Source organism: Mesorhizobium sp. NPDC059025, from assembly GCF_042739655.1.
In the GTDB taxonomy this organism is placed as follows: Bacteria; Pseudomonadota; Alphaproteobacteria; order Rhizobiales; family Rhizobiaceae; genus Mesorhizobium.
The window spans coordinates 511,856-566,895 of the sequence record NZ_JBHYIM010000001.1; the positions used below are offsets into that span (position 1 = coordinate 511,856).

Annotated in this window: 57 protein-coding genes (1 of these 57 cut by a window edge); 40 read left to right on the plus strand and 17 right to left on the minus strand. The window is 62.0% G+C overall.

Translation table 11 applies throughout. From position 1 onward, the window contains the following. Positions 1-78 precede the first annotated feature (78 nt). From ACFWYE_RS02405 to ACFWYE_RS02440, 8 genes are all read left to right on the plus strand, one after another. Entirely contained in the window at positions 79-1,263 is a 1,185-nt protein-coding gene (locus tag ACFWYE_RS02405; RefSeq protein WP_379109351.1) for an MFS transporter, read from the plus strand. A gap of 14 nt (positions 1,264-1,277) precedes the next feature. Continuing rightward, positions 1,278-2,561, plus strand: coding sequence for a D-arabinono-1,4-lactone oxidase (locus tag ACFWYE_RS02410; RefSeq protein WP_379109353.1), 1,284 nt, complete (start codon positions 1,278-1,280; stop codon positions 2,559-2,561). Then, positions 2,561-3,709: an alanine racemase gene (locus tag ACFWYE_RS02415; protein WP_379109355.1), complete on the plus strand. Its 1,149-nt coding sequence runs from the start codon at positions 2,561-2,563 to the stop codon at positions 3,707-3,709. The genes ACFWYE_RS02410 and ACFWYE_RS02415 overlap by 1 nt, the downstream gene beginning before the upstream one ends. A 114-nt stretch (positions 3,710-3,823) precedes the next feature. Then, positions 3,824-4,759 carry a GNAT family N-acetyltransferase gene (locus ACFWYE_RS02420; RefSeq protein WP_379109356.1) on the plus strand — a complete coding sequence of 312 codons (936 nt, stop codon included), beginning with the start codon at positions 3,824-3,826 and terminating at the stop codon, positions 4,757-4,759. 167 nt (positions 4,760-4,926) lie between these two features. Continuing rightward, positions 4,927-5,451: an OsmC family protein gene (locus ACFWYE_RS02425; RefSeq protein WP_379109358.1), complete on the plus strand. Its 525-nt coding sequence runs from the start codon at positions 4,927-4,929 to the stop codon at positions 5,449-5,451. A gap of 272 nt (positions 5,452-5,723) precedes the next feature. Then, positions 5,724-6,161 (plus strand): MarR family winged helix-turn-helix transcriptional regulator, encoded by a 438-nt coding sequence (locus tag ACFWYE_RS02430; protein ID WP_379070416.1) that lies wholly within the window; start codon positions 5,724-5,726, stop codon positions 6,159-6,161. Further along, positions 6,158-7,339, plus strand: coding sequence for an efflux RND transporter periplasmic adaptor subunit (locus tag ACFWYE_RS02435; protein ID WP_379109360.1), 1,182 nt, complete (start codon positions 6,158-6,160; stop codon positions 7,337-7,339). The genes ACFWYE_RS02430 and ACFWYE_RS02435 overlap by 4 nt, the downstream gene beginning before the upstream one ends. Before the next feature lie 273 nt (positions 7,340-7,612). Then, the gene (locus ACFWYE_RS02440; protein ID WP_379070421.1) at positions 7,613-9,145 is read left to right on the plus strand and encodes a DHA2 family efflux MFS transporter permease subunit; all 1,533 of its coding nucleotides are present in this window, start codon (positions 7,613-7,615) and stop codon (positions 9,143-9,145) included. A 76-nt stretch (positions 9,146-9,221) separates the two neighbouring features. Here ACFWYE_RS02440 and ACFWYE_RS02445 read toward each other — a convergent pair whose 3' ends face one another. Further along, complete coding sequence (locus ACFWYE_RS02445) at positions 9,222-9,743, minus strand: CAP domain-containing protein (protein WP_379109362.1); 522 nt, start codon at positions 9,741-9,743, stop codon at positions 9,222-9,224. A gap of 182 nt (positions 9,744-9,925) precedes the next feature. Here ACFWYE_RS02445 and ACFWYE_RS02450 point away from each other — a divergent pair, with 182 nt between their 5' ends. Beyond that, entirely contained in the window at positions 9,926-10,744 is an 819-nt protein-coding gene (locus tag ACFWYE_RS02450) for a DUF2189 domain-containing protein (protein ID WP_379109363.1), read from the plus strand. A gap of 26 nt (positions 10,745-10,770) precedes the next feature. Here ACFWYE_RS02450 and ACFWYE_RS02455 read toward each other — a convergent pair whose 3' ends face one another. Further along, positions 10,771-11,355 (minus strand): LysE family translocator, encoded by a 585-nt coding sequence (locus ACFWYE_RS02455; protein WP_379073028.1) that lies wholly within the window; start codon positions 11,353-11,355, stop codon positions 10,771-10,773. A 300-nt stretch (positions 11,356-11,655) separates the two neighbouring features. Between ACFWYE_RS02455 and ACFWYE_RS02460 the strand changes: the two genes are divergently transcribed. Both ACFWYE_RS02460 and ACFWYE_RS02465 read left to right on the plus strand, forming a co-directional pair. After that, a complete protein-coding gene (locus ACFWYE_RS02460; protein WP_379070430.1) occupies positions 11,656-12,516 on the plus strand; it encodes a TIGR01459 family HAD-type hydrolase in 861 nt (286 codons plus the stop codon). Between the two features lie 10 nt (positions 12,517-12,526). Then, entirely contained in the window at positions 12,527-13,510 is a 984-nt protein-coding gene (locus tag ACFWYE_RS02465) for a bifunctional riboflavin kinase/FAD synthetase (protein WP_379109364.1), read from the plus strand. Between the two features lie 47 nt (positions 13,511-13,557). Here the strand turns inward: ACFWYE_RS02465 and ACFWYE_RS02470 are convergent, their stop codons facing one another. After that, positions 13,558-14,121 carry an HdeD family acid-resistance protein gene (locus tag ACFWYE_RS02470; protein ID WP_379070435.1) on the minus strand — a complete coding sequence of 188 codons (564 nt, stop codon included), beginning with the start codon at positions 14,119-14,121 and terminating at the stop codon, positions 13,558-13,560. A 182-nt stretch (positions 14,122-14,303) separates the two neighbouring features. On the opposite strand from ACFWYE_RS02470, the gene ACFWYE_RS02475 reads away from it, so the two are divergent. From ACFWYE_RS02475 to ACFWYE_RS02485, 3 genes are all read left to right on the plus strand, one after another. Continuing rightward, positions 14,304-15,113: a MipA/OmpV family protein gene (locus ACFWYE_RS02475; protein WP_379070437.1), complete on the plus strand. Its 810-nt coding sequence runs from the start codon at positions 14,304-14,306 to the stop codon at positions 15,111-15,113. Between the two features lie 238 nt (positions 15,114-15,351). Next, a complete protein-coding gene (ileS, locus tag ACFWYE_RS02480; protein WP_379109365.1) occupies positions 15,352-18,357 on the plus strand; it encodes an isoleucine--tRNA ligase in 3,006 nt (1,001 codons plus the stop codon). A 194-nt stretch (positions 18,358-18,551) separates the two neighbouring features. Beyond that, entirely contained in the window at positions 18,552-19,232 is a 681-nt protein-coding gene (locus tag ACFWYE_RS02485) for a hypothetical protein (RefSeq protein WP_379070441.1), read from the plus strand. Between the two features lie 69 nt (positions 19,233-19,301). Here the strand turns inward: ACFWYE_RS02485 and ACFWYE_RS02490 are convergent, their stop codons facing one another. Then, positions 19,302-19,748 (minus strand): nucleoside deaminase, encoded by a 447-nt coding sequence (locus tag ACFWYE_RS02490; protein ID WP_379109367.1) that lies wholly within the window; start codon positions 19,746-19,748, stop codon positions 19,302-19,304. Between the two features lie 234 nt (positions 19,749-19,982). Here ACFWYE_RS02490 and ACFWYE_RS02495 point away from each other — a divergent pair, with 234 nt between their 5' ends. From ACFWYE_RS02495 to ACFWYE_RS02515, 5 genes are all read left to right on the plus strand, one after another. Beyond that, a complete protein-coding gene (locus ACFWYE_RS02495; RefSeq protein WP_379109369.1) occupies positions 19,983-22,070 on the plus strand; it encodes a pseudouridine synthase in 2,088 nt (695 codons plus the stop codon). Next, positions 22,070-22,624: a 16S rRNA (guanine(966)-N(2))-methyltransferase RsmD gene (gene rsmD, locus ACFWYE_RS02500; protein ID WP_379109370.1), complete on the plus strand. Its 555-nt coding sequence runs from the start codon at positions 22,070-22,072 to the stop codon at positions 22,622-22,624. Before ACFWYE_RS02495 ends, rsmD begins: the two co-directional genes overlap by 1 nt. Before the next feature lie 113 nt (positions 22,625-22,737). Further along, positions 22,738-24,165 (plus strand): M16 family metallopeptidase, encoded by a 1,428-nt coding sequence (locus ACFWYE_RS02505; RefSeq protein WP_379109372.1) that lies wholly within the window; start codon positions 22,738-22,740, stop codon positions 24,163-24,165. 3 nt (positions 24,166-24,168) lie between these two features. Continuing rightward, entirely contained in the window at positions 24,169-25,524 is a 1,356-nt protein-coding gene (locus ACFWYE_RS02510; RefSeq protein WP_379109374.1) for a M16 family metallopeptidase, read from the plus strand. Beyond that, positions 25,521-26,360, plus strand: coding sequence for a patatin-like phospholipase family protein (locus ACFWYE_RS02515; RefSeq protein WP_379109376.1), 840 nt, complete (start codon positions 25,521-25,523; stop codon positions 26,358-26,360). The genes ACFWYE_RS02510 and ACFWYE_RS02515 overlap by 4 nt, the downstream gene beginning before the upstream one ends. Positions 26,361-26,380: 20 nt before the next feature. On the opposite strand, the gene ACFWYE_RS02520 is transcribed toward ACFWYE_RS02515, so the two are convergent. The 3 genes from ACFWYE_RS02520 to ACFWYE_RS02530 form a co-directional block, all read right to left on the minus strand. Further along, the gene (locus tag ACFWYE_RS02520) at positions 26,381-26,797 is read right to left on the minus strand and encodes a VOC family protein (RefSeq protein WP_379109377.1); all 417 of its coding nucleotides are present in this window, start codon (positions 26,795-26,797) and stop codon (positions 26,381-26,383) included. Positions 26,798-26,896: 99 nt separating this feature from the next. Continuing rightward, positions 26,897-27,262, minus strand: coding sequence for a hypothetical protein (locus ACFWYE_RS02525; protein ID WP_379109378.1), 366 nt, complete (start codon positions 27,260-27,262; stop codon positions 26,897-26,899). A 2-nt stretch (positions 27,263-27,264) separates the two neighbouring features. Then, complete coding sequence (locus tag ACFWYE_RS02530) at positions 27,265-28,146, minus strand: NAD(P)-dependent oxidoreductase (RefSeq protein ID WP_379109379.1); 882 nt, start codon at positions 28,144-28,146, stop codon at positions 27,265-27,267. Positions 28,147-28,274: 128 nt separating this feature from the next. Here ACFWYE_RS02530 and ACFWYE_RS02535 point away from each other — a divergent pair, with 128 nt between their 5' ends. From ACFWYE_RS02535 to lpxK, 7 genes are all read left to right on the plus strand, one after another. Beyond that, positions 28,275-28,601: a winged helix-turn-helix transcriptional regulator gene (locus tag ACFWYE_RS02535; RefSeq protein WP_379070466.1), complete on the plus strand. Its 327-nt coding sequence runs from the start codon at positions 28,275-28,277 to the stop codon at positions 28,599-28,601. 103 nt (positions 28,602-28,704) lie between these two features. Then, complete coding sequence (locus ACFWYE_RS02540; protein WP_379109381.1) at positions 28,705-30,048, plus strand: TldD/PmbA family protein; 1,344 nt, start codon at positions 28,705-28,707, stop codon at positions 30,046-30,048. Next, the gene (locus tag ACFWYE_RS02545; RefSeq protein ID WP_379109382.1) at positions 30,035-30,841 is read left to right on the plus strand and encodes a 3'(2'),5'-bisphosphate nucleotidase CysQ; all 807 of its coding nucleotides are present in this window, start codon (positions 30,035-30,037) and stop codon (positions 30,839-30,841) included. The genes ACFWYE_RS02540 and ACFWYE_RS02545 overlap by 14 nt, the downstream gene beginning before the upstream one ends. A 74-nt stretch (positions 30,842-30,915) precedes the next feature. After that, positions 30,916-31,161 carry a DUF4170 domain-containing protein gene (locus ACFWYE_RS02550; protein WP_129414786.1) on the plus strand — a complete coding sequence of 82 codons (246 nt, stop codon included), beginning with the start codon at positions 30,916-30,918 and terminating at the stop codon, positions 31,159-31,161. Positions 31,162-31,163: 2 nt separating this feature from the next. Beyond that, complete coding sequence (locus tag ACFWYE_RS02555; RefSeq protein WP_379109754.1) at positions 31,164-31,955, plus strand: lysophospholipid acyltransferase family protein; 792 nt, start codon at positions 31,164-31,166, stop codon at positions 31,953-31,955. Continuing rightward, positions 31,952-33,268, plus strand: a complete 1,317-nt coding sequence (gene waaA, locus ACFWYE_RS02560) for a lipid IV(A) 3-deoxy-D-manno-octulosonic acid transferase (RefSeq protein WP_379109384.1) — start codon at positions 31,952-31,954, stop codon at positions 33,266-33,268. Before ACFWYE_RS02555 ends, waaA begins: the two co-directional genes overlap by 4 nt. A gap of 2 nt (positions 33,269-33,270) precedes the next feature. Then, a complete protein-coding gene (lpxK, locus tag ACFWYE_RS02565) occupies positions 33,271-34,299 on the plus strand; it encodes a tetraacyldisaccharide 4'-kinase (protein ID WP_379109386.1) in 1,029 nt (342 codons plus the stop codon). Positions 34,300-34,329: 30 nt separating this feature from the next. Here the strand turns inward: lpxK and ACFWYE_RS02570 are convergent, their stop codons facing one another. Continuing rightward, positions 34,330-34,563 (minus strand): DUF2093 domain-containing protein, encoded by a 234-nt coding sequence (locus ACFWYE_RS02570; RefSeq protein WP_379070480.1) that lies wholly within the window; start codon positions 34,561-34,563, stop codon positions 34,330-34,332. 148 nt (positions 34,564-34,711) lie between these two features. Between ACFWYE_RS02570 and ACFWYE_RS02575 the strand changes: the two genes are divergently transcribed. Next, positions 34,712-35,320, plus strand: a complete 609-nt coding sequence (locus tag ACFWYE_RS02575; RefSeq protein ID WP_379109388.1) for a hypothetical protein — start codon at positions 34,712-34,714, stop codon at positions 35,318-35,320. Between the two features lie 40 nt (positions 35,321-35,360). On the opposite strand, the gene ACFWYE_RS02580 is transcribed toward ACFWYE_RS02575, so the two are convergent. Further along, positions 35,361-36,287, minus strand: coding sequence for a LysR substrate-binding domain-containing protein (locus ACFWYE_RS02580; protein ID WP_379109390.1), 927 nt, complete (start codon positions 36,285-36,287; stop codon positions 35,361-35,363). 93 nt (positions 36,288-36,380) lie between these two features. Between ACFWYE_RS02580 and ACFWYE_RS02585 the strand changes: the two genes are divergently transcribed. Further along, on the plus strand, positions 36,381-37,274 hold the full coding sequence (locus tag ACFWYE_RS02585; RefSeq protein WP_379109392.1) for a DMT family transporter: 894 nt from the start codon (positions 36,381-36,383) through the stop codon (positions 37,272-37,274). 13 nt (positions 37,275-37,287) lie between these two features. On the opposite strand, the gene mutL is transcribed toward ACFWYE_RS02585, so the two are convergent. Together mutL and ACFWYE_RS02595 are read right to left on the minus strand one after the other, a co-directional pair. Continuing rightward, positions 37,288-39,132, minus strand: a complete 1,845-nt coding sequence (gene mutL / locus ACFWYE_RS02590; RefSeq protein WP_379109393.1) for a DNA mismatch repair endonuclease MutL — start codon at positions 39,130-39,132, stop codon at positions 37,288-37,290. 117 nt (positions 39,133-39,249) lie between these two features. Beyond that, the gene (locus tag ACFWYE_RS02595; RefSeq protein WP_379109395.1) at positions 39,250-40,185 is read right to left on the minus strand and encodes a metallophosphoesterase; all 936 of its coding nucleotides are present in this window, start codon (positions 40,183-40,185) and stop codon (positions 39,250-39,252) included. Between the two features lie 257 nt (positions 40,186-40,442). Between ACFWYE_RS02595 and ACFWYE_RS02600 the strand changes: the two genes are divergently transcribed. Both ACFWYE_RS02600 and ACFWYE_RS02605 read left to right on the plus strand, forming a co-directional pair. After that, positions 40,443-40,838 (plus strand): DUF3828 domain-containing protein, encoded by a 396-nt coding sequence (locus ACFWYE_RS02600; protein WP_379109397.1) that lies wholly within the window; start codon positions 40,443-40,445, stop codon positions 40,836-40,838. A gap of 25 nt (positions 40,839-40,863) precedes the next feature. Continuing rightward, the gene (locus ACFWYE_RS02605) at positions 40,864-41,385 is read left to right on the plus strand and encodes a hypothetical protein (protein ID WP_379109399.1); all 522 of its coding nucleotides are present in this window, start codon (positions 40,864-40,866) and stop codon (positions 41,383-41,385) included. Between the two features lie 2 nt (positions 41,386-41,387). On the opposite strand, the gene queF is transcribed toward ACFWYE_RS02605, so the two are convergent. Both queF and ACFWYE_RS02615 read right to left on the minus strand, forming a co-directional pair. Beyond that, a complete protein-coding gene (gene queF, locus ACFWYE_RS02610) occupies positions 41,388-41,849 on the minus strand; it encodes a preQ(1) synthase (RefSeq protein ID WP_379070502.1) in 462 nt (153 codons plus the stop codon). Positions 41,850-41,915: 66 nt separating this feature from the next. Continuing rightward, on the minus strand, positions 41,916-43,016 hold the full coding sequence (locus ACFWYE_RS02615; RefSeq protein WP_379109400.1) for a mandelate racemase/muconate lactonizing enzyme family protein: 1,101 nt from the start codon (positions 43,014-43,016) through the stop codon (positions 41,916-41,918). Positions 43,017-43,178: 162 nt separating this feature from the next. Here ACFWYE_RS02615 and ACFWYE_RS02620 point away from each other — a divergent pair, with 162 nt between their 5' ends. The 3 genes from ACFWYE_RS02620 (at position 43,179) to ACFWYE_RS02630 (ending at position 46,070) form a co-directional block, all read left to right on the plus strand. Then, complete coding sequence (locus ACFWYE_RS02620; RefSeq protein ID WP_379109402.1) at positions 43,179-44,366, plus strand: glycine C-acetyltransferase; 1,188 nt, start codon at positions 43,179-43,181, stop codon at positions 44,364-44,366. Between the two features lie 11 nt (positions 44,367-44,377). Further along, positions 44,378-45,412, plus strand: a complete 1,035-nt coding sequence (gene tdh, locus ACFWYE_RS02625) for an L-threonine 3-dehydrogenase (protein WP_379070511.1) — start codon at positions 44,378-44,380, stop codon at positions 45,410-45,412. 154 nt (positions 45,413-45,566) lie between these two features. Beyond that, a complete protein-coding gene (locus tag ACFWYE_RS02630) occupies positions 45,567-46,070 on the plus strand; it encodes an HPP family protein (RefSeq protein WP_379070514.1) in 504 nt (167 codons plus the stop codon). Here the strand turns inward: ACFWYE_RS02630 and ACFWYE_RS02635 are convergent. After that, positions 45,997-46,521: a MarR family winged helix-turn-helix transcriptional regulator gene (locus ACFWYE_RS02635; protein ID WP_379109404.1), complete on the minus strand. Its 525-nt coding sequence runs from the start codon at positions 46,519-46,521 to the stop codon at positions 45,997-45,999. The two genes, ACFWYE_RS02630 and ACFWYE_RS02635, sit on opposite strands and share 74 nt — an antisense overlap. Before the next feature lie 95 nt (positions 46,522-46,616). On the opposite strand from ACFWYE_RS02635, the gene hmgA reads away from it, so the two are divergent. The 5 genes from hmgA to ACFWYE_RS02660 all read left to right on the plus strand — a co-directional run bounded on the left by hmgA (position 46,617) and on the right by ACFWYE_RS02660 (position 50,456). Further along, positions 46,617-47,930, plus strand: a complete 1,314-nt coding sequence (gene hmgA / locus ACFWYE_RS02640) for a homogentisate 1,2-dioxygenase (protein ID WP_379109405.1) — start codon at positions 46,617-46,619, stop codon at positions 47,928-47,930. An 84-nt stretch (positions 47,931-48,014) separates the two neighbouring features. Continuing rightward, positions 48,015-48,368, plus strand: coding sequence for a DUF1428 domain-containing protein (locus tag ACFWYE_RS02645; protein WP_379070522.1), 354 nt, complete (start codon positions 48,015-48,017; stop codon positions 48,366-48,368). A gap of 10 nt (positions 48,369-48,378) precedes the next feature. After that, positions 48,379-49,392, plus strand: coding sequence for a fumarylacetoacetate hydrolase family protein (locus tag ACFWYE_RS02650; protein WP_379109407.1), 1,014 nt, complete (start codon positions 48,379-48,381; stop codon positions 49,390-49,392). A 17-nt stretch (positions 49,393-49,409) separates the two neighbouring features. Continuing rightward, positions 49,410-49,877: a hypothetical protein gene (locus ACFWYE_RS02655; RefSeq protein ID WP_379109409.1), complete on the plus strand. Its 468-nt coding sequence runs from the start codon at positions 49,410-49,412 to the stop codon at positions 49,875-49,877. Positions 49,878-49,919: 42 nt separating this feature from the next. Further along, complete coding sequence (locus ACFWYE_RS02660) at positions 49,920-50,456, plus strand: DinB family protein (RefSeq protein WP_379109411.1); 537 nt, start codon at positions 49,920-49,922, stop codon at positions 50,454-50,456. Between the two features lie 33 nt (positions 50,457-50,489). On the opposite strand, the gene hppD is transcribed toward ACFWYE_RS02660, so the two are convergent. After that, positions 50,490-51,602: a 4-hydroxyphenylpyruvate dioxygenase gene (gene hppD / locus ACFWYE_RS02665; protein WP_379109413.1), complete on the minus strand. Its 1,113-nt coding sequence runs from the start codon at positions 51,600-51,602 to the stop codon at positions 50,490-50,492. A gap of 121 nt (positions 51,603-51,723) precedes the next feature. Between hppD and ACFWYE_RS02670 the strand changes: the two genes are divergently transcribed. Further along, positions 51,724-52,194: an Lrp/AsnC family transcriptional regulator gene (locus tag ACFWYE_RS02670; RefSeq protein ID WP_379070536.1), complete on the plus strand. Its 471-nt coding sequence runs from the start codon at positions 51,724-51,726 to the stop codon at positions 52,192-52,194. Between the two features lie 173 nt (positions 52,195-52,367). Here the strand turns inward: ACFWYE_RS02670 and ACFWYE_RS02675 are convergent, their stop codons facing one another. Further along, entirely contained in the window at positions 52,368-53,270 is a 903-nt protein-coding gene (locus ACFWYE_RS02675) for a LysR family transcriptional regulator (RefSeq protein WP_379109414.1), read from the minus strand. Positions 53,271-53,426: 156 nt separating this feature from the next. On the opposite strand from ACFWYE_RS02675, the gene ACFWYE_RS02680 reads away from it, so the two are divergent. Then, positions 53,427-54,635: an MFS transporter gene (locus ACFWYE_RS02680; protein WP_379109416.1), complete on the plus strand. Its 1,209-nt coding sequence runs from the start codon at positions 53,427-53,429 to the stop codon at positions 54,633-54,635. Between the two features lie 146 nt (positions 54,636-54,781). Here ACFWYE_RS02680 and ACFWYE_RS02685 read toward each other — a convergent pair whose 3' ends face one another. After that, on the minus strand, positions 54,782-55,040 hold the 3' portion of the coding sequence (locus ACFWYE_RS02685; protein WP_379109418.1) for a TIGR01244 family sulfur transferase. Its footprint extends 80 nt past the window's final position; only the last 259 of its 339 coding nucleotides appear in the window; the start codon falls outside the window, past its right edge; the stop codon is at positions 54,782-54,784.

Genomic DNA, 55,040 nt, shown 5'->3' on the forward strand with positions numbered 1-55,040 from the left:
GATGATTATGTATCAGTTTTCAAGATGCTGATTGATTGTCAGCTTTTGGCTTGAGGCAACGGACGTTGGGAGGCGCCTGTGGACTCGACGAATTCCGCGCATGCTGCAGACGGAGACTGGCTCGTTGGCAATCCGACACAACGGCAGCTCGCCGCAGCTTTGTGGATCGGTTCGGTTGGCCTGCTTGTTCTCGGGCTGCAGCCGGTTCTGCTCGGCGCGCTCTTCACGCAAGGCCATGTCAGCGGCGATGAGCTGGCCCTGGTGGCAACCGCGGAGCTGATCACCATCGGTATCGGCTCGGCTGTCGTGGCAATGGCGCTCCCGGCGCGCAACATGCGCGGGAAGAGCACGATCCTGCTCTTGCTCCTGGCGCTGGCCAATGTGTGGACAGCCTATGCTGCGAGCGCGAACACGCTGATTGCTGCTCGCGCCTTGGCTGGCTTGGCCGAAGGCGGCCTGGTGGCGGTGGCGACCGAACTGATCGCGCGCTCGCGCAGAGCGGAGCGCATCGGCGGTTATTTCGTGTCGCTGCAGACCCTGGCCCAATGCGTTCTGGCGCTGTTGCTGGCACTCGCCGTGATCCCGGCCTCTGGTGCAGGCGGCGGGTTCGTCACGCTGGCTGTGGTCTGCGTGCTCTCACTCGCGGTTGCCCGTGCGGTGCCGGATGAATATGCGGACCTTCCAAAAGACGAGCGTTTCTCGAATGTGCTGACGCCTGGCGCCATCACCGCGCTGCTTTCCATCTTCTGCTACTTCATGTTCTTCGGTTCGGTGTGGGCCTTCCTGGAGCCGCTCGGCGCACAATATGGCATCGACGGCCGCACGGTCGGTCTGATCGTCTCGGCCAGTCTCGCCGCGCAGATACTCGGTGCGATAACGGCAACCGTCTTCGAGGCGCGCATCGACTATCGGCTCGCTATCGTGAGTGTCGGGGTGGTTGCCGTGCTTGCCTGCACGGTTCTGGCCAGTGGTCCGGCCCTGACCACCTTCTGGGCAGCCGCGCTGGCCATGGGTTTCATTCTGCTCTTCATCGTTCCCTACCAGATACGGTTGGCCATCACTTCCGACGAGACCCGCACGGCGGCGCTGCTGGTGCCGGCAGCGCAACTGTTCGGGCTGGCACTCGGGCCGGTCGCTGCCTCATTGCTCATCGACGAAGGCGATTTCCGTGCCGTCCCGGAATTCGCCGCGGCCAGCGTCATTGCCTCCGTGGTTCTGCTTGGTCTGTTTGTCGCTCTGTCGCGTCGCCGCGCAGCGGCCTGAAGCGGGGATCGCTGATGATCAAGCCGATGCGCTGGACGAACTGGTCGGGCTTTGTCGCAGGCTTTCCGCAGCAGATATCGACCCCAGAGAGCCTCGACGGCGTCGCCGAGGCGGTGAAGACCGCACCAGGTCCGCTCCGCGTCGTCGGGGCAGGGCACTCCTTCACGCCACTTGCCAGTACCGATGGCACAATGCTGTCGCTGGAAAAGTTCGAAGGGCTGGTTTCGCATGACAAGGCCGCCGCCGTCGCGCGCGTTCGTGCGGGTACCAGGCTCGGTTCGCTGATGCCGCAGCTGCAGGAGGTCGGCCAGGGTCTGCCCAATATGGGCGACATCGACAAGCAGGCAATCGGCGGTGCGCTCGGCACCGCGACGCACGGATCGGGCCGCATGCTCGGTGCCTATCACACGCAGCTCCAGGCGACACAGTTCATCGACGGGCGAGGCGAGTTGCGCGAACTGACGCTGGAGAAGGATCGCGACATGATCCATGCCACAGGTGTGGCGCTCGGAAGCTTCGGAGTGTTGACGGAAGTCGCGTTGAAGAACATCCCGACCTACAGACTGCACCGGCGCAAATGGGTGCTGCCGATCAAGGAAATGCTGGAGCAGTTCGAGCCAATGATGGGCGCGCACCGGTCCGCCGAATTCTACTATGTTCCCTTTTCCGGCCATGCGCAGTTCATCGCGAGCGACCTGTCAGACAAGCCGGTCAGCCCAAGACCGCCGGAAGAAGATGAGGAAGGCCTGGCTACGCTGCGCAAGCTGCGCACGGCGCTGCGTTGGGCACCGTGGCTACGCGGATTGATCATCCGCTCCGTCATGGCCAGGTTGCCGGCGGAGGATTACGTGCAGGATTGGCTCAATGTCTACGCCAGCGACCGCCGCACCCGTTTCAACGAAATGGAATATCACCTGCCTTTCGAGGAAGGACCCAAGGCGTTGGCCGAAATCATCGAGCTGACGGAAAAGCACTTTCCGGAGGTCTATTTCCCGATGGAGGTCCGTTCTGTCGCTGCCGATGAATTCTGGCTGAGCCCCTTCTACAGGCGGCCGACCTGCTCGATTGCGATCCATCATGATGCGGCCAGCGATCCGCTGCCCTTCATGCACGCGGCGGAGCCGATTTTCCGCAAATATGGCGGGCGCCCGCATTGGGGAAAGATGCACGGCCTGAAGGCTGTGGATTTCCAGGCGCTCTATCCGCGCTGGAACGATGCGATGGACGTGCGCCGCGACATCGATCCGCATGGTCGTTTCGTTTCGCCTTATATGGCAGACCTGTTCGGGTTGACGTGATGGATGGCTATTTTCAGACCATGACGGCGGCGTTGCGTGAAGCCGGCCTGTTCAGGCCCAGCCTTGTGCTGGACCGCGATCGGCTCGACGGCAATGTTTCGCTGACCCGGCAGAAGCTGGCGCCTGAACTCGCGCTCCGGCTGGTCGACAAGTCGCTGGCTTGCCTGCCACTGCTTTCGCGCGTTGCCGATGCCTTGGGCTCGTCGCGGTTCATGACCTTCCACCTCCCGATCAGCGAGGCTGTTCTCAAGGCCTTTCCAAAGGCGGACCTGCTGTTCGGCAAGCCGATGCCGATCGAAGCGGCCCGGCAGGCTCTCGCGCGCAAGGACGATGAGTGGAGGCGCGTCTGCTGGCTGATCGACACGGAAGCGCGGCTTGAGCAATATAGGGTGATGGCCGAGGCGCTGGGCTGTGAGCTGCGTATTGCCTTCGAGGTTGATATCGGCCTGCATCGCGGCGGCATTGCTGAACCGGGAGCGCTGTCCCTGGCGCTGCAGCGGGTACGCCAGCATCCCTTGCTGCGCTGCGAAGGTATCATGGGCTACGAGGCGCATGCGCCACATATTCCGAACCTGTTCGGTGGGCCGGAAAAAGCGTTGGCGCAATCGGTCGCCGCATTCCAGGCTTTCGTCGCTTGTCTCGGGCCCGACGAGCGGCAGATCCTGAACACCGGTGGCTCGAAAACCGCGCTATTGCATGGGGCGCGGACGCAGGCGAACGAAGTGTCGATCGGTTCGGCATTCGTGCTGCCGAGCGACTTCGATACCGCTGGCCTTGCCGGCTTCCGGCCGGCGGCGTTCATCGCGACGCCGGTGTTGAAGGTGGTGGAAGCGCAACTGCCGGGCCCGGCTTTCGTTGGCCGGGCGCTGCAAGTGCTTGGCCGGTTTCCACGTCGCGGCTGCTACATCTATGGCGGCAAGTGGATGGCGAAGCCGGTCTTTCCCGAAGGAGCACGGGAGGAGGCTACACTCGGTCAGTCCTCCAACCAGCAGTTCATGGCACTGCCAGCCGATGCGATGCTCCAGCCGGACGATTTTTTCTTTCTGCGTCCCACACAGTCCGAATTCGTCCTGCAGCAGTTCGGCACCATCGCAGTGTTTTCGCAGGGACATGTCATCGAACAATGGCCGGTTTTGCCGGTGGGTTGACGCCGTCGCCATGAAAAGCCCCGTGATAGGGCTTGATGGTTGCCTCAGGCATTTATATATTTGACTCAGTCAACAATTCCGTTGACGCAGTCCACTGATGCCATCGAGGTTCCCATGTCTGCTTTTTCCAGCCCGAATGACGAGCAGGTTGCCTGCGTGCGCGCCTTCAACCGCTTTTACACGCGTCAGATCGGCCTGCTGGAGGAGGTGCTGTTAAAGAGCCCGTTTTCACTGAGCGAGGCGCGGGTGCTGTTCGACCTGGCCCAGCGCGACGGCCAGAGCGCCGCAGAGCTCGGACGTGAGCTTGGGCTCGATGCCGGCTATCTCAGCCGCATGCTCAAGAAGTTCGAGGAACGCGGGTTGGTGCTGCGTCAGGCGCAGGCTGACGATGCCAGGCAATCGGCAATCGCGCTGACCGATGCGGGCAGGCGGACATTCGCCGGCCTGGATGAAGCCTCCAGCAATGAAGTCAGCACGATGCTGGACCGGCTGCCAGCTGAGCGTCGCGAGACGCTGGTGACGGCGATGATGACGATCATGCGGCTGTTGGGTGACGAGACTGAGCCCAAGGTGCCCTATATCCTGCGGCCGCTGCAGACTGGTGATGTCGGCTGGATCACCCACCGGCAAGGCCTGCTTTACGCGCAGGAGCATGGCTGGGACGAAACCTATGAGGCGTTGGTTGCCGAAATCCTGGTCGGTTTCGTCAGGGCGTATGACCCGAAGAAAGAGCGTGCCTGGGTCGCGGAGCGCAATGGAGAGGTGGTTGGGTCGATCTTCGCCGTGCACCAATCCGACGACGTGGCGAAGCTCAGGCTGCTTTACGTCGAGCCATCCGCGCGCGGACTTGGCATCGGCAGGCGACTGGTGGATGAATGCATCGCATTCGCCCGCTCGCGAGGCTACCAGACGCTGACCTTGTGGACCAACGACATTCTTGTTGCCGCGCGACGCATCTATCAGGACGCAGGCTTCAAGCTGGCCAAGGAGGAGCGCCACACGTCCTTTGGCAAGGAACTGGTCGGCCAGATCTGGAACCTGGAGCTCTAGGCGGATCGAGTGCGTACGGTCCGGTTCGCAACATTGTTCCGTTCTTGCGGGAGCCAAGCGCATGACCGTACCCGCGCCGACCGCGTACGAGGCATCGCTTTGCTTTTCCCGCTCGAGCTGAAGCGCGACACTTCGAACATTCGATGCAGTCGGGCTGGAGATGAGTGATGGCTTTCCGTTTCAAGGACGTTTTCGACAACACGCAAAGTGCACTTGGCGCCGACGCCAGCCAGGCTACGGTTGCCTTCCAGGCGCGTTCCGAGCTTGCCGACGGGTTCCGTTCGAATGTGGCGATCCGCCAGTTCAGTGTCGCTGTCGACGAACCGCCTGCGCTGGCCGGTCAGGATACGGCCCCAAACCCGGTCGAGTACATCCTGGCGGCGCTCGGTTCATGCCAGGAGATCACGTACCGCCTTTACGCTGACGCACTTGGCATTCCGCTCGACAGCGTGTCGGTGCAGTTGAGCGGCGATATCGACCTGCGCGGTTTCTTCGATGTCGACCCGGAGGTTCGGCCGGGCTATCAGCGCATCAGCGCCGAGGTCCACCTGGACAGCCCGGCCCCGGAAGCCGATATCGCCCGGCTCAAGGAAACCGTCGACCGCCATTGTCCTGTCCTCGATATTCTTCGCAACCCGACCCCGGTCGATTTGCGGCTCACCACAAAGGTGCGGCAGGTGGCGGCGGAGTAAGGCGCTAAGCTCAGCCAGCGAACTACCTGGCCTTAGTCCAGTTTGAGAATTTGTCAGGGTCGAGCTGCGAGGTTCGGCCCTTTTCCCATGCCGCCGTGCGTATGCCCTTCTGTCAGGATGTTCTCGTGTACGCGCATGGCTGTCATGCAAATTTGCCTGATCACGTCTTGTGTGACCGGCTTGAATAGTAAGCATGCTTATTATATCTCACGCTCATGACTTCGAACACGGAACATACGCTTGGCTTTCTGGTCCACACAGTGGGCCGGCTGTTGCGCAAGCGGCTGGAGCAGATGGCGATCGATACGCATCTTTCCGCCGCCCAGTGGCGGCTGCTGTTCTGGGTCGCGAAGGAAGAAGGCACGACCCAGGCCCGTATTGCCGAGTTTCTCGAAATCGAGCCGATCAGCGTTTCACGCATGCTCGATCGCATGGAGCAGGGCGGCTGGGTCGAACGCCGGGCTGATGTCAATGATCGTCGCGTGCGTGCGATTTTTCTGACTGAGCTCGGGCGGGAAGCCTTTGTCTACGTGAAGAGTTTTGTCGGTGAAGTCACCGAAGAAGCTTTCGCCGGCATATCGAAGGCCGACCAGAAGATCATCATGCAGGGGCTCGAGAGGGTCATCGAGAACCTGAACAACAACATAACGTCCTCCCAAGACGTTGAAGACGGCACCGAAGCCAAGACCTTAGAAAGTGCACCCCAATGAACGCCGTGTCCAAGATCGATGAGAAAGATGCTGCCAAGCTCGATATGGAACAGCCGACCCCGGCTGCCCAGCCGGCCATAGCGGCGCCGCCTCCGGTGGAAACGCTTGCGGTGCCGCAGAAGAAGAAGTCCCGCAGCCTTCGCTTCTTCCTGATGGTTTCGGTGCCGCTCATCCTGGTTGCGGCCGGCGGCTATTATTACGTGACCGGTGGTCGCTACGAAGAGACCGAAAACGCCAACCTGCAGCAGGCGACGCTTTCGATCGCTGCCAATGTTCCGGGCCGGATCGTCGAAGTGAATGTCGCCGACAACAAGCCGGTCAAAAAGGGCGACGTGCTGTTCGCCGTCGACCCCGAACCCTACAAGATAGCACTTGCACAGGCCGATGCTGCGGTTGCCAATGCACGGCTCGGTGTCGAGCAGTTGCGTTCCGCCTACAGGCAGGCTCAGGCCAAGGAATTGTCGGCGTCGAGTGAAGTCACCTACGCGCAGTCGCAATATGATCGTGCCGTCGACCTGGTGAAGAAGGGCATCAACCCGCAATCCACCCTCGACCAGACCCGCAATGACCTTGATAAGGCCAAGCAGGATCTCTCCGTCGCGGTCCAGGGCATCGACAGCGCCAAGGCAGCTCTTGACGGCAATCCGGATATTGTCACCGACCAGCATCCGACCGTGCTTGCAGCGCTTGCTGCACGCGACAAGGCTGCTTTCGACCTTTCCCAGGCGACGGTAAGGGCGCCCGATGATGGTGTTGCCTACAAAGCCGCGTCCTTCCGCGTCGGCCAGTATGTCGGCGTCGGCACGCCGCTGTTCGCGCTTGTCGAGACCGGCGATACCTGGATCGATGCCAACTTCAAGGAAACGCAGCTGACACGCATGAAGCCGGGTCAGAAGGCCGAGGTTGTGCTCGACACCTATCCGGACAAGACCTTCGAGGCGACGGTCCAGGCCATCGGCGCCGGTACCGGCGCGCAGTTCTCGCTGCTGCCGGCACAGAATGCCACCGGCAACTGGGTCAAGGTCACGCAACGCATTCCCGTGCGCCTGCAGCTCGACGACAAGAATGCCGAGCTCGCGCTGCGCGCCGGCATGAGCGCTTCCGTCACCGTTGACACCGGGGTCTCGCGCGGTTTCGGCGGCCTGTTCGGCAAGGCTTTCGCGGGCGAGGCCAAGTAAGACGGCTCGATAGAGCCGGAACGCATTTTTACAAAGAGGATCGGTTTGCCGGCGGGCCGGCGCGGCAGGTGATGCAGGTTGGGGCGGTGCGAATGTGCCGTCAGGACGGATCATCCTTCGTCGCCACCCGCCAAGAGTTTCCGGGCGGCAGGCACTCACAAGCTGGGCGCCAACCGTTAACCCCCAAAACGGCTGGCATCTTCCCCGAATTGGGTCGCCTGCCGCCCGGAAAGCCTTCAGGTCGCTGATCATTCCGCATTGGACGATATTGCCATGAGTGCAGATCAAACCTTTCGGGAAGTCCCGAACCGCGGATTGGCCACCGTCGCCATCATGGCGGCGACGGTCATGCAGGTGCTGGACACAACGATCGCCAACGTTGCGTTGCCGTCGATGTCGGGCGACCTCGGTGCTTCGCCCGATACCATCAACTGGGTGCTGACATCCTACATCGTCGCTGCGGCCATCGTCACGCCGATGACGGGGTGGCTGTCGGACAAGTTCGGGCGCAAGGAGCTGTTCCTTGGTTCGGTCGTCGGCTTCGTCGCCTTCTCGCTCCTGTGCGGTATCGCCTGGAGCCTGGAGACGATGGTGCTGTTCCGCCTGATGCAGGGCGTGTTCGGCGCGTCCATCGTGCCTTTGTCGCAGCTCTTCCTGATGGACATCAATCCCAAGGAGCGGCGCGGGCAGGCGATGGCGATCTGGGGTGCCGGCATCATGGTCGGCCCCGTGGTCGGTCCGACCTTGGGCGGCTGGTTGACCGACAGCTACAACTGGCGCTGGGTGTTCCTGATCAACCTGCCGGTCGGCATCATCGCCTTCCTTGGCATGGCCGCGTTCCTGCCAAGCATCCCGAAGCGCGTGCGGGGCTTCGATTTCTTCGGCTTCGCCATGTTGTCGCTCGGTGTCGGTGCGTTGCAGCTGATGCTGGATCGTGGGCCGGACGCAGACTGGTTTTCCTCGACCGAGATCTGGATCGAGACCGGACTGGCATTGATCGGCTTCTGGGTATTCATCGTCCACACCGTCACCGCAGAACGGCCATTCATCGATGCCAAGATCTTCCGCGATCGCAATTTCGCGGCGGCGCTGGTGTTCATCTTCATCATCGGCGTTATCCTGCTCGCCGGCATGGCGCTGCTGCCGCCGATGCTGTCGGCAATCTTCGGTTATCCGACGGTGACGACAGGCATGGTGATGGCACCACGCGGCGTCGGCACCATGATCTCGATGCTGGCGGTCGGACGCCTGATGAAGATGGTCGATCCGAAAAAGCTGATCTTCATCGGCATGCTGCTCACAGCCTATTCATTCTACATGATGTCAGCCTTCACGCCGCAGATGGATGCCTGGCCAATCGTCACGTCGGGTATCGTCCAGGGCCTGGGGCTTGGTCTGGTGTTCGTACCGATTTCGACCATGGCGTTTTCGACGCTCAATCCGGCCAATCTGCCGGACGCGACATCGCTGTTCACGCTGGTCCGCAATATAGGTTCCTCGATCGGCATCTCGGCGTTTACGGCGGTGCTGACGCAGAACACGCAGATCAATCACGTCGAATTGTCGGCCTTCATCAACCCATTCAATCCGAACTTGTGGCTTGCCAACCCCACCGCGGCGATGGGTGACCGGACCGCACTGTCGCAGGTCGATGGTCTGGTCAACATCCAGGCGCAGATGATCTCCTACGTCTCGGACTTCAAGCTGATGGCGCTCGTCACGGCATGCGCTATCCCGCTGCTGTTGCTGCTGCGATCGCCCAAACAGGCGCCGGCCGGTGGTGCACCGGCGGTGCATATGGACTAGGCAGTCGGGAATAGGCATCGGCAGTCGGGTAGAAACTTGTTGCAGCCGCGATAGTCGACCGCACTCCGACTGCCGACTACTTCCCCATCAGCAGCGCCCAGTAGCGCCAGTCCGGTCGCTTGGCGTCTGCCACATAGGCGAGGCCGAAGCGTGTGAAGCGTGGGTCGAGCATGTTGCGCCGGTGTGGCGGCGAGTTCATCCACATGTCGAACAGGCGGGCGAGGTCCATTCGGCCTTGCGCGATGTTTTCGGCGGCGGCCCCTTCAATCCCGTTGTCGGATACACGCGAGGCGAAATCCTTGCCCCAGCCGGTTGTGTGCTCCATGCGGCCGGCAGCCGCCATGTAGCGCGCCTGCTGCAGGGCAGCCTGTTCGAGCTGCGAATCCGGTGCCATCGCCGGCAGTCCCGCGCTGGAGCGGATCTTTCCGACCAGTCCGGAGGCCGACGATGAAGCGCCGCCGCCTTCGCCGGTCGGGCGCACCGTGCCGCAGCCAGCGAGCGCGACGAGCAGTCCGCTGCCGGTGAGTGTCATGAAGGCACGGCGGGAAAGCCGGGGGATATGATCTGCCGATGATGAAGGGGTGAAAGAGGAGAGCATCAAATCTCCCATAAGGGTGATCATGGCTTTTAGCAGGCAGAGCGTGGCCGGCCTCAACAATCTGTGATGGCGGCAGCGCGACAATATCGGCGAAAACTGCTAGGATCCTTTTATTGATTGAGTGGCAGCCCCGGGCGGCCATCCTGGCGATGACCGCCCTCCAACCCGACGGGAGGAGGGTAATGGCCGGTTTTCACGTCATGGCAGGTGCACATGGGCTTGAATTGCCCACGGTGCGCCGCATCACCATCTCGGATCTTTTCGATGCGCTGAAGCGCGGTGCCGAAGATTTCTGGGCCAAGCCGTCGCATTATGTCTTTCTGGGTCTGATCTATCCGATCGTCGGCCTGATCCTGACGGAATGGTCGTCCGGCACGAACGCGATCCAGCTCATCTATCCGCTGATGACCGGCTTTGCGCTGGTCGGCCCTTTTGCGGCTATCGGTCTCTACGAGATGTCGCGGCGGCGCGAGCGCGGTATGGATACATCCTGGAAGCGCGCTCTCGATGTGCGCCATTCGCCGGCGCTGCCGTCCATCGCGGTCATCGGTATCATGCTGATGGCGATTTTCCTGCTCTGGCTGTTCACCGCGCAGTCCATCTACACGGCTTATTTCGGCGAACAGCCGCCGGTGGCGATGGGTACCTTCATCCGTGATGTGCTGACCACCGGGCAGGGGCTTGGGCTGATCCTTTGGGGTAACCTCACCGGTTTCCTTTTCGCGCTGGTGGTGCTGGCCACGACGGTCATCGCTTTCCCGCTTCTGCTCGACCGTGATGTCGGCGTGGTCTCCGCCATCGACACCTCGGTGCGCGCGGTCGTCATGAACCCGGTGCCGATGCTGGCGTGGGGCCTGATCGTGGCTGTGCTTCTGGTGATCGGCTCGATCCCGATCTTCGCCGGCCTCGCCATTGTCATGCCGATCCTTGGCCATGCCACCTGGCACCTCTATCGCAAGGTGGTCGAGCCGGAGCCAAGAGTTGACCGGCGCCCGATGTAACGATCTGCTCGGCCTTGTTGGGTAGTTCAGCGCTGGCTTTCGGTCGCCATCCGGACAGCCAGCGCGGCCAGCACCGTCCCCATCAGCCAGCGCTGGATGAGCATCCACAGCGGACGGCCAGCCAGGAACACCGCGATGGAGCCTGCCGTCACGGCAATGATGGCGTTGACCGACAGGCTGATCGAGATCTGGGTTACGCCCAGCACAAGAAGCTGCGACAGCACCTGGCCTTTTTCCGGATCAATGAACTGCGGCAGCAGCGAGAGATAAAGCACCGCGACCTTCGGATTCAAAAGGTTGGTCATCAATCCCATCATGAACAGCTTGCGTGGCCGGTCACGTGGAAGCTCGCGCACCTGGAAGGGCGAGCGACCGCCAGGCCTCAAGGCCTGCCAGGCAAGATAGAGCAGATAGAGTGCCCCGGCGAGCCGCAAGGCATCATAAGCATAAGGCACGGCAAGCAGCAGCGCGGTGATGCCGAATGCCGCGGAGAAAACATAAAACAGGAAGCCGACGGCAACGCCGCCCAGCGAAATCAAACCTGCCTTCGGCCCTTGCGAGAGCGAACGGGAGATCAGGTAGACCATGTTGGGACCGGGCGTCAGCACCATGCCGAGGCAGATCAACGCGAAAGCGATGTGATTGGCGGTATCGGGCACGGCTGTCCCCCAGGGAAAGACGCCAATCTGTCGGCGTCGGCGGAAACTGCATCTTTGCCGTGCGTGGCGCAAGGGCGCGTCCCGCCGGTTGATTGCGCCAGCGCGGGTTCCTCCTTTTGGCCACTGGCGGGTCGCGGCAAAAGCTGGTGACAGGCGGGAACGCTTCGGCTAATTCGGAGCCGTCCTGGCCGTGTCTGGTGCCCCAAACTGATGGCCGGAGACCCTAGACCGCGGCCTTTTTCCAGGGATGCCATGACGGACCTTTTAGAGACGATCGAGACGTTGACCGCTGTGTCAGGCCGCTACGATGCGCTGCTGTGCGACGTGTGGGGGGTGGTCCACAATGGCGAGACGCATTTCCCCGCGGCGGCGGCTGCCTTGGCCGAAGCGCGCAAGGCTGGTGTTGCTGTCGTGCTGATCACCAACTCGCCGCGCCGCAGTGCGGATGTGATCACCCAGATGCGGCTGATCGGCGTGCCGGACGGCGCTTTCGATCGTGTTGTCAGTTCCGGCGATGTCACGCGCGACCTGATCGCCGAGGGACCACGCAAGGTGTTCCACCTCGGTCCCGACCGCGACATGAACATCTATGATGGGCTCGACGTGGAAATCTCCGAGGAATTCGAGGCGCAGGTGGTCGTCTGCACTGGCATGTTCGATGACGAGGCCGAGACACCGGAAGACTATGCGGAGATGTTGACCAGGCTGCGCGCTCGCAACCTGCCATTCATCTGCGCCAATCCCGACATCATCGTCGAGCGCGGCGAAAGGCTGATCTGGTGCGCCGGCGCGCTTGCTCGCGACTATGCGCAACTGGGCGGCCGCACGCTGATCGCCGGCAAGCCGCATGCGCCGATCTATGCTGCTGCGATGAAGGCCGCCGCGGAAGTGCTCCGCCGCGAAATTCCTCGAAGCCGTGCCCTGGCCATTGGCGACGGCATGATGACCGATGTGAAGGGTGGCGCCGACAATGGCTTCGATGTCCTTTACATCTCCGGCGGCATCCACGCACGTGACTATGGCGATCCGCTGCGGCCCGACCCGGTTCAGCTTGCTGCCTTCCTCGAAAAGCACGGCTATCGTCCGGTTGCCGTCATGCCGCGGCTGAAATAGGAAGGCCGGCATGAACAGGCCGTTCGAACGCATTGAAGGTGACACGGTGCTGCCGTCGCGACTGCGCGGCGGCGTTGTCGCAATCGGCAATTTCGACGGCGTTCATCGCGGTCATCAGGCCGTTCTGCAGCAGGCTCTCGACGAAGCGCAGCGGCGTGGCGTGCCGGCGCTGGTGCTGACTTTCGAGCCGCATCCGCGCACCGTCTTTCGGCCGGACGTGCCCTTGTTCGTGCTGACGCCGCCGCCGGTAAAAGCCAGATTGTTGTCCGATTTGGGCTTCGATGCGGTGATCGAGCAGGAATTCACGCATGAGTTCTCGCATCGTTCGGCGGAGTCCTTCATCACCGATATCCTCGAGCGCAATCTCGGCATTTCCTGCGCCGTCACAGGCTTCGACTTTCATTTCGGCAAGGACCGCCAGGGCGGTCCCGCCTTTCTCGCTGCCGCCGGCCAAAGCCTCGGCTTTGGCGTCGTGCAGGTCGAGGCGTTTTGCGATGAAGGCACGGAGGTTATCTCCTCGAGCCGGATCCGCGCCTTGCTCACGGAAGGCAAGCCTGAAGAGGCGGCGGGCCTGCTTGGCTACCGCTTTACGGTCGAAAGCGAAGTGATCGGCGGGCAGCAGCTTGGCCGCACGCTCGGCTTTCCGACGGCAAACATGAAGCTTCCGCCACAAACAATTCTGAAGGAAGGCATTTATGCCGTCCGGTTCCGTCGACACGACGGTTCGATCCACGACGGAGTCGCCAGTTTCGGCCGCCGCCCGACAGTGGACGACGATGGCGCGCCGCTGCTGGAAACCTTCCTGTTCGATTTCTCGGACAGCCTCTATGGTGAAACCTGCGAGGTTTCGCTGTTTGCCTACCTGCGCGGCGAGGTGAAGTTCGAAGGCCTCGATCCGCTGGTTGCCCAGATGAAGCATGACGAAGTGGAGGCGAGGGCGCTTCTGGCCGGTGTCAGGCCGCTGTCGGTCCTTGACGCCAAGATTGCGTTCTAGAACGTTGCGCGTCCCTGCGGACGCGCAACGGACGATAATCGATCGGGCTAGGTCCTGCTGCTCTTCAGGGCCAAACCAAAGGCGATGTAGGTCCAGCCCTGGAAGACCAGGTCGATCGCCAGGAACAGGCCGAGTACCCAGAGGCTGTTGACTGGCCATTGCAGTGCAATCAGAAGTCCCGCCAGTGCCGTGATGACACCACCGGCGATGATCCAGCCCGAACCCTTCTCGGCTCGATGCTGATAGCCGATCGAGGCGCGGATCAGGCCTGCGGCCACCAGCGCTATTGCCAGCAGCAGGGTGAAGACGGTGGAAGCGAGCAGTGGATTGTAGAAGGCGAAGAAGCCGGCCACCGCATAGAGCAGGCCACTGAGCAGCCAGTAGAAGAAGCGCCCCCACGTCTTTACGCCGAAGGCGTGGATGATTTCGATGGCGCCGGCCATCAACATCAGCCAGCCCACGAAATAGACCGATGCTACGGTGGCGATGAACAGGTTGCCGAAGGCGATGCCGCCAAAGACCAGCAACAGAACGCCGAGTGCCACGAACCATCCCCATTTGGAGCGGGCTTCGCCGATCACATTCTTCAGTTCGTCCGTGGGCAGGGTCATGGCCGTCCTCTCCAAGGTTGTGCCTGTCACAGAGCGGACGATAACGCCGTGCCAATGCCGTGCCAATATGGCGTCCAGTGACGGGGCCGAAACCGAATGTGTTTGAGAAACGGGGATTTAAATCAAATTTTACCAAGAGGCCCGCATAGACAACGCAACGGTGAGTTGTGCATGGTGTTGTGATGAGTCCTGCAAAGTCCCTCCCGGCGGCTATCGCCGCTGTCGTTTTTTTTGCGCCGGCCAGCGCGCGCGCCGAAGGTGACTTCTTCGGCTGGATACGCGGTGACTGGTATCTCGAGGTCGGCGTCACCGGTCTGGTCGCTCCGAACTTCGAAGGCGGCAAGAAATATCTGCTTGGTGCCGAGCCGATCATCTCGCTTGGCAAGGCGGGCGGCGACACGAAATTTTCGTCCCGTAACGACAACATTTCGCTCGGCCTCTACGACAACGGCAATTTCCGCGCCGGTTTGAACGGCAAGCTCCTGTTGCGCCGTGACAGCGACACGCAGGGGCTGGAAGGGCTGGATCCGGTACGCTGGGGCGGCGAAGTCGGCGGGTTCGCCGAATTTTACCCGCTCGATTGGCTACGCGTGCGTGGTGAGGTCCGGCAGGGGTTCCGTGCGCATCACGGTGTCGTCGCCGATTTTGCCGCCGACGCCTTTTATGACGTCACCCCGGAAGTGCGTATTTCCGGCGGTCCGCGCATGTCGTTTGCTTCAGCCAGCTATTTCGATGCCTATTATGGCGTCAATGCTGCTGAATCCGCGGCCACCGGCCTTGCCGAATACAAGCCGGGTGGCGGCCTGAAATCTGTCGGCGTTGGCGGTGCCGTTACCTGGAAGGTGACCGATCCCATCACTGCGAGCCTGTTTGGTGAGTATAGCCGACTGACAGGTCCGGCGGCCGATTCCAGCCTGGTCAGGCAGAATGGCTCGAAGGATCAGTTCACCTTCGGCATTTCGACCAGCTATCGCTTCGACTTCAAGCTTTAGCCAAATACGGCAGCGAAGCGCTTTATTCCTGTGCGCTTATCCGTTAAAAGCGCGGCCATGACAGCTTTCTCGCGCCTTCGCGGCATCGCGATACGAATTAGTGGCCCGGTGTTCCGGACGGCCTGAGGTCGTCGGAGCCGCCGGGACTTTTTGCGCGGGCAACCCTCGCGCTTTTTCCAGAACATGCTAGTTCCAACGCTCGAGGCTCGTGCCGACGGGCAACGCATATGGCAGATCGATGAACGACAAAGCTGAAACCCTCGACTATTCGAAGACCCTTTATCTGCCGCAGACGGAATTCCCGATGCGCGCCGGCTTGCCGGAAAGGGAGCCGGTGCTGGTCAAGCGCTGGCAGGACATGGACCTCTACAAGCGCCTGCGCGAAACCGCTGCCGGCCGCCCGAAATATGTGCTGCACGACGGTCCTCCCTACGCCAACGGCAACATCCATATCGGGCATGCGCTGAACAAGATCCTGAAGGACATCATCGTCCGCTCGTTCCAGATGCGCGGTTTCGACTCCAACTATGTGCCGGGCTGGGACTGCCATGGCCTGCCGATCGAATGGAAGATCGAGGAAGAGAATTACCGTTCCAAAGGCAAGTCCAAGCCGGATCTGACACAGCCGGCTGCGATGGTGGCATTCCGCCAGGAATGTCGCGCCTATGCCGAAAAGTGGATCAAGGTGCAGGGCGATGAATTCCAGCGTCTCGGCGTGGTCGGTGATTTCGACAACCCGTACACCACCATGGCCTACCATGCGGAAGCGCGCATCGCCGGCGAATTGCTGAAATTCGCGGCAAGCGACCAGCTCTATCGCGGCTCCAAGCCTGTGATGTGGTCGGTGGTGGAACGCACCGCGCTGGCCGAAGCCGAGATCGAATACCAGGACTATGAGAGCGACACGATCTGGGTGAAGTTCCCGGTTTTGGGTGCTCTCGGTCAGAGTGATCCAGAGGGCTTTGCTAACTCGATGGATGCCGCGTTTGAGGACGCGGAGGTAAATCTCAACGAGATTCTCGCTGCAAATGTTGTCATCTGGACAACCACGCCTTGGACAATTCCAGGTAACCGCGCGGTCGCCTATTCGCCGCGCGTCGCCTACGGCCTCTACGAAGTTACGGCGGCAGAGAACGACTTTGGTCCGCAACCCGGCGAGAAGCTGATCTTTGCCGACGCGCTTGCCGAGGATGCGTCGGCAAAGGCAAAGGTGACGATGAAGCGGCTCCGCAGCGTCTCGGCGGAACAGCTTAGCAGCTTTACGCTTTCTCATCCCCTGAAAGGCCTTGGCGGCGGTTACGAGTTCGTCGTGCCGATGGTCGCCGGCGACCACGTCACCGACGATGCCGGTACCGGTTTCGTGCACACGGCCCCCAGCCATGGCCGCGAAGACTTCGAGGCCTGGATGGATGCTGCGCCGGAGCTGCGCAAGCAAGGCATCGACGTCGCGATCCCGTTCCCGGTCGATGACGCCGGCTTCTACACCAAGGACGCGCCGGGTTTTGGTCCGGACCGCGAGGGCGGCCCTGCGCGCGTTATCGACGACAACGGCAAGAAGGGCGACGCCAACAAGGCCGTCATCGAGGCGCTGATCGCGGTGAATGCGCTGTTCGCACGCGGACGTCTGAAGCACCAATATCCGCACTCGTGGCGTTCGAAGAAGCCGATCATCTTCCGGAACACGCCGCAGTGGTTCGTCTATATGGACAAGGAACTCGACGACGGCAGCACGCTGCGCAGCCGGGCGCTGAAGGCGATCGATGACACGCGTTTTGTTCCGGCCGCCGGCCAGACGCGCCTGCGTTCCATGATCGAGGAGCGCCCCGACTGGGTGCTGTCGCGCCAGCGTGCCTGGGGTGTGCCGATCGCCGTCTTCGCCGACGTCGACGGCAATGTGCTGAAGGACGAGGCGGTCAATGCCCGTATCGTCGAGGCCTTCGAGACGGAAGGGGCGGATGCCTGGTTCGCCGAAGGCGCACGCGAGCGCTTCCTGGGTTCGCGCGCCAATGAGCCGTGGACGCAGGTGATGGACATCCTGGACGTCTGGTTCGATTCCGGTTCGACCCACACGTTCACGCTGGAGGACCGTCCCGACCTGAAATGGCCGGCCGACGTCTATCTTGAAGGTTCCGACCAGCACCGGGGCTGGTTCCATTCCTCGCTGCTGGAAAGCTGCGGCACGAGGGGCAGGGCGCCCTACGATACGGTCGTCACCCATGGCTTCACCATGGACGAGGAAGGCCGCAAGATGTCGAAATCGCTCGGCAACACCGTTGTGCCGCAGGATGTCATCAAGCAGTCCGGCGCCGACATCCTGCGCCTGTGGGTGGCAACGACCGATTATTGGGAGGACCAGCGGCTCGGCAAGACCATTCTGCAGACCAACATCGATGCCTATCGCAAGCTGCGCAACACCATCCGCTGGATGCTGGGCACGCTGGCGCATGATGACGGCGCTGAAGTGCCGCTTACCGAAATGCCGGAACTGGAGCGGCTGATGCTGCACCGGCTGGCCGAACTCGACGAACTGGTGCGTTCGGGCTTTGACGCCTTTGAGTTCAAGCGCATCACGCGCGCGCTGCTAGACTTCATGGTTGTCGAGCTCTCGGCCTTCTATTTCGACATTCGCAAGGACGCGCTCTACTGCGACGCGCCTTCCAGCGTGAAGCGCAAGGCATCCGTGCAGGTGGTGCGCCATCTGTTCGACTGCCTGGTGAAGTGGTTGGCGCCGCTTTTGCCCTTCACCACGGAAGAGGCCTGGCTGGACCGTAACCCGCAAGCCGAATCGCTGCATCTGGAGCAGATGCCGGCAGTGCCTTCCGCCTGGCGCAACGACGCGCTGGCCGAGAAATGGCGCAAGGTGCGGCAAGTGCGCAGCGTTGTTACGGGCGCTCTGGAACTGGAACGCGCGAAGAAGACCATCGGCTCTTCGCTGGAAGCGGTGCCGGTCGTTTATCTCGGCGATGCTAGCCTGGAAGCGGCTCTTGCTGGTATCGACCTGGCCGAGATCAGCATCACGTCTGACCTCGTCATTTCGCACGATGCTGCCCCTGCCGATGCTTTCGCACTGCGCGAAGTGCCCGGTGTCGCGGTCGTCATCGCCAAGGCGGAAGATCGCGGTCTGGTCAAATGCGCGCGTTCGTGGCGGTACACTGCCGATGTCGGCTCCGACGCGGCCTATCCGGACGTATCGGCGCGTGACGCGGCAGCCTTGCGGGAAATGAAGGCGCTCGGCCGTTTTTAGGGTGTTGGAGGTGTTGCAATGCCGGTGGTAGTACAGCTGCCGGCGTTGCCCTTAACCCGGCGTTGAGGTAAAGACGCGAAATTCCGACGAACAACAATGACAAACTATCGCCGGATTCCCGTTGAATGAGCGCATAGCGTTTTCATTTCCGGGCCACCGGGGCTGGCCAGAGGTCGAGAGTGACAAAAATCAGCATGACCGAAAGACACCGCGCGCGTGCGCTGGTTCTGGTGCCGCTCATGGTGTCCGGCTTTGCGCTGGCTGGCTGCGTCGGTTCGCCGACCTACGGTACAGGCACGCCGGCGGGCGAACAGTTGCTTGGCGACGTCTCGAACGCGATCTCACTGCAGCCGCCAAAGCGCGATGCCATCGACTACAAACCGCGTGCGACGCTGGTGAAGCCGAAGCCGGGTACGAAGGAAGCGCTGCCGGCACCGCAGGACTCCATCACCCAGACCGCAAGCGGCGAATGGCCGGAATCGCCGGAACAGCGCCGGGCGCGCCTGCGGGCTGAGGCGACTGCCAACGAAAACAATCCGAATTACGAACCAGGCATCGTTGGCGACGATGTTCAGACCGATCCGGTTGCCGTGCGCAAGGCGATGGCCGAATCGGGTTCAAGCCACCCGCCAGCTCCCGACAGCGGTCAGGCCGTTTCCCGCCGCGCGGAAGTGGCGAAGCGCGTGGCTGCAAGCCAGCAAAGCACGCCGACCACCCGCCGTTTCCTGACGGATCCGCCGGTGGTTTACCGCACGGCTGCCGATAGCGCTCCGCAGGGCGATCTGGGTGAGGACGAATACAAGAAGGAACGGCGCCTGAAAAAGGAAGCCCAGGCCAAGAGCGGCAAGTCAGGCTGGTTCGACTGGTGGAATTAGGCCGCTGAAAGGCTTTTGAAACACGACGCCGCTGCCTTGCAGCGGCGTTTTTCGTTGAGGCAGCGTGCTCTAGCGGCGATCCCGGAAGAAGTCTTTGAGCATGGCTGAGGATTGCGTTTCGGCGAACCCTGCGTAGACATCCGGAACATGATGGCAGGTGGGAGCCGAGAAGAAGCGCGGTCCGTTGACGATTGCGCCGCCTTTTTCGTCGGCAGCGCCGAAATAGAGCCGACGCAGCCGGGCGAACGAGATCGCGCCCGCGCACATGACGCAAGGTTCCAGGGTTACGTAGAGATCGTGGTCTGTCAGCCTTTCACTGGCAAGTCTCCGGCAGGCTTCGCGGATTGCCAGGATTTCCGCGTGCGCGGTCGGGTCCGACAGTTCCCGAGTGCGATTGCCTGCGGCGGCAACAATCGTATTGCCCTGCACGACGACCGCGCCGACCGGCACTTCACCGCGCGCAGCGGCAGCCTCGGCTTCTTTTAGCGCGACTGCCGTGAAATCCGGTCGTTTCACCCTGTTTCGGCTCCTTGATGGGCTTAGAATAGTCCTCGCCACCCGGCGGCGATCCTGTTATCTAGCGCGCGACTTCGAAAACCGATATCGATTTTCGAACCGGATCACGCGCACAACAGAAGCGTCATAGCGTCCTGACGCGTCGTTTCCGACGCGCGACGCCGTGACCGTGCGACAAATTAAGGGAATAGGGCGGAATGCCGATTGCATTCCAGCTCTGGTGAGCAAGGCAAGATGGACGACAAAGACAACAAGCCGCCGCGTTCGCGTGGTCCCAGAACAGACGGTCCGCGCGGCCGCGAGCCCGGTAAGGGTGGAAAGCCTGGCTTTGGCAAGAAGCCGTTTACCAAGCGTTTTGACGGCGACAAGGCCACAGGCGAGCGGCCCCATGGCGACTTCAAGCCGGGCGGCGGCAAGCCGTGGCAGAAGCGGGAGGATGGCGGCAAGCGGCCTTTTGAGAAAGGCGCACGTGGCGAAGGCAAGCCTTTCGTCAAGCGCGATGGCCCGCGCAAACCCTACGCGCCGCGCGAAGACCGTTCAGCGGAAGGCGACAGGCCGAGGCGCGATTTCGCGGATCGTCCTCGCAGCGCGCGCTCGGAAGGTGACTTCCGGCAAGATCGCAAGCCATACGAGAAACGCGAAGGCGGTGGCTCCTACGGCAAGCGGCCCTTCGAGCAAGGCGCGCGCGGCGAAGGCAAGCCTTTCGTCAAGCGCGACGGCCCGCGCAAACCCTATGCGCCACGCGAGGACAGGTCGGCCGATGCCGAGCGCCCTAAGCGCGACTTTGGTGGCGGCCGACCGCGCGGTCCGCGGCCTGAGGGCGGCTTTCGTCCAGATCGCAAGCCCTTTGAAAAACGCGATGGCTCGGGCAATCAACGTCCCGGCCGCTTCGAACGCGGTGAGCGCAAATTCGAAGGCGAACGGTCTGAGCGTCGCTTCGACAAGGAAGCGGGAGAACGCCGTTTCGAGCGCCCGAAGCACGAGTTCGACGGCGAACGCAAGCCGTTCCAGAAGCGCGAAGGGGGCGCATCCAAGCGGCCCTTCGACAAGGGACCACGCCGCGAAGCTGCCGCGCGCTCCCATGCTTCGGTCGAAGCCGTCGAGAACGGCGAGCGCATAGCCAAGCGGCTTGCGCGCGCCGGCATCGCGTCGCGACGCGACGCCGAGGAGCTGATCGCTGCCGGCCGCGTCAGGGTCAACGGCCAGATACTGACGTCACCGGCCTTCAACGTTTCGCCGGACGACGTCATCCATCTCGACGGCACCGAAATTCCACCGATCGAGCGCACTCGCCTGTTCCTGTTCCACAAGCCGGCCGGCGTGGTCACCACCAACCGTGATCCGGAAGGTCGCAAGACCGTCTTTGATGTGCTGCCGGCCGAATTGCCGCGGCTGATGACCATCGGCCGCCTCGATATCAACACCGAGGGCCTGCTGCTGCTTACCAATGACGGTGGATTGTCGCGCGTGCTGGAGTTGCCTGCCACAGGCTGGCTCCGCCGCTACCGCGTGCGCGTGCACGGCAAGGTCGAGGAACAGGCGCTGGCCGATCTCAGGGACGGCATCGCGGTCGACGGCGTTTTCTATGGCGCCATTGAGGCTTCCCTGGAGCGTACGCAAGGCACCAATGCCTGGCTGACCATCGGCCTGCGCGAAGGCAAGAATCGCGAGGTCAAGAACATCCTCGGCGCGCTTGGCCTTGAGGTGACGCGGCTGATCCGCGTTTCCTATGGTCCGTTCCAGCTCGGCGAATTGCCGGAAGGCCACGTGCAGGAGATCAAGGGCCGCACGCTGCGTGAACAGCTGGGTGAAACCCTGATCGAGGAAGCCGGCGCCAACTTCGACGCCGATATCACGATGCCTTTCTCGAACAAGCCGGTGCGCCGCACCGAGCCGCGTCCCGAAGAGAAACCGCGGCCTAGGCCGCTGCGTGATGGCGACCACCGGCCGGCCGGTGAGGGTGGCTTGATCAAAGCGCGCAAACGGCGCGAAGGCAGTCGGGACGAGGCGCTCGGCAAGCTCTCGACCAAGCCTGACCGTGGAGGCTTCGGCGATCGTGGCGGCTTCGCCAAGGGTGGCGCCGGCAAAGGCTTCGGCGAGCGTGGCCCGAAGAAGGGCGAGCGCGAGCAACGGCCGATAGATCCGCCCGGCCAGCGCCGCGCCAATGTCTGGATGGCACCTGGCGCGAGACCGCAGGGTGCCAAGGCGGAGCGATCGGAAAAGCCGAGTACTGGCAAGGGTGCTTCGCGTGGTCGCTCCTTTGACGACAAGGGCGGTGCTCCGCGCGGCAAGGGACCTGGCAAAGGCCCACGGTCGCGCTGATGCGGGTGGTCGGCGGTGAATTTCGCGGACGGCCACTGGCGACACCGCGTGACCAGTCCATTCGCCCGACCACCGATCGCGCGCGGGAGGCATTGTTCAACGTACTGACGCATCGGTTTGGAGAGAAGCTGGAGGAGGCACGCGTTCTCGACCTCTTCGCCGGTACCGGTGCGCTCGGTATCGAGGCGCTGTCACGCGGTGCCTCTTATGCGGTTTTCATCGAGGAATCGGCGGAAGGGCGTGGATTGATCCGCTCCAATGTCGAGGCCTTCGGTCTTACCGGCCGTACCAAGATTTTCCGTCGCGATGCCACCAAACTCGGCGAGGCCGGGACGATGGGGCCGTTCGGCCTGCTGTTCGCGGATCCGCCTTATGGCAAAGGCCTGGGCGAGCAGGCGCTGCAATCCGCACGCGCTGGCGGCTGGTTGGTGCCGGGCGCGCTTTGCGTGGTCGAGGAGACGGCCGCAGCCTTTTTCCAGCCGGGGCCAGGGTTTTCTGTGATCGACGAACGCAACTACGGCGAAACCGTCATTCGCTTCATCGAGGCCACCTGACTGGACCTTTTCGCGCTCTGGCCTGACTTCGGCCCATATTTGCGGCAAGACGGGCAGGAGGATACTGGGAGAATCGGCGAAGACGCATGGTTGCAGATGAAACGGAGCGGTCGATGGGAATTCGCAAAGATTGGCCGCGCCGCATGCTGCTTGCAGCATCGCCGGAGCGTTTCCGTTTTTCACGGAAACGCGAAAACGCTCTGCGCATTTTTGCTGGAATTGCTCTGAGTGTCCTGACGGCAACATCGGCACTGGCTGAGCAGGCGCCTCCCGAAGGTACGATCAGCCAGTTCACGCTGGGCAACGGCATGCAGGTGGTGGTCATTCCCGATCATCGCGCGCCGATCGTGACCCACATGGTGTGGTACAAGATCGGCAGTGCCGACGAACCGCCGGGAAAGTCCGGTATCGCGCACTTCTTCGAACATTTGATGTTCAAGGCCACCAGCAATCATCCCGCCGGTGCGCTCGACCAGGCCGTCGCCGATATAGGCGGCAACGACAACGCCTTCACGTCCTACGATTTCACTGCTTTCCACGAGACGGTGCCGCCATCGGCGCTTGGCCAGATGATGGGTTTCGAGGCTGATCGCATGCGCAACCTCGTGTTGAGCGACGAAGCCGTGACCACGGAGCGCGACGTCATCATGGAAGAGCGCCGCTCGCGTATCGACAATGATCCGCAGGCGCAGCTCGACGAAGCGGTCAACGCCACGCTTTACATGAACCAGCCCTATCGTATCCCTGTGATCGGCTGGATGCAGGAAATCGAGCAGCTCAACCGTGTCGACGCCAAGGCGTTTTATGACCGCTACTACGCGCCGAACAATGCTGTCCTGGTCATTGCCGGTGATGTCGAGCCTGAAGCCGTGCGCAAGCTGGCGGAGGAGAATTACGGCAAGGTGCCACGTGGGCCGGACCTGGCGCCTCGCATCCGCCCCAAGGAGCCGGAGAAGACGACGGCACGTTCGGTGACGCTCGCCGACGCGCGCGTCAGCGTGCCGAATTTTTCCATGCAATGGGTCGTGCCGTCCTACAACACAGCCAAACCGGGCGAGGCGGAAGCGCTTGACCTGCTGGGCGAGATCCTCGGCGGCGGCACGCGCAGCCGCCTCTACCAGGAACTTGTCGTGAAGCAAGGCATCGCGGCCAGTGTTGGTGCCGGATTCCAGGGCCGGGCTCTGGATGACACGGTCTTCGCCGCGTATGCCACACCGCGCGGAACCGCCAGGCTGACCGAGGTCGAGAAGGCCGTTGGCGTGGAAATCGAAAAGATCGCGCGCGACGGCGTCAACGCAGATGAACTGGAGCGGGCAAAGAACCGTTTCATCCGCTCGATGATCTTTGCCCGTGACCGGCAGGATTCAATGGCCAACATTTATGGCAGCGTGTTGACCACGGGTGGCACGGTCAAGGATGTCGAAGAATGGCCGGAGCGCGTCCGCAAGGTGGGTGCCGAAGAGGTCAAGGCGGCAGCCCAGCGCTATCTGGTCCTCGACAAGGTTGTGACGGGCTACCTCCTGCCCAAGGCGGAGAACTGATTGATGCCGGTATCGAACTCTGCCTACGCCACCACGACTAATTTGACGATCCGGCTGTTGCTTGGGTTGATCTTCCTGGTCTTGCCGGTGTTCACGGCGTCGGCTGCCATGAACATCCAGGAGGTGAAGTCTGACAAGGGCATCACCGCCTGGCTGGTCGAGGACTACACCGTACCGATCGTGACCATGCGCTTTGTTTTCGACGGCGGCGCCAGCCAGGACCCTGTCGGCAAGGAGGGGACGGCCAATCTGATGGCCGGCCTGTTCGATGAAGGGGCAGGCGATCTCGACAGCGATGCCTTCCAGATCAAGCTCGACGACGTCGGCGCGGAAATGAGTTTCGAAGAGACCCGTGACGGTTTCTACGGCACGATGCGCATGCTGGCAGAGAAGCGGGATGATGCGCTCGGCCTGCTCAAACTGGCGATCGAAGCGCCGCGTTTCGACCCTGCGCCGGTGGAGCGCATTCGGGCGCAGATCATTTCCGGCATCGAGTCGAACGCCCGCAATCCCGAAACGATTGCCCAGGCGAAATGGCGCAAGGCGCTCTATGGCGATCATCCTTATGCCAATCCTGAAAACGGCACCAAGGAGACCGTGGCGGCGATCACCCGGGACGACCTGCGCGCTTTCCACAAGGCGATGTTCGGGCGCGACGGTTTGCATGTCGCCGTCGTCGGCGCGATCGATGCTGAAACATTGAAGCGCAAGCTCGACGAAATCTTCGGCGGTCTTCCGGAAGAGCAGCAATTGCGGCCGCTTGTCGATGTCGATCTGAAGCTTGGCCAGACCGTCGAAGTCAATTACGACCAGCCGCAGACATCGTTGCAGTGGGCTTTCCCGGGCGTTGCCCGCGATGCACCGGACTTTTATGCCGCTGCGCTGCTCAATGAGATACTGGGTGGCCAGGCCTACACCTCGCGGCTTTACCAGGAAGTGCGGGAGAAGCGGGGGCTCGCCTATGGCGTCTCCTCGTCGCTGGTCGATCGCCGCCATTCGGCGCTGCTGACCGTTGGCACGGCTACACGCTCGGACCGGGCCTCTGAGACCCTGAAGATCGTGCGGGATGTGGTGCAGCGCCTGGCGACGGACGGACCGACCGATCAGGAACTGGCGGCTGTGAAAAAGAACCTCATAGGCGCCTATGCCATCAACAACCTGGATTCATCGAGCTCGATCGCCAACACCCTGGTGGAACTGCAACTCGACAGGCTGGGCATTGACTACATCCAGCGTCGTGCGGCCTATATCAATGGCGTGACGCTTGACGAGGTGAAGGCCGTGGCCAAGAAACTGTTGTCGGTCGATCCGGCGATCCTGGTGGTCGGGCCTGCGCTTGCCACGGGGGGCAAAGGGTGAGCCCGTCCTTTTCCATCGCATTCGGCGGTGGTGGCGCGCGCGGCCTGGCGCATATCCATGTCATCGAGGCGCTGGACGAACTCGGCATCAAGCCCGTGGCGATCGCCGGTTCCTCGATCGGCGCGCTGGTGGGGGCAGGGGTTGCCTCGGGCATGAGCGGCCGTGACATCCACGACTATGCGCGCTCCATACTCGGCACCCGTGCCCAGGTGGCGAGTCGTATGTGGCGTGCGCGCCCAGGCACCTTGGCCGAGGCGATGGAAGGCGGTTTTCGCTTCGGTCAGTTCAATGTCGAACGCATCCTCAAGGCTTTCCTCCCGGAAGTCGTGCCGGCCAGTTTCGAAGAGCTGAAGATTCCGCTCAAGGTGACAGCGACCGACTATTTCGGTCACAAACTGGCGGTGTTCGACAGCGGCGAACTGCGTTCGGCACTCGCCGCCTCGGCGGCGATCCCGGCGGTGTTCCGGCCAGTCATGCGCGACGGCCGCATGCTGATTGACGGCGGCATCTACAATCCCGTGCCGTTCGACCTGGTCGAAGGGGCTGCCGACATCACCATCGCGGTCGATGTCGTCGGCGGCCCGGAAGAGGGCAGCAAGAGACCGACTTCCATCGACCTTATGTTTGGTGCGACGCAACTGCTGATGCAGTCGATCATCGCGAACAAGCTGACACAGTGCCGCCCCGATATCCTGATCCGCCCGCCGGTTTCGCGCTTCCGCGTGCTCGACTTCATGAAGATCGACGCCGTGATGGCGGAAACGGAGGCGGTGAAGGACGAGGTGAAACGCGCTGTCGAAGCCGCGCTCGAAGCGCGGCTTGTATCGCAAGGGTAGCTTCGCTCTTTGCCTCGAGATCAGTGCGCGAATACCTGTTCCAGTGAGCGGAAGCCCTTGAACTCCAGGGCGTTGCCGGAGGGGTCGCGGATGAAGAGCGTGGCCTGTTCGCCCGGCTGACCTTTGAAACGCACCATCGGTCGTTCCAGCCAGTCGATATCGTCGCGTGACTCGAGCCGGGCAGCGAGCTTTTCCCATTCGTCCATCAGGAGCACGGCGCCGAAATGCGGGATCGGCACCACGATCCCATCGACAGCGCCGTCGCGCTGAGCGAGGGCCGTACCGGGGCGCAGATGCGCCGACATCTGGTGGCCGTAAAGATCGAAGTCGACCCAGGTCTCCGAAGAGCGTCCGATGCGGCAGCCGAGAACTTCACCGTAGAAGGTCCGTGTCTCATTCAGATCGCGAACGGGAAAGGCGAGGTGAAAGGGTGTCATGGTTGGATCTTTCGCGTCTGGGCCAGGAGGATTCAAACACAACCACATGCGCGAGCCCGTCGCAAACATCGACTTTTCTCGTGCCGACCCGAGCTCGCGCTAAACTGTCGCCAACGGTCCGAAGAAGCCGATGATGCGGGTTATGCGCGTATGCCCAGGATCGAGGAAGGCGATGTCCAGACCCTCGGGAAACGACGATCCATCCGGCAGCACGAACTTCCAGGCAAAACGTGCAATGCCATGATGAACATCCACGCCAGTTGTGCGGAGGATGCGGGCACCCGGATATCTCGCCTGGATTCCCGCTATGTGGGCAAGCAGCTCGTCCGCGCCTGTCGCATGGACGGTTGGATCGGTATAAGTCGCGGAATCGCTCCAGACGGACAACAGCAAGGCTTGCCGCCTGAGCGCATCCCGATCGGACCAGGATGCGCAATATGTGTCGATGAGATGTGTCAGGGACATTGCTATCCGGCCTTTCCCATGAACTGCGACAGTGCGGCGAAATCGTCATGCAGGTGGCCTGCGGCAATCGCCCGCCGGAAGATGGCATCATAACCATCGACCAGGGTGCGGTCGATCTTGCGCACTTCCATCAACTCCGCGAGATGCTGGAACGCACTGTAGTGGGGAGAGATCGACGAAAGCGTCTCGCTGTCCGCTGCCAGCCGGCCCGCGTCGGTGCGCTTGATAAGGTCTGCGACAAGACCTTCGACGACTGGGGCGGTTGCTGTCCATTGCCGTGCCAATTCGCTGAGCTCGATGTTTTCGGCCCGGCACACCGCCATGGATTGCAGCGCGCCGAACAGCGATCCCCACATCAGTGCAAGCAATGCGCTGTCCAGTGCGTTTGCCAGTCCGAGATCGTCGCCGACATGCTGGACATTGCCGCCCAACGCCTGAAGCATGTCCCTGTTTTGCTCGAAGGCCTGTCGTGGCCCGGAGACCAGGATGGTGCCGTGCTCCGTGCCGATGAAATCCGGCGTGGCCATGATCGCACCGTCGAGATAGGTGATGCCATGATCCGTTGCCCATCCGCCGGCTTCGCGTGCGCCGTGGGGCGTGCCGGACGTCAGTTCCATCACCAGCTTGCCGCGAAGAGCCGCCGTGACCTCGCCGCGCAGCAATGCAGCGGTTGCCGGATAGTCGGTGACGTTGACGATGATGATCTCGCTCGCCTCGACAGCATCCAGCACAGACGCTGCAACGGTAGCACCGGCGGCGGCGACCGCTGCAGTCCTTTCGATGGTCCTGTTCCAGGCCGTCGTGCGGTGACCGGCCTTCAAAAGTGCACGGACGAGCGCGGTTCCCATGCGTCCGGTTCCCAAAACAGTGATTGCAGGCTTCATAACGACACTCCATATCGATCGGCTGAAACGGACGGCTTCTTGCCGTTGGCCGAGAACTATGAGGCCGATGCGGTAAGGCCAATACGCACGGAAACGTAAGTGCTTACGCTCCGGTAAGGAGAACGGAGATGAGCAGGCCTGTGGAGAATGGCTTCTCGATCGCGATGAAGCTGGTCGCAGGGAAGTGGAAGATCGATATCCTGTGCGCGCTTTCCACGGCGCCGCGCAGGTTCGGTCGGCTACGTCATTCCATTCCCGACATCAGCGAAAAGATGCTGGCACAGCAATTGCGTGAAATGGAGGCCGATGGGCTTGTCAAAAGGCAGGCCTATCCGGGATTGCCCGCCAAGGTCGTCTATTCGCTGACGGAAAGCGGCGCAGCGCTCTGCGCAGGCGCGGAAGGCTTGTGCCGCTGGAGTGAACAGTTCCCGGGCCGTGCCGAGGCTCAGGCATAGCTGCGGCGGATTGGCTTTCGGCATTGCGCAGACCCGACGGGGACAATAGATGGTGCTACGGCGCCCGCGCAAAGGCGCGGTCGCGGAAAAGCAGGAAATCAGCATGGCCGATACGCTCGACACTTCGAAATTGACCGATCGCGTCGCTGCGCTCGTTGACGCCGCAAGGAAGGCTGGCGCCGATGCAGCGGATGCCGTCGTGGTGCTCGGCCGCTCCACGAGTGTTTCGGTTCGGCTCGGCAAGGTGGAAAACACCAACGCGTCGGAAAGCGAAGACGTGTCCTTGCGCGTTTTCGTCGGCAATTGTGTCGCCTCCGTTTCAGCGACCGCCGCCTCGGATCCAAAGTCGCTGGCCGAAAGAGCGGTGGCGATGGCGAAGGTCTCTCCCGAAGACCCGTATCAGGGGCTCGCCGATCCCTCGCTGCTTGCGAGCGGAACGAACGATCTCGACCTTTTCGACAACAGGCAAATTTCCGCCGACCGGTTGCGCGAGGATGCTCTTGCGGCCGAGGAGGCGGCTCTTGCGGTCAAAGGCGTGACCAATTCCGGTGGCAGCGCTGCCGGCGCCGGCATGGGCGGACTGGTACTCGCCACATCGCACGGATTTCTTGGCCAGTATGCCGCCACGCGGTTTTCTCGCTCCGCCAGCGTTATCGCGGGCGAGGGTACCGGCATGGAGCGGGACTATGATTATTCGTCCCGATTGCATTTTGCCGACCTCGATGATCCGGAGGCGATCGGCCGCAGTGCTGGTGAACGGGCTGTCAAGCGCATCGGTGCACGCAAGGTTCCGACCGGCACCGTCACGGTCGTGTTCGATCCGCGCGTAGCGCGTGGTATCGCCGGTCATCTCGCAGGTGCCATCAACGGCGCTTCGGTGGCGCGCAAGACCTCGTTCCTGCGCGATATGATGGGCAAGCAGGTGGCTTCGGCCGCCATAACGGTGACTGACGAGCCGTTGCGCCGGCGTGGTCAGGCTTCGCGTCCTTTCGACGGCGAGGGTGTTGGTGGTGAAAAGCTCCTGATGGTCGACAAGGGCGTGCTCAATCACTGGTTCCTGTCGACCTCGGCGGCGCGCGAACTCGGCCTCACCACCAATGGCCGCGGCGCTCGCAGCGGGTCGCAGGTTTCGCCCTCATCCACCAACCTCGCCATCGAACCGGGTGATCGCTCGCCCGAGGAATTGATCGGCGCCTTGAAGGCCGGCTTCTATGTCACGGAGGTGTTCGGCCAGGGCGTCAACATGGTGACCGGCGAATACAGCCGCGGCGCCTCCGGTTTCTGGATCGAGAACGGCGAACTCACCTATCCGGTCTCCGAGGTGACGATCGCCTCGAATCTCAAGACGATGTTCCTCGGGCTCGTGCCGGCCAATGACCTCGACCGCGAATACGGCACTGCTGCGCCGACGTTGCTCATCGAAGGAATGACCCTTGCCGGAAGTTGATGCAGCGAGCCTCGCCGGCGCGGATGAAGACCTTGTCTTGTTGCGTGATGCTGCGCGCGAAGCCGGCGTGATCGCGCTGCGCTATTTTGGCAAGAACCCGGAAGTCTGGATGAAGGGTGGCACGTCTCCAGTGAGCGAGGCCGACTATGCGGCCGACACCTATCTGCGCAACACGCTGCTGGCGGCCCGGCCGGACTATGGCTGGCTGTCGGAAGAAACGGCTGACGGTCCGGAGCGACTGACGGCGCGCCGTGTCTTCGTCGTCGATCCGATCGATGGAACGCGCGGCTTTCTCGATGGGCTGAAATTCTGGTGTGTCAGCGTCGCGGTGGTCGAAGATGGCAAGCCGATCGCCGGCGTACTCGAATGTCCGGCGGCGCACGAAACCTATTGGGCGACACCCGGTGGCGGTGCCTTCCTCAACGGCGAGCGCATCAAGGTTCGCAACACGCCCGCCATTGCTGAACTGGGTGGGCCAAAAGCCTTGCAGGACCTGGTGCCGGAACCCTGGCAAGGAAGGCTGAAGCGCACAACCTATATCCCTTCCCTGGCGTATCGGCTGGCGATGATTGCGAAGGGCAGTCTTGACGCAACTTTCGTCAAGCCGAATGCCCATGATTGGGATATTGCTGCCGCCGAGCTCATCCTGCGTGAAGCAGGCGGGCGGCTGATCGACAGCCAGGGGACCACGCCCGCCTTTGGCAAGGAGAAGGTCAGCCACGGCGCGCTGGCCGCAGGAAGCGGCGAAATGCTTGCCATGATGGCGGGCGTGATTTCCAGCCACGCCGGCTGAGGCGTTTCATAGGTTTCAAAATTGGCGGCTTTGGTCTAGACCAAGCACCAAATCACATGATGTGAAGGACGGACATGACCGGGGAAGACGGAAAGAAACAGCTTTTGCACCTGGTGTTCGGTGGCGAACTGACGACGCTCGGCGGCAGCGAGTTCCGCGATCTCGACGCACTCGACATCGTCGGCATCTATCCCGACTATCAGTCGGCGCTGAACGCCTGGAAGTCCAAGGCGCAGGCCAGCGTCGACAATGCGCATATGCGCTATTTCGTCGTGCACCTGCATCGCCTGCTCGACCCGCAGGGCCAGGCCAGCGCGTGACGATGGAAGAACAGGTGGCGAAACCGCAGGCCGAACAGCCCGCGGCCGAACGGAAACGCTCCAACAGCGCGCTGAAACCGCTGTGGAAAAAGGTGCGTGAGCCGCTTGCCCAGTCGCGTTTCGTCAAAGGCCTGATCGTCAGCCTGTTCACGCTGGCGATGCGCTTCATCCGGCTCACCAATCCGCGTCTCGCCCAATCCGCCAGGTTCAGCGACAAGGAATATGAAGGCATCGAGCCAGGCATCATCGCGCTCTGGCACGGCCAGCACATCCTGATGCCGGCTTTCTACCCTTCGAAGCGTGGACTGGTCGCCATGGTGTCGCGCAGTGCCGATGCCGAGATCAACGCGGAGGTCATTGAACGTTTCGGCATCGAGACCGTGCGCGGGTCGGGTGGCCGGGCGGATGCCCGCCACGTTGACAAGGGCGGCGCCAAAGCGCTGATCGGGCTCAAGAAATCGCTGATGGCCGGCAAGAATGTCTGCATGATCGCCGATATTCCACACGGTACACCGCGTGATGCCGGACTCGGCGTCATCCTGCTCGCCAAACTGTCGGGCCGCCCGATCATCCCGGCAGCACTTGCCACCAGCCGCCGCAAGGTGCTGGAGAAGAGCTGGGACAAGACCACCATCAACCTGCCGTTTGGCCGTTCGGCGATCGCGGCAGGCGAGCCCATCTTCGTGGCGAGCAATGCCGACGAGGCCGAGATGGAGCGCAAGCGTGTCGAACTCACCGACGCGCTGAATGCTGTGACTGCCAAGGCCTACCATATGGTGGATGCGCCACGATGAGCGAGCGCTGGGCCCGGGTGATGCTTTCGCTCTACCGCGCAGCCGGTTCGGCCGCTTATCCGCTCGCCGGTCCCTATGTCGCCTGGCGCGCCTCCAAGGGCAAGGAGGACCGCGCCCGCAGCCGTGAACGCTACGGCGTTGCCAGCCAGGAACGACCGGATGGGCCGCTGATCTGGGTGCACGCGGCAAGCGTTGGTGAAACAAATGCAGTGGTGCCGCTGGTGCGCTCGATCCTCGACTACGGCGTCACCGTCGTGCTGACGACCGGCACCGTAACGTCGGCCAAGCTGGTGGCGGAGCGGCTGGGTGACCGCGTCATCCATCAATATGTGCCGCTGGACCTGAGGCCGGCGGTGAGCCGTTTCCTCAATCACTGGCATCCCGACCTCGTCATCATCGCCGAGTCCGAGATCTGGCCGAACACCATCCTGGAGCTCGGCGCGCGCAGCGTGCCGCAGGTGCTGGTCAACGGGCGGCTTTCCGATCGTTCCTTCGCTTCGTGGAAGAAACGTTCCAACATCGCCGAGGCCCTGTTCGAGAACCTTGCCCATGTGGTCGCTCAATCGGAAGTCGATGGCGAGCGTTTCCGGGCCCTCGGTGCGCGACCGGTAACGGTTTCCGGCAACCTCAAGGTCGACACGCCGCCACCGCCGGTGAACGCGGGTGAATTGGCCTTGCTCAGCCGCCAGATCAACGGGCGCCCGACATGGGCCGCCATCTCCACCCACGATGGTGAGGAAATCATTGCCGCAGAGGTGCACAAGACGTTGGCCTCACGGCACCCAGGCCTGCTTACCATTGTCGTGCCGCGCCACCCGGATCGCGCCGAGGCGCTTGTCGAAACATTTGCCGGCATGGGGCTTGCCGTTGCTCGGCGCAGCCTGGACGACCAGATCACGCCCGATGTCGACATCCTGCTGGGCGACACGATCGGCGAGATGGGGCTTTATCTCAGGCTTACCGAGATCGCCTTTGTCGGCCGTTCGCTGACGTCGGAAGGCGGCCAGAACCCACTCGAACCGGCCATGCTGGAGACAGCAGTCCTTGCCGGCCGTAATGTGCAGAATTTCCGCGACTCCTATCAGAGACTGCTGGACGCTGGCGCCGCCAAGCTGGTGCGGGATCGCCCGATGCTGGCCGGTGCCGTCAACTTCCTGCTCTCCAATGAAAGCGCGCGCCGCGAGATGATGGCGGCGGGTGCCGCGACCGTCGAGCAGATGCGCGGTGCGCTGGCCACGACGCAGAGAGCGCTTGAGCCCTATATCCAGCCGCTTGTCGTCAAGGCCCGTCTCAAGGTGGCGGGAGGCCGCTGAGCATGGCGAGCGAAGCGCCGCCGTTCTGGTGGGAAAAACCGGACTGGCGCGCCCATCTGCTTTCACCCGTCTCCTGGATTTACGGCGCGGTTGCCGGTCGCCGCATGCGTTCGGCGAAACGGGAAAAGATCGACGTACCAGTGCTTTGCGTCGGAAATTTCACGGTGGGCGGCTCCGGCAAGACGCCGGTCGCGATTGCGCTCGCAAGGCATGCGAAACAGCAGGGCCTGAAACCGGGTTTCCTGTCTCGCGGCCATGGCGGCTCCTTTGGCGAGCCGCATATCGTCGATCCGCATCACGATGCAGCCAAACATGTCGGCGACGAGCCGCTGCTTCTGGCTGAGCATGCCCCGGTGGCGGTGTCGCCGAACCGCGCAGCCGGCGCCCGTATGCTGATCGACAAGGAAGGCTGCGACTTCCTCATCATGGACGACGGCTTCCAGAGCGCGCGCATCCATATCGATTTTGCGCTTGTCGTGGTCGACGCCCGCTACGGCATCGGCAATGGTCGTGTCATTCCGGGCGGACCGCTGCGCGCGCCGGTGCTCACGCAACTTCTCTATGCGGATGCGCTGCTCAGAATGGGGGATGGTGCCGCTGCCGACGCCGTGGTGCGGCAGGCTGCACGTGCCGGCAAACCGATCTTTGCCGCTCGTGCCCGGCCGAGTGACGCCAAGATGCTCGTCGGGCGACGTCTGCTCGCCTTCGCCGGCATCGGCCATCCGGAGAAATTCTACGACACCGTGGCGGAAGCTGGCGGCAAGGTGGCGCTCAGCCGTTCATTTCCCGATCATCACGTCTATGCCGAGGACGAACTGGCCGAATTGCTCTCGACCGCCAAAGCTGCGGATCTCGGGCTTGTCACCACGGCCAAGGACGCCGCGCGCCTGCGCCATGGCTCCCTCCCGCCAGGATTCCTGGAAACGCTCAGCGTACTTGAAATCGAAACGGTGTTCGAGCCGGATCACACGCCGCAGCGCATTGTCGATGAGACCCTCGAAGCTTGGCGCAGGCGGCGGATCAACGGCTAGCTTCTTCTCTCCTGCTGTAAAGATGCCTTATCAGCTCCGCTTGCGCAAATCCGGGTTGGATTCGATTTCGCGCTGCAGGGAAGCGGCAGCGCTGACATAAGGCTCCTGCCGTGCCACGCTCCAATACTTCAATTCGTCGAGAGCGATGCTCTCGCCGGTTACGGCGCAGCGCACGAAGGCGCCCGGGCTGGTAACCTGGAAATCGCCGTCCAGGTAGCGGATGCGGGCTTCCCGGCCACCGGGACCCTCGAAACGGTTCATCATCGCGATCGACCTGTGCTCGAACGGCCAAGCTTGTTGACAGCTCCTGGCCTCGAGCGTTTCCGCCACAAAATAGAGGCAAGGTCAAGCAGGGGCCAGCTTCACACAACGCAGACGGCTTATTGTCGGGCGAAATGACGCTTGGATCATCATGGTCGCTGCCATCTCCCGCCTCGCTTCCCTGCTCAAGCAGGCAACGGCCGGTGATGTGCCGTTGCCGACGGCCAAACCGGATCCAGCCAAAACAGAGTTGATCAGGACGCTGGTGGTGCCTCGCGCGCCACTCGGTGCGGAGCCGATGCCGTCGCTCGCGCCACCCCTGGTTGTGCCGACGAAGGCTGCCATGGCACAAAAGGAGGCGTCATCGCAGATCCTCCAGGCGTATCGCGCGGCGCTCGATCTGGAAGAAATCGCGCCAGCCTCGATCAATCAGCGGTCATCATCGGTGAGGGGAGCCGGTGCCGAGGCGGAAACAGCCGCTCGTGCCCCGTCGGCTCAGCCGGCAGGTCCGGATGGAGCGCTTTCCGGTGCCCGCGTCCCATCGGTACCCGGCTACGTGCCCGCCTTGCCGCTTGCGGCAATCGCGCGGCAGATCGAAGGGGATGAAGCGAGCACACGCAAGCGGCGGCCGGTCCATGCGTCGGCGACGCGCGGAAGGTCGGGAGAGACCTCACTGGAAACGGTGGTCAGCGCCCGCGCGATTGCCTTTGGCCTCGCAGCATTCGCATTGCTGTTGCTGATCGTTCTCCTGGTGTTTTAGAGCAGACGGGGCATCTCGTCTCGATCCATCACACTTGGTATCAGCGGTCCGCGTCCAGAAAACTGTGCAGCCGTTCACGGGGCACGCTGGCTGCATTGGAGATACGCCGGGCAAGTTCCACAGCCGCTGTGCGGGGTTTTCCGGCCGGCCGGTCGAGCCAATAGGATACTGGGTTCAAGGCTGTCCGCTTGTCGACCGCCACGACGCGTCCGGCTGCGACCTGGCCTTCGGCGAGAGGCGGCCGGGCCAGGGCGACGCCGAGCCCATAGGCGGCGGCATCCAGAACGAGGTTGTAGTCTTCGAAGCGTCGATCCTGCGGGCGGGGGCGATAGTCGACGCCTTGCTCACCGAACCACGCGCGCCAACCCGAGGCATCGGAATCGTGGATCAGGGGGTATTTCAGCAGCCGCGCGGCCTCGCCGGTACCGATCTCAGTCGCCAGTTCCGGCGAGGCGATCGGAAACATGTGTTCCTCGAAAAGCTGCATCGCTATGCGCTCGGGGACGCGCCCGCGGCCACAGCGGATGGAAAGGTCTATGCCTTCGTCGGCGAGGTCGATCTGGCGGTTATCGACATCGAGCACGATCCTGATTTTCGGGTCGCCGCTTTCCAGCCTTGCCATGCGCGGCATCAACCAGAGCCCGCTGATCGAAGGAATGGTCGCCAGCCGCACCACCGCCGTGCCTCTCGGCTCGACCCATCGATCGGAATTGGAGGCGATCAGCGCAAAAGCCTCGCTAGTGCGCAGATGCAGCCGATTGCCCTCGATGGTCAGTGAAACGCCACGTGCTCCGCGTTCGAACAGCTTCAGCCCGAACCAGTCCTCCAGCCGCGCGATCTGACGGCTGACCGCGCCATGGGTGAGGTTGAGCTTGTCGGCTGCCGCAGAGAAACTCCCTGTTTTTGCCGCCGCGTCAAAGGCCCGCAGGGTTTCGAGTGGCGGCAGTATGTCCAAGCTGTGATCCATGCTCACAGCTCATCCTCGATTTCGTCGTTTGTCAATCACATCGGAAAGGCGTTTTCTGCCATCGTGGCCAAGAGTTGGCGCGGAGACAGGATGATGAGTGCACAGATGAGCATGGCGAATTCGGAACAGCGCACGGATGTCACGGCGATGCTGGCGGTGGCGCTCACCGTGGTCGGCTGGGCTTCTGCCTTTCCGGCGATCCGTGCCGGTCTCGCAGCCTTCGGGCCGCTGGAGCTTGGAGCGCTGCGTTTTGCGATCGCCGCCGTGCCCGCCGCGATCTTCCTCGCCATCAAGCGCCCTGCATTGCCCAAACTCAACGAACTGTGGCGGTTCGCCGTCGGCGGCGCAATTTTCGTCGCGCTTTACACGGCGATGCTGAACATCGGCGAGACCACGGTTTCTGCTGGTGCAGCCGCTTTCATCATCAATGTCAGCCCGATCTTCACGGCGATCATGGCGATGTTCCTGCTTGGCGAGCGCTTCCCGGTGCTGGCCTGGGTTGGTACTTTCGTTTCCTTCGCCGGCATTGGTGTCATCGCCATGGGCGAAGGTAACGGGCTGACGTTCAACACCGGTGCATTGCTGATCCTCGGCTCGGCGCTGTGTTCGTCGGTCAACACGATCGTGCAGAAGCCGTTGTTTTCAAGGCACCATCCGCTGACGGTCTCGGCGTGGAACATGGTGCTCGGGGCTTTGTGCCTGGCGCCCTTCTTCCCGGAAAGTCTCGTCCAGGCTTCACACGCGGACAGGGCGGGCCTCACCGCGGTGATCTATCTCGGCCTCATTCCGAGTTTCATATCCTATGCGGCCTGGGCGACGGCCTTGTCGCGCCTGCCGGCAGCACGCGCCTCGAACTATCTCTATCTGGTTTCACCGGTGGCGACGGCGATCGGCTTCGCCTGGCTCGGCGAGGTGCCCACGACACTTGGCATCATCGGCGGCGTGCTCGCGCTTGGGGGCGTGATCATCGTCAACATGAGGCGCTGAAGCCGAAGCCGGGTTATCGCCGGCCGAACAGCCGCTCGATGTCGGCAAGCTTAAGCTCGATATAGGTCGGGCGACCATGGTTGCAGGTGCCTGATCCGGGTGTTGCTTCCATCTGGCGCAGCAAGGCGTTCATTTCGTCAGGCTTGAGCAGGCGGCCAGAGCGTACCGAACCATGGCAAGCCATGGTGGCGGCGATGTGATGGAGGCGTTCCGTCAGCGTTTCGGTGGTGTCGTTGTCGGCGATTTCGTCGGCAAGGTCGCGGACAAGCTGCTGCACGTCGGTCTCGCCCAGCATCGACGGTGTTTCGCGCACGGCGATGGCGCCCGGGCCGAAACGCTCGACGCCAAGACCGAAACGCTTCAGCGTCTCGGCATGCGATGCCAGCCGTTCGGCGTCGTCTTCGGGCAGGTCAACGATTTCCGGCAGCAGCAGCATCTGCGCGGGCACAGGACGGGAATACAGTGCATTCTTCAACGCTTCATAGACAAGCCGCTCATGCGCGGCATGCTGGTCGACGATGACAAGCGAATCCCGGGTCTGTGCAACGATGTAGTTCTCGTGCACCTGCGCGCGCGCAGCGCCCAGCGTAGCGCCGAGCAAGGTTTCTGTTGTCTCGACCTGGCTGGCGCGGGCATCGACGCTGACCGTCGCTCCGGTATCGAACGCTGTCTGCTCATTTTCACGAAAGCCCATGTCGAGCGGACGTTGCGGCGAATGCGCTGCATCGAACCCAATCGGCCCGGAGGCGCGATAAGCCGCGTCGTAGCCACGATGGCCGTTGGCGAGGCCGCCGTGGCCGAAGCTTGCGGCACCAGGCCTGAAGGCGGCCATCATGCCGGCGGCGCCTGTGGTTGCCGCGCGCACACCAGCGCTCGTCAATGCTTCACGGATTGCACCGACGATCAGTCCGCGCACCAGACCAGGATCGCGGAAACGCACGTCGGCCTTCGCCGGATGGACGTTGACGTCTACAGTTGCAGGATCAAGCATCAGGAACAGCGCCACCACGGCGTGCATGTCACGAGGCAGCACATCCATATAGGCGCCGCGGATGGCGCCGGCGATCAGCTTGTCGCGCACGGGGCGGCCGTTGACATAGGCGTACTGCTGCAGAGCGTTGGCGCGCGTGAAGGACGGAATCGAGACATGACCCGTTAGCCGTACACCTTCGCGCATGGCGTCGACGGCAATCGAATTGTCCGGGAACTCGGAGCCCATCACTTGGGCAAGGCGGCGCAACTGCCCTTCCGGGCTGTCCTCCGTTGCCGGCAGCTCCAGCGTCGACCGATCTGCACCAGCCAGCGTGAATCGTACCGCCGGGAAGGCAATCGCGATGCGCTTGATGACATCGCTGGTCGCCGAGCTTTCCGCGCGTTCGCCCTTCATGAATTTCAGCCGGGCAGGTGTGGCAAAGAACAGGTCGCGCACCTCCACCGTCGTGCCGCGGTTGGCTGCTGCGGGCCGTACGGACGCGACGCGCCCGCCCTCGATGCTGATCTCGGCGGCACTATCGCCTTGCGCCGTGCGCGAGCGGATCGACAGTCGCGCCACCGAACCGATTGAAGGCAATGCTTCGCCGCGGAAGCCGAGCGAGCGGATGTCGTTGATGTCGTCTGAAAGCTTGGATGTGCAGTGGCGGGCGACTGCCAGTGCCAGCTCGTGTTCGGGCATTCCGGCACCGTCGTCGGTGACACGGATCAAATTCAACCCGCCTCCAGCCGTTACGATCTCGACACGGCCGGCACCTGCATCGAGCGCATTTTCCACCAGTTCCTTGACGACACTGGCAGGACGCTCGATGACCTCGCCAGCGGCGATCTGGTTGATCATCGTTTCGGAAAGCTGTCGGATGGGCATCGCCCGACTATAGCGGGATTCGTCCAGGCGGCGAATAACCGTGCCCGGCTATTTGATGCAAAGACCACAGGTGAAATCGGCGGAGATTTCCCACCGATTTCAGGTGATCCGCCGGACTTAAGCGCTTTGGATTTTCAAGGAGCGATTGTCCTCGCGCCCGAAGCCCCGAATCTCGATCCGATCACCGTAGACTTCGACGATCGAATAGGCGCTTGTGGCAGGAGTGTCGACCATGCCTTTGAAATTGAGGAAGTATTTGCCCTTGAGCTCGCCGAAGTTGCCGGCGTGGTTGTGGCCGTTGAAATAGGCGACCACATTGCCGGATCCGGTCAGCAATTCCACGACGCGTTCGGAATCCCACATGTTGTGCTCGTTCTCCGGATAGACCGGATAGTGACCCATGACGATCACCTTCTCATTCGCCGACTGTGCTGCCTTGATGGTCTTGCCGAGCCAGTCGAACTGTTCGTCGCTCAACGAGCCGTTCCAGGTCTGCGCGTTGACTGCGCCCTTTGCCTTCAGGTCCTCGAGCCGCCCGGCCGCTATCTCACGACGCGGATCGTCCTTCGGCGGTGCGAACAGGCTGACATCGTTGCCGTCGAGCACGATGAAACGGTAGCCGCCGCCTGCGAAATCATAATAGGCCTTTTGCATGCCGGCGGTGCGCACGACTGAGGTCAGGTACTCAGCAGCCACGTCATAGTCGTGATTGCCGAGCAGGAAGAAGCGCTCGTGCTTCAGCTTGTCGTAGAGCGGCAGGATATGCGCGTAGCTTTCCCAGTGCCGGTCGATGATGTCGCCCAGCGTCGCGACGAAACGCAGGTCTTCCTGATTGAAGGCTTCTATCGCTTCCGACAGTTTCCACAGGCTGTTCGAATAGTAGCGGTTGAGCTTGAGGTTCGGCACCACCGGTGCGTATTGCGGATCGGCGACGATACCGAATTTGAACAGCGGCGCGCCTTCGGCTGCTGCCGCATCGATGGTGAAACCTCCAAACGGTGCAAACATAGCGGCGGCGCCGCCTATCTTGAGGAGGTTGCGTCGGGTGATCATGAAAGCCTCTGCATTGTAAATTTCCAAGGCAGGGTAGGCAGGCTTGGTGACAGCGGCATGAAATCGAGCGTGGTTGTCGCCAGCCGCTGTCTATTCGACTGCAGGTCGTAAAAAAGCCGAGATAGCGGATGCGTGCTATGGAATAGCCGCGCTTCTCACGCGCGATTGGGGGAATCATGAAGCCAGGACTGCTGCTCGCTTTGTCCGTATTGACGTATCCCGGCTCGGCTTTGGCCGGACCGGCCTCGGATGCGGTTATGTTTTTTTACTCGCCGGTCAAATTCGCGGCCGATCCACAGTTTCGGGATCGCTTCACCGACCCCGTCATCAAGCTGTTCCAGCTCAACGATGCTGCCATCAAGAAGCACCCGGATGAGGTCGCGTGCATCGACTTCGATCCGGCTCTGGACGCGCAGGATTATGACGACAAGAGCGTTGCCGACAGTCTGAAGCTTGCCGAGGCGATCGATGGTGACAAGGCGACGGTGACCGCGAGCTTCAATCTGTTCAGCGAAGGCGATGATTCCAAACGCGAAATGGTCTGGGAGCTGAGGCAAGTCGACGGCTTATGGAAGGTGGCGGACATTGCCTCGAAGAGCAACAGCTGGAAGCTCAGCGAACTCGGTTGCTCGGGCGGTGAAGAAGCAGACTAGGCCGATGGTGTTCGGACAACGTTTTTTGCCTTTGTTGCTAGCTGGTTTCCTGGCGATCGGGCCGGTCTGCGGTGCCTTGGCGGAAGGGCTGCTTGGCGCCAAGACAGCGACGGCGCCTGCTGCCGAGGCGGCACCGAGCGCGTCCAGCCTGGCGACGGCTCCCGCTCCGGATTCTCCTGCCGCCCAGGTCAGGCCGTTCTATGCAGATGGTGCGGACCTGGCTTCGGCTGATCGGAACCGCTTCGTTGACCCGGCGAAGACGGTGCTGGAGAAAAACGAAATCCTGAAGAAATCCGGCCAGGGCGATTGCCTCGACCAGAATATGGCGCTCGATGAGGTTCCCTACGACAGGGCGATGCTTGAAAAGACCTTCAAGTCGCTGGAATCGATCAATGGCGATGAGGCGCGCGTCGTGGTCGCCTTCATCGAAGGCACCGAGCCGCATCGGCTGGAGTGGAAGCTGAAAAAGGTCGACGGTGCCTGGAAGATCACCGACCTTTTGTCGGTCACCGGAGAATGGGCGCTCAGCCAGTATCAGTGTGAATGATCTCAGCCCCTGCCGCGGTAGGGGGCGACACCGGTGTCGGGCAGCCAGGCGCCCCTGGGAGGCTCGCCGGTCTGCCAGAATACGTCGATCGGAATGCCACCGCGCGGATACCAGTAGCCGCCGATGCGCAGCCACAATGGCCGCGTGGCTGCCACGACGCGTCGCGCGATCATCACGGTGCAGTCTTCATGGAAGGCGCCATGGTTTCGGAACGAGGTGAGAAACAGCTTCAGCGACTTGGATTCGACCAGGAGCGTGTCCGGCGCATAGTCGATGACGATATGCGCGAAATCCGGCTGACCGGTCACGGGACAGAGCGAGGTGAATTCGGGGCAGGTGAAGCGTACGATCGCGGGCGGACCGTCACCGCGTGTGAAGGGCACGGTTTCCAGGATTGCATGATCGGGGTTGTCCGGGGTTTCAACCCTGGTGCCGAGCTGGGTCAGGTTTTCCGTTGTCGTCATGGGGAGCTCCTTTGAAACAGGCTCTATCCCCAAGGGGCTGCGCAAGCCAGCGCCGAATGAGCGAAGTCAGCTGCGGAAGATCGGCTCGCCGAACGTGGCCGGATCGACATCAACGCCAAGGCCGAGGCCTTTCGGTGGAGTTACGCTGCCGTCAACTATGATGAAGTCAGCCTTGCCGTTGGCGACCGTGACCCAGTTATGGAAATCGACCGTGTGCTGGCGCAACGCTTCCGGCGTCGACAGCAGGAGCCCACAGTAGGCGGCGGTGTCGATCTGCGCGCCGCCGGTATCCTCGATGGTGATCTTCAGATTCCGGGCGATGGCAATGTCGCGGATCAGCTTTGCCTTGGTCAGGCCGCCGACGCGCGCGAGCTTGATGGTGATGCCGTCAACCAGTCCGTCGGCGATGGCTCGCAGCAAGGTATCGGCGCCGTCTATGGTTTCGTCGAGGACGAGTGGCCGGTCGCAGGCCGGGCGGATGGCGAGATTTTCCTCATAGCTCGCACAGGGCTGTTCCAGCGTGTAGTCGAGCCCACGTGTCGCCTGCAGGAAATGGCGGGTCTCGGCGGTTCCCCAACTGCCATTGGCATCGCAGAACAGCACCGTGCTGGACGGCACGGCGGCGCGTACGGCCTCGAGACGCGCGATATCGTCATTGACGTCGAGGCCGACCTTGACCTGCAGCCGGTGGTACCCTTCGGCGATGTATTTCCTGGCCCGCGCGGCCATGGCATCAGGGCTTTCCTGCGCCAGCGAACGATAGAGCGGGATGGCGCTGCCTTCCGCGCCACCGGCCATCGCTGCCAGTGACAGACCCCTTTGCTTGCCGGCAAGGTCCCAAAGCGCCATGTCGATCGCGGCCTTGGCATAGGGATGGCCCTTGAGCAGCAGGTCCATGCGGCGGTTGAGCGCCTCGATGCCGGTCGCATCCTCGCCGATCAGCCGCGGGACCAGTTCGCGCATGGCAGCGCGCGCGCCTTCGGCAAAGGCCGGATCGTAGAAGGAACCCAGCGGCGCCATCTCGCCATAACCCTTGCTGCCGTCGTGGCTGGCGATCTCGACGATGGTGGAATCGAACCCTTCGGCGCTGCGTCCGCCCGAGCAGGTGTAGGTACCGTCCCGGAATGGCTGCCATTGCCGGTAGAGGGTGATCGAGGCGATGGTCATGCAGGGCTCCGCTAGCGCGTCTGGTGCGATTATGCCGCCATGCTAGCGGTCTGGAACGGGGTATGCCGCGAAGGAAACGGCAGTTGTGCCGGTCGTTTTTATGCTAGCCTCCGGCCTGCGCGTCGCAGTATGCCTTGCCGGCCCTCAGGGAGACCGTCGTTCATGACCCAAAGCTTTCTCGCCCATCTCGACACTGAACTGGCCGGCCTGAAGGTGGCAGGGCTCTACAAGTCCGAGCGGGTCATCTCGTCCATGCAGTCAGCCGAGATCGAAGTGGCTGGCGAGAAGGTGCTGAATTTCTGCGCCAACAACTATCTGGGCCTTGCCGACAATGCGGAGTTGCGCGCGTCGGCGCAGAAGGCGCTGGACCGTTACGGCTACGGCATGGCCTCCGTTCGTTTCATCTGCGGGACCCAGGAGGAGCACAAGCAGCTCGAAGCCAGGATCTCCTCCTTCCTCGGCCTGGAAGACACTATCCTCTACGGCTCCTGCTTCGACGCGAATGGCGGCTTGTTCGAGACGTTGCTCGGTGAGGAAGACGCGGTGATTTCAGATGCGCTGAACCATGCCTCGATCATCGACGGCGTGCGTCTCTCCAAGGCCAAGCGGTTCCGTTATGCCAACAACGACATGGCGGCGCTCGAAGAGGAGCTGAAGAAAGCCGAAGGCAGCCGTTTCAAGCTGATCGCCACCGATGGTGTCTTCTCCATGGACGGTATCATCGCCAATCTGCAGGGCGTCTGCGATCTCGCCGAGAAATATGGTGCGATGGTGATGGTCGACGACAGCCATGCCGTTGGCTTCGTCGGCAAGCATGGCCGCGGCTCGGCCGAGCACTGTGGCGTCGAGGGGCGGGTGGACATCATCACCGGCACGCTTGGCAAGGCACTGGGCGGCGCTTCCGGCGGCTATACATCCGGCAGGCGGCAGGTGGTGGACTGGCTGCGCCAGCGATCGCGGCCCTATCTGTTTTCCAATACTCTGATGCCGGCGATCGCGGCCGCCTCGCTCAAGGTTTTTAACATCATCGAACAGGGCGACGCGCTGCGTGAAAAGCTCTACGCGAATGCGACGCATTTCCGCTCCTCGATGAGCAAGCTCGGCTTCACGCTTGCCGGCGCAGACCATCCGATCATCCCGGTGATGCTTGGTGATGCGACGCTGGCACAGCAGATGGCAGCCAAGATGCTGGAGCGCGGCATCTACGTCATCGGCTTTTCATTCCCCGTCGTGCCCAAGGGACAGGCGCGCATCCGCACGCAGATGTCGGCGGCGCATTCCACCGCCGATATCGATCGCGCGGTCGCGGCTTTCGGCGCGGTCGGCAAGGAACTCGGCATCATTTCCTGAGGAAGAACAGAATGTCCAACATGATGCGCGCACTGGTGAAGGCAAAGGCCGAGCCGGGAATCTGGATGGAACGCGTGCCGGTTCCCGAGATCGGCCCCAACGACGTGCTGATCAAGGTCAAGAAGTCAGCGATCTGCGGTACGGACGTCCATATCTACAACTGGGACCAGTGGGCACAGAAGACGGTGCCGGTGCCGATGGTGACGGGACATGAATTCGTCGGCACCATTGCCGATGTCGGTTCCGCAGTGACCGAATACAAGGTCGGCCAGCGCGTGTCGGGCGAAGGCCACATCGTCTGTGGCCATTGCCGCAATTGCCGGGCGGGCAGGGGCCATCTGTGCCGCAACACGCTCGGCGTCGGCGTCAACCGGCCTGGCTCGTTCGGCGAATATGTCGCCATCCCGCAGCACAATGTCGTACCGATCCCCGACGACATTCCGGATGAAATCGCGGCGATCTTCGATCCGCTCGGCAATGCGGTTCATACCGCATTGTCGTTCGATCTGGTCGGTGAGGACGTGCTGGTGACTGGTGCTGGCCCGATCGGCATCATGGGCGCACTGGTGGCGCAATGCGTCGGCGCGCGCAAGGTCGTGATCACGGACATCAACCCGACCCGACTGGCGCTGGCCCGGAAGCTGGGCGTGCGTCATGTCGTGGATGCGTCGAAGGAGAAATTGCGCGACGTGATGCACGACGAAGGCATGACCGAGGGTTTTGACATCGGGCTGGAGATGTCCGGTTCGGCCGTTGCCTTCCGGGACATGATCGACACCATGAACAATGGCGGCAAGATCGCCATTCTCGGTATCGCTCCGACCGGCTTCGAGATCGATTGGAACAAGGTCATCTTCAAGATGCTGCATCTCAAGGGCATCTATGGCCGTGAGATGTTCGAGACCTGGTACAAGATGATCGCGCTGGTGCAGGGGCCGCTCGATGTCAGCGGGCTGATCACACACCGTATCGGCATCGACGATTATCAGTCAGGCTTCGATGCCATGCGCAGCGGCAATTCCGGCAAGGTGGTCATGGACTGGTAGGAAAAAAATTTTCTTGCTGGTGGATATTTTTCGAATAAGTTTTGTTGCCGTGCCGCAAGCTGATTTGCTAATGCAGGCAACTTTCTTGTGCAAGCTCTCGCCCCGAGGATCGGAATGATGCTCGGGGTGATGTGTAAGAGCCGGAATTCCGACGATGCGCCGCCACATCCGCTCCTTCACCGCGCGCCATGAGCCTTCCAGCCATGCGCTCTCGCACGCCAAGTCCGGCATTGGTGCCGTCATCGGCATCGGCGCGGTCGGCGGCCTCGCCGCGCTGACCGATCTGCCACTGCTGCTGGCGCCACTTGGCGCTACGGCGGTGTTGATCTTTGGCCAGCCGGCCAGCCCGCTGGCGCAGCCGGCCAACGTGTTCGGGGGCTATCTTCTGGCGACGATCGTTGGTGTCGGGGCTGCCTTGGCGCTCCCGGGAAGCTGGACAGTTGCAGCCTTGGCCGTGGGCCTCGCGATCGCCCTGATGTCGATGCTGCGCGTCACCCATCCGCCTGCCGGCGCCGTGCCATTGATTGCGCTCGCTGCACCGCTGCAGAGCGCGTCTCTGTTCGGCACGATCCTGATCGGCTCCATCAGTCTCGTCGGGCTCGGCGTCGTCCATCACCGCCTGCCGCCGCGTCTTCATTATCCGCGCCGGGTGGAGTGAGGGACAGGGCGGCCTCAATTGCGTCCAGCGCCGCAGTCATTGCTCCGCGCCCAGGCTCTTTGATCCGCGACAGTAATTCCCGTTCGAACGTCTTCGCCAGCGGTACCATGTCGCAATAGGCGGCAAGGCCTGCTCTGGTGAGCGCCAGGTGCTCGATGCGCCGGTCCTTCTCGTCCGGCGTGCGGGTCAGCCAGCGTCGTCGCTCCAGTTCGGCCACGGCCCGCGAGACCTTGGTCTTGTGCATTGCAGACTGTTCGCCAAGTTCCTTGGCAGTCATCGACCCGCGCTGACCAAGCCCGGACAGGGTGCGCCATTCCGGGCGCGTCAGGCCAAGGCGGTCCTTGTAGATGCGAGCGAACTCGCGGCTGACCAGATCGGCCAGATGATAAAGCCGGTAGGGCAGGAAAGTTTCCAGTTCGAGGATGTCTTCTTTGCTTGCCATGGTGCTCATTTCGGTTGAGCTTCAACGGTGGTGGCCGTGCCGTTGATAGTTACATTTTCAATGGTTACAGATGTAACCAGTTTGGTCAATCAAGGGAGGATGCCTTGGCCTTTTCCTACATGCCTGGCTTCGGCAATGATTTCGAAACCGAGACGCTGCCGGGTTCGCTGCCGCAGGGGCGCAACTCACCGCAGCGGCCGGCCTATGGGCTTTATGCCGAGCAGTTGTCGGGCTCGCCCTTCACCGCGCCGCGCGGCACGAACGAGCGCTCCTGGCTCTACCGGATCCGGCCGAGCGTCAAGCACACCGGACGCTTCAAGGCCGCGAGTTATCCGTTCTGGAAGACTGCCCCCAATGTCGGCGACCATGAACTGGCGCTTGGCCAATATCGCTGGAATCCGACACCGATGCCGAAGGAGCCGACCGATTTCATCGCCGGCATCCGCACCATGACGACGGCCGGCGATGCGCTCGGCCAAAGCGGCATGGCGGCGCATATCTATGTCGCCAACAGATCGATGGTCGACGACCACTTCTTCAATGCCGATGGCGAGATGCTGGTGGTGCCGCAGATCGGCCGGCTGAATTTCATTACTGAGATGGGCGTCATCGAGATGCGGCCCGGTGAGATCTGTGTTCTGCCGCGCGGACTGGTGTTCAAGGTCGAGCTGCTCGATCCGGAAGTGCGCGGCTATATCTGCGAGAACTACGGTGCCAAGTTCACCATGCCGGACCGCGGCCCGATCGGCGCCAACTGCCTGGCCAACCCACGCGACTTCAAGACGCCCTGCGCATGGTTCGAGGAAAAGGAAGAGCCCTGCCGGCTGATCGTCAAATGGTGTGGTTCATTCCACGCCACGGAACTTGACCATTCGCCGCTCGACGTTGTCGCCTGGCACGGCAACTATGCGCCGTATAAGTATGATCTTGCTACTTTTTCGCCGGTCGGTGCTATCCTGTTCGATCATCCGGACCCGTCGATCTTCACGGTGCTGACGGCGCCGAGCGGCGAGGAAGGCACCGCCAATGTCGACTTCGTCATCTTCCCGCCGCGCTGGCTGGTGGCCGAGAACACCTTTCGTCCACCCTGGTACCATCGCAACATCATGAGCGAGTTCATGGGCCTGATCCATGGCCAGTACGATGCCAAGGAAGAAGGCTTCGTTCCGGGAGGCATGAGCCTGCACAACATGATGCTGGCGCATGGCCCGGATGCTCCCGGCTTCGAAAAGGCGTCCAAGGTCGAACTGAAGCCGGTGAAACTCGACCACACCATGGCATTCATGTTCGAGACGCGCTTCCCGCAGATGCTGAGCCGCTATGGCGCGGAGCTACCGACCCTGCAGGAAGACTATGTCGATTGCTGGAAGGACCTGAGGAAACGCTTCAACGGCACGCCGGAAGGGGATTGGAGCTAGCGAGTCAATTTATTCGTCTCCGTTGTCGGAAACGGCGGCTCGTATTCGTCCTATGATCGTCAAAACCCCTAGAGGAGATGGATCATGACCTATGTCGATGGCTTTGTTCTGCCGGTACCGCAGGCGGAGTGGGAGGAATATCGAAAGAACGTCGATCTCGCCGCGACCGTCTGGATGGAGCACGGCGCTTTGTCCTATGTTGAAGCCGAAGCCGATGATGTGCCGGATGGTGAGATCACCTCTTTCCCGCTTGCAGTGAAGAAGGAAGCGGGAGACAAAATTGTATTTTCCTACGTCACCTACAAATCGCGCGAGCATCGCGACGCGGTGATGGGGAAAGTGATGGCGGACCCCCGTATGCAGCCGGGCATGCAAAATATGCCTGCCTATATGAGACGGCTGATCTATGGTGGGTTCAAAGTCTTCATGGAACGATAAGGGGAACTGAATGAAGCTTGCCACCTTGAAGAACGGGACACGCGACGGAAAGCTTGTCGTCGTGTCCCGAGATCTGACGCGCCTGACCGATGCTTCGTTTCTGGCGCCGACACTGCAGGCGGCACTCGACAACTGGCGTCGCATCGCTCCGCATCTGGCGGCGCTGGCGGAGTCGCTCGAGCACGGTTCGGTTCCTTCGGAGCGCTTCCATGAGCACGACGCTCATTCGCCGCTGCCGCGTGCGTACCAGTGGGCCGACGGTTCGGCCTACGTCAATCACGTCGAACTGGTGCGCAAGGCACGCAACGCCGAAATGCCGGCAAGCTTCTGGACCGACCCATTGATGTACCAGGGCGGGTCGGACGCGTTCGTCCCGCCGCGAGATCCGATCCACATGGCTGACGAGGCCTGGGGTATCGACCTCGAAGCCGAGGTCGCCGTCATCGTCGACGACGTACCGATGGGAGCAGACAAGGAACAGGCGCGTGAAGCGATCCGGCTGGTCATGCTGGTCAACGACGTCACGCTGCGGGCGCTGACGGCGCCGGAACTCGCCAAGGGTTTCGGTTTCTTCCAGTCAAAGCCCTCCTCGGCGTTTTCGCCTGTGACGGTTACTCCGGATGAACTCGGCGATGCCTGGGATGGCGGCAAGCTGCACCTCCCGCTTTGCGTCGATCTCAATGGAAAGCCGTTCGGCCGCGCCAATGCCGGCATCGACATGACCTTCGATTTCCCGGCCCTTATCGTGCACGCAGCCAAGACCAGGCCGCTTTCGGCGGGCGCGATCATCGGTTCGGGGACGATTTCCAACAAGAAGGACGGTGGTCCGGGCAAGCCTGTCGCTGAAGGCGGCTCCGGCTATTCCTGCATTGCGGAACAGCGTATGATCGAGACCATCGAGAGTGGCGAGGCGAAAACCCCGTTTTTGCGTTTCGGTGACACGGTGCGCATCGAGATGAAGGACAAGACCGGGCATTCGATCTTCGGCGCCATCGAGCAGAAGGTGGAAAAATACGAGCACTAGGCAGAAAGGGAAGCGGAATGCGCAATCGGTTTTTGCCGGCAGTCGCGATCCTGCTTCTCGGTCTGACGCCCGCGCTGGCGCAGCAGGAAACGGCTGCGCTGGCCGAGCGCTATATGAAGCTGCCGGCGCTGCAGAACATGCTGGATTCCATCCTTGGACCGGATTTCGTCAACCCGATGATGGCTGCGATGGGCGGCGATGCCTTGCCGCAGGACAAACGTGACCGGTTGGCGAAAATTGTCAGCGAAGAAATTTCCGCCGTCAGGCCGCAGATGGAAAAGGCAATGATCCAGGCCGCGGGCCAGACTTATACGGTGGCGGAACTCGAAGCTCTGATCAAGTTCAACAGTACGCCCGAAGCGGTGTCGATCATGGGCAAGCTGAAGTCGTTCAATGCGGCATACTTTGCGGGATTCGGCACGACGATGCAGGACATGCAGTCGAAGATACAGCAGCGTGTGAACAGCGAGCTGTCGGCTAAATAGCCTGACGTTGACGGCCGGGCTCCAGATGCACGGATTTGAGTGATGCAGCTACTCGATCATCTTCGCCGGATGGCCGCCAACAATCTCTGGTCCAACGACCGCCTCTATCGGGCCGTGACGGCTCTCAAACCTGGCGAATTCGGGGCTGACCGCGCCAGCTTCTTTCCGTCGATCAGGGCGACGCTGAACCATGTGCTGTCGGTCGATCTCTATTATCTCGACATGGTGGAAGAGGGTGGCGTCGGCCTCGCCGTCTTTGACGGCTGGACGGATTTCGAGACGCCTGACAGGCTGGCTGCGGTCCAGGCCGAGACCGACCGGCGGCTGTTGTCGTTTTGCGAAGACCTGACCCAATCCGACCCTGATCGGCGCGTATCAACCGACCGGGGTGACGACGGCATCATCCCGGAGCGTATCGGCGACCTGCTGGCGCATCTGTTCCTGCACCAGATCCATCACCGCGGGCAGGTGCACGCCATGCTGTCCGGCACGTTGGTCAAGCCGCCGCAACTCGACGAATTCCTGCTCGACTACGACATCAAGCTCAGGAAAAAGGAGGTCGAGCGCCTGGGACTCTGACGCGCTCGACCTGTGAGCCGGTTTACGGTCTGACTATTCGGCAGCCTGCACCTTCAGCACGCCGCGCTTGATCTGGTCCTGCTCGATCGATTCAAACAGGGCGCGGAAATTGCCTTCGCCGAAGCCCTCGTCGCCCTTGCGCTGGATGAACTCGAAGAAGATCGGGCCGATCACGGTCTTGGAGAAAATCTGCAGCAGGATCTTGGTCATGCCGCCATTCAACACGCCTTCGCCGTCGATGAGGATGCCATGCTTCTTCATGCTTTCGATCGGTTCGTCATGGCCGTTCACACGGGCATGCGACATCTCGTAATAGGTATCCGGTGGGCCGGGCATGAATTTCAGCCCGTTGTCGGCCAGCCTGTCGGTGCCGGCATAGATGTCGTCGGTGCCGACCGCGATGTGCTGGATGCCTTCGCCCCTGTACTTCTTCAGATACTCGGCGATCTGGCTGGTATCATCCTTGGATTCGTTCAGCGGGATGCGGATCTTGCCGCAGGGTGAGGTGATGGCGCGGCTGACGAGGCCGGTGATCTTGCCGTCGATGTCGAAGAAGTGGATCTGCTTGAACCCGAACAGATCGCGGTAGAAATCCCACCACTTGTCCATGTTGCCGCGGTAGACATTGTGGGTGAGGTGGTCGAGGAAATAGAAACCGACGCCGGCCGGCTTTGGATTGCGTTCGCCGATCCAGTCGAATTCGGCGTCGTAGGTCGAACCCCTGGCGCCGTACTTCTCGACAAAATAAAGCAGTGAACCGCCGATGCCGACAATGGCGGGAACATCGAGTGCCTTGTCGGTACCTTCATAGGGCGTGGCGCCCTTGGAAACGGCGTGGTCGAAAGCGTGCCTGGCATCGACCACGCGCCATGCCATCGACGGAGCACATGGGCCGTGCTCATCGACGAACTTCATGGCATGCGAGCCGGGTTCGGCATTGAGGACGTAGTTGATGTCACCCTGACGCCAGACCGAGATATTCCTGGTCTTGTGGGTGGCGACTTTCGTGTAGCCCATGCGGGTGAACAGTTCGGCGAGCTTCTCGGGTTCCGGATGGGCGAATTCGACAAATTCGAAACCGTCGGTGCCGGCGGGATTGGCTTCGCTGATGGTGGCGGGCGGTGCGTCGTGCGGGAAGGGACCCATGGCAAATCCTCCGGTTCGTCTCCAGTTACGCCGAGTATATGCCTGACCACCCGCACGGTGCTTGCATTCGGGCGTCTGTGCGGATCATAATATGCGAGCTTTGTGCATAGTTGGGGGTCATATGGCCGAAATCGCGCGTATTGATCATTTTGACCGCAAGATATTGGCTCTTTTGCAGGGTGATGCGCGGCTTACGAACAACGACCTGTCAGTGCGCGTGAACCTCTCGGCATCGCAATGCTCGCGCCGACGGCAACGGCTGGAGGAGGAAGGTTATATCCGCAACTACCAGGCCGTGCTTGACCGCGACAGGCTGGGCTTTTCGCTGGTCAATGTCATCACCGTGACGCTTGCCACCCACAACCGCGACAATGCCCGCCGCTTCGCGGAACTGGTCAAGCGGCTGCCAGAGGTGCAGGAGGCGCACGCGTTGACCGGCGAGATGGACTATATTCTCAAAGTGGTCACGCCGGACCTGAAATCATTGTCGGAATTCGTCAACAACGAGCTGCTGCCGCACGAATCCGTGCAACACGTAAAAACGGCGATCGTTCTGGAGACGCTGAAGGAGACCGGCGCGTTGCCGATCTGACCCAGGAAAGCCGCGAGCCGGCTCTCCCGACAACGGCTGTCGTGTTTCTGCCGATCACTGACGAGCCGGAGCCGGTTGAATTTCTGCCGCACTGCGGGCAGGTAAGCGCGAAGAGTTGCGCAATTACATTCCTGAGCAATTACATTCCTGAAAAGTGCGAACACTTCCCACTTTCATCGCTTCGATAGCAGGTTCTCGGCAACGAAATCCACGAAGACGCGAACTTTCGGGGACAGATGGCGGCTCGACGGCCATAGCACGCGGAACGTCGTTCTTCCCGTGAGATAGCGATCGAGCACCGTCACCAGCTTGCCACTATCGATGTCGTCCCGCACGGTGAAATCCGGCAGGCAGGCGAGCCCGACACCTTGGCGGGCAAAGGCAAGTTGCGGCTCCAGTGCATTCGCGACGGTTGTAGGCGACAGAGGGAGGTCTACGGATTCTTCATTGTAAACGACACGCCAGGACAGGAGTTTCCCCGAGACCAGCGATCGATACATGATGCAGCTATGCTCGCTTAGGTCGTCAGGCGTCATGGGAGTTCCGCGCCGTTCCAGATAGTCGGGCGCTCCGACGATCATCTGCCTGTAGGTGCCGATGACACGCGACATGAGGCGTGAATCTGAACCATCGCCCGTTCGCAGCACCGCGTCGAACCCCTCGTCGATCACATCCACCAGCCGATCTGAACAGTCCATGTCGAGCTCGATGTCGGGATAGCGCTTCTGGAATTCTGCCAGTTGCTCCATGAACGGCATGCCCGCGGACGGTAGGCTGAACTTCAGCTTGCCGCGTGGAGCATCGTGAAGCTGTGCAAGGTCGAGCTCCGCTGCTTCCATCTCCGCCGCGATCCGCCGGCACCGTTCCAGAAACAGACGTCCTTCGGGGGTGAGTGTGATGCTGCGCGTGGAGCGGTGAAAAAGCCGCGTGCGCAGCCGTTCCTCAAGCCGCATCACCGCTTTGCTGACAGCAGAGGCAGAAAGGCCGAGACGGCGACCGGCCTCGGTGAACCCTCCGGCATCTGCTGCTTCGATAAATGCGCTCAACGCCCCGAGCTGGTTCATCGCCTTCGTCATGCACGACAAATATTCACAAGTGATAGGAATTGCATCCAATTTTTCCGGACTCATGAAGCGCCTATCTTGCCACGAGGAGAAGGCGAGCCGCTTCACCCGTGTCGTTCGGATGCGGAGGTGGGCGCTGTCTTGCACAACACCAGAAGAGTTTGCTCAATGACATCGACATCGAATGCTGGCGCAGCCGGTCGCGATGCTTCTGCAACATCGCCGCAAAGTCTACCACTCGGCGGGCTGCTCGCACTCGCGACAGCCGCCTTCATTACACTTCTGACCGAAATCATGCCTGCCGGCCTGCTTTCCTCTATCGCGCAAGGTCTGAACGTGTCCGAAAGCCTCGCGGGTCAGTTCATCACCACCTACGCAGTGGGCGCGCTTGTCGCTGCCATTCCCGTTACCTTTCTGACGCAGGGGATGCGTCGTCGTCCTCTTCTGCTCGTCGCAATTTCCGGCTTTGCCGTCGTCAACCTCGTCACGGCGCTGTCCGATGACTATACCATTTCAATGGTGGCCCGTTTCTTCGCGGGCGTCCTGGGCGGTATCGTCTGGTCGTTGCTGGCTGGCTATGCGGTCCGCATGTCGCCATCCCATTTGAGTGGGCGGGCGATTGCGATCTCGGGCGCTGGTGCGGCCATTGCGCTGGTGCTTGGCGTTCCGCTTGCAGCATTGCTCGGCCGGATCATCGGCTGGCAAGGCGCCTTCGGCTTGATGACCGTTCTGTCGCTGGTGCTGATCGCATGGGTGATCGCTGTCGTGCCGGATTTTGCTGGCCAGACGAGGGAACAGCGTCAGTCATTGATCGGCGTGTTTCTGACGACCGGCATTCGGGCTGTCATGTTCGTGGTCTTCACTTTCGTCGTCGCCCACAACATTCTTTACATCTACATTGAACCCTTGCTTCAACCCTCCGGTCTGTCGGCGAACGTGGATGTCATCCTGTTCATTTTCGGCCTAGGGTCCATCGCGGGCTTGTGGGTCGTGGGCGCTCTTGTGGATCGCCGCCTCCAATCCCTTGCTTTGGCAAGTGTCCTGACCTTCGCGGTCGCTGCTGTGCTGCTCGCCTTCTGGGGTGACGTTGCGCAGATGATCTATCCCATCGTCATCGTCTGGGGGCTGGCCGTCGGCGGCTTCGCGACGATCACGCAGACAGCTTTGTCTCGCTTCGCCGGCAGTTCTGTTGACGTGGCCCAGGCCATGTACACCACCGGCTGGAACACGGCAGTTGCGGCTGGCGGTGTCGTTGGGGGCGTCATGCTTGACCGCACCGGTACAGGTGCTTTTCCCCTGATCGCCCTCGCGATTCTAGTCTTCACTTTTGTCGGAGTGCTGTTCGCAATGAACAGGGCATTGTCGCGCGCCTGCTGACAAACATGCGAAGACGCTCGTACACATCTGCAGGAATAGGCAATCGCTTTGGGCGTATCCCTCGGCGGCACTTGGAGCCCCCGACAGAGGATCCGTAAACCCACGTCTTGCACGGGTGGGACCCGCAAGACCATCTGGTTTGGGTGTCAGCCCCTCGACTGCTGCACGGCAGCGTAGAGATTGGTGCAGCGCGTGCCTGAGCGGCAATAGGCGAAAACCGGTCCGGGCAGGGCGTCCAGAGCTTCGGCCTGGTCGTCGACATTCTGTGCGGTCATCTGGCCGCTGATGACCGGTACCCAGCGGAATTCAAGCCCCGCGGCCTCGACGGCGGCCTGGATCTCGCCAGCACTCGGCTGGCCGGGGTCTTCATTGTCGGGGCGGTTGCAGATCACGCTCTTGAACCCG

Coding starts and splice junctions, on each gene's coding strand:
- ACFWYE_RS02410 (WP_379109353.1), top strand. CDS start 1,278: ATGATCAAGCCGATGCGCTGGACGAACTGGTCGGGCTTTGTCGCAGGC.
- ACFWYE_RS02415 (WP_379109355.1), top strand. CDS start 2,561: ATGGATGGCTATTTTCAGACCATGACGGCGGCGTTGCGTGAAGCCGGC.
- ACFWYE_RS02420 (WP_379109356.1), top strand. CDS start 3,824: ATGTCTGCTTTTTCCAGCCCGAATGACGAGCAGGTTGCCTGCGTGCGC.
- ACFWYE_RS02425 (WP_379109358.1), top strand. CDS start 4,927: ATGGCTTTCCGTTTCAAGGACGTTTTCGACAACACGCAAAGTGCACTT.
- ACFWYE_RS02435 (WP_379109360.1), top strand. CDS start 6,158: ATGAACGCCGTGTCCAAGATCGATGAGAAAGATGCTGCCAAGCTCGAT.
- ACFWYE_RS02440 (WP_379070421.1), top strand. CDS start 7,613: ATGAGTGCAGATCAAACCTTTCGGGAAGTCCCGAACCGCGGATTGGCC.
- ACFWYE_RS02445 (WP_379109362.1), bottom strand. CDS start 9,743: ATGCTCTCCTCTTTCACCCCTTCATCATCGGCAGATCATATCCCCCGG.
- ACFWYE_RS02450 (WP_379109363.1), top strand. CDS start 9,926: ATGGCCGGTTTTCACGTCATGGCAGGTGCACATGGGCTTGAATTGCCC.
- ACFWYE_RS02455 (WP_379073028.1), bottom strand. CDS start 11,355: ATGGTGCTGACGCCCGGTCCCAACATGGTCTACCTGATCTCCCGTTCG.
- ACFWYE_RS02460 (WP_379070430.1), top strand. CDS start 11,656: ATGACGGACCTTTTAGAGACGATCGAGACGTTGACCGCTGTGTCAGGC.
- ACFWYE_RS02465 (WP_379109364.1), top strand. CDS start 12,527: ATGAACAGGCCGTTCGAACGCATTGAAGGTGACACGGTGCTGCCGTCG.
- ACFWYE_RS02470 (WP_379070435.1), bottom strand. CDS start 14,121: ATGACCCTGCCCACGGACGAACTGAAGAATGTGATCGGCGAAGCCCGC.
- ACFWYE_RS02475 (WP_379070437.1), top strand. CDS start 14,304: ATGAGTCCTGCAAAGTCCCTCCCGGCGGCTATCGCCGCTGTCGTTTTT.
- ileS (WP_379109365.1), top strand. CDS start 15,352: ATGAACGACAAAGCTGAAACCCTCGACTATTCGAAGACCCTTTATCTG.
- ACFWYE_RS02485 (WP_379070441.1), top strand. CDS start 18,552: ATGACCGAAAGACACCGCGCGCGTGCGCTGGTTCTGGTGCCGCTCATG.
- ACFWYE_RS02495 (WP_379109369.1), top strand. CDS start 19,983: ATGGACGACAAAGACAACAAGCCGCCGCGTTCGCGTGGTCCCAGAACA.
- rsmD (WP_379109370.1), top strand. CDS start 22,070: ATGCGGGTGGTCGGCGGTGAATTTCGCGGACGGCCACTGGCGACACCG.
- ACFWYE_RS02505 (WP_379109372.1), top strand. CDS start 22,738: ATGGGAATTCGCAAAGATTGGCCGCGCCGCATGCTGCTTGCAGCATCG.
- ACFWYE_RS02510 (WP_379109374.1), top strand. CDS start 24,169: ATGCCGGTATCGAACTCTGCCTACGCCACCACGACTAATTTGACGATC.
- ACFWYE_RS02520 (WP_379109377.1), bottom strand. CDS start 26,797: ATGACACCCTTTCACCTCGCCTTTCCCGTTCGCGATCTGAATGAGACA.
- ACFWYE_RS02525 (WP_379109378.1), bottom strand. CDS start 27,262: ATGTCCCTGACACATCTCATCGACACATATTGCGCATCCTGGTCCGAT.
- ACFWYE_RS02530 (WP_379109379.1), bottom strand. CDS start 28,146: ATGAAGCCTGCAATCACTGTTTTGGGAACCGGACGCATGGGAACCGCG.
- ACFWYE_RS02535 (WP_379070466.1), top strand. CDS start 28,275: ATGAGCAGGCCTGTGGAGAATGGCTTCTCGATCGCGATGAAGCTGGTC.
- ACFWYE_RS02540 (WP_379109381.1), top strand. CDS start 28,705: ATGGCCGATACGCTCGACACTTCGAAATTGACCGATCGCGTCGCTGCG.
- ACFWYE_RS02550 (WP_129414786.1), top strand. CDS start 30,916: ATGACCGGGGAAGACGGAAAGAAACAGCTTTTGCACCTGGTGTTCGGT.
- ACFWYE_RS02555 (WP_379109754.1), top strand. CDS start 31,164: ATGGAAGAACAGGTGGCGAAACCGCAGGCCGAACAGCCCGCGGCCGAA.
- waaA (WP_379109384.1), top strand. CDS start 31,952: ATGAGCGAGCGCTGGGCCCGGGTGATGCTTTCGCTCTACCGCGCAGCC.
- lpxK (WP_379109386.1), top strand. CDS start 33,271: ATGGCGAGCGAAGCGCCGCCGTTCTGGTGGGAAAAACCGGACTGGCGC.
- ACFWYE_RS02570 (WP_379070480.1), bottom strand. CDS start 34,563: ATGATGAACCGTTTCGAGGGTCCCGGTGGCCGGGAAGCCCGCATCCGC.
- ACFWYE_RS02575 (WP_379109388.1), top strand. CDS start 34,712: ATGGTCGCTGCCATCTCCCGCCTCGCTTCCCTGCTCAAGCAGGCAACG.
- ACFWYE_RS02580 (WP_379109390.1), bottom strand. CDS start 36,287: ATGGATCACAGCTTGGACATACTGCCGCCACTCGAAACCCTGCGGGCC.
- ACFWYE_RS02585 (WP_379109392.1), top strand. CDS start 36,381: ATGAGTGCACAGATGAGCATGGCGAATTCGGAACAGCGCACGGATGTC.
- mutL (WP_379109393.1), bottom strand. CDS start 39,132: ATGCCCATCCGACAGCTTTCCGAAACGATGATCAACCAGATCGCCGCT.
- ACFWYE_RS02595 (WP_379109395.1), bottom strand. CDS start 40,185: ATGATCACCCGACGCAACCTCCTCAAGATAGGCGGCGCCGCCGCTATG.
- ACFWYE_RS02600 (WP_379109397.1), top strand. CDS start 40,443: ATGTTTTTTTACTCGCCGGTCAAATTCGCGGCCGATCCACAGTTTCGG.
- queF (WP_379070502.1), bottom strand. CDS start 41,849: ATGACGACAACGGAAAACCTGACCCAGCTCGGCACCAGGGTTGAAACC.
- ACFWYE_RS02615 (WP_379109400.1), bottom strand. CDS start 43,016: ATGACCATCGCCTCGATCACCCTCTACCGGCAATGGCAGCCATTCCGG.
- ACFWYE_RS02620 (WP_379109402.1), top strand. CDS start 43,179: ATGACCCAAAGCTTTCTCGCCCATCTCGACACTGAACTGGCCGGCCTG.
- tdh (WP_379070511.1), top strand. CDS start 44,378: ATGTCCAACATGATGCGCGCACTGGTGAAGGCAAAGGCCGAGCCGGGA.
- ACFWYE_RS02630 (WP_379070514.1), top strand. CDS start 45,567: ATGCGCCGCCACATCCGCTCCTTCACCGCGCGCCATGAGCCTTCCAGC.
- ACFWYE_RS02635 (WP_379109404.1), bottom strand. CDS start 46,521: ATGAGCACCATGGCAAGCAAAGAAGACATCCTCGAACTGGAAACTTTC.
- ACFWYE_RS02645 (WP_379070522.1), top strand. CDS start 48,015: ATGACCTATGTCGATGGCTTTGTTCTGCCGGTACCGCAGGCGGAGTGG.
- ACFWYE_RS02650 (WP_379109407.1), top strand. CDS start 48,379: ATGAAGCTTGCCACCTTGAAGAACGGGACACGCGACGGAAAGCTTGTC.
- ACFWYE_RS02655 (WP_379109409.1), top strand. CDS start 49,410: ATGCGCAATCGGTTTTTGCCGGCAGTCGCGATCCTGCTTCTCGGTCTG.
- ACFWYE_RS02660 (WP_379109411.1), top strand. CDS start 49,920: ATGCAGCTACTCGATCATCTTCGCCGGATGGCCGCCAACAATCTCTGG.
- hppD (WP_379109413.1), bottom strand. CDS start 51,602: ATGGGTCCCTTCCCGCACGACGCACCGCCCGCCACCATCAGCGAAGCC.
- ACFWYE_RS02670 (WP_379070536.1), top strand. CDS start 51,724: ATGGCCGAAATCGCGCGTATTGATCATTTTGACCGCAAGATATTGGCT.
- ACFWYE_RS02675 (WP_379109414.1), bottom strand. CDS start 53,270: ATGACGAAGGCGATGAACCAGCTCGGGGCGTTGAGCGCATTTATCGAA.
- ACFWYE_RS02680 (WP_379109416.1), top strand. CDS start 53,427: ATGACATCGACATCGAATGCTGGCGCAGCCGGTCGCGATGCTTCTGCA.